Genomic DNA, 56,647 nt, shown 5'->3' with positions numbered 1-56,647 from the left:
GCTGGGCGCGGCCTGGCTGGCGCACGCTTTATTCGCACTCGTGGCGCTTGGGGTGCCGGCATTTGCGGCATCGCTGGCGGCGCAGGGGCTGCCGCTGGCCTTGTCCTGGCCGGTGGCGCTGCTGGAGCTGGTGGGCGGCGTGCTGGTGATCGTCGGCGTACGCGGGCCTGGGGCCGGCAGGCGCGCGGCCTCGCGCAGCGCCGCGGCATGTACCTGAATCGTAGGGTGGACGGCTTGTCCGTCCGCGCGTCCAGCCATCGTATGCGCATCGACAGGCAAACGTGATGTGAACGCGCGGGCGGGAAACCCGTCCACCCTACGAACACCGTCAGTCACCCGGCTGCAGGCCATTGTCTTCACACCATTCGCGCAACGCCGCCCGCGTACGTTCATCGCGAAACGCATGCCACTTGCCCGTCAGCCCCCGCTTGTCGACCAGGTCCTTGAAATGACGGTAGGCGCCTTTGCGCCGGAACATCTCCCGCACACGCTCGTACTCGCCCGGCATCCCGGCCTCCACGAAGGCGAACACCATTGCCTGACCCAGGTCGAGACTGCGCGCATCCGGCACGCCGACGTAGCGTTCCGAGGTATCGATATCGTCCGGCAGCGCCTCCTCCTCGGGATCGATCCCCTCCGCGCGCACATGGACGGCACCGGTGTCCAGGCATACCCAGGCCTCGGCCAGGTCGCCCGAGCCACTCACCATCATCACTGCATCTTCGAGTTCGTTCAGATTCACAGTTGCCATGATCATCACCCCACCAAAGTAAAAAAGCCCGCAAGGCGCGAACCTTGCGGGCTTTCGAGCAGGACGGCGCCGAATCAATCGGCGCCCGGCAATTACATCATGCCGTCCATACCGCCCATGCCGCCCATGCCACCCATGCCGCCCATGCCGCCGGCTGGCTTGTCTTCGGCAGCTTCCGAGACCATGCAGTCGGTGGTCAGCATCAGGCCGGCGATCGACGCTGCGTTCTGCAGTGCCGAGCGGGTGACCTTGGCTGGATCCAGCACGCCCATTTCGACCATGTCGCCGTAGGTGCCGTTGGCAGCGTTGTAGCCGTAGTTGCCGGTGCCGGCGATGACGGCTGCGACCACGACCGATGGCTCGTCGCCGGCGTTCTGGACGATCATGCGCAGTGGCTCTTCCATGGCGCGCAGGACGATCTTGATGCCTGCGTCCTGGTCAGGGTTGTCGCCCTTGACGTTGATCGACGAACGGGCGCGCAGCAGTGCCACGCCGCCGCCTGGGACGATGCCTTCTTCCACGGCAGCGCGGGTAGCGTGCAGTGCGTCTTCCACGCGGGCCTTCTTCTCTTTCATCTCGACTTCGGTGGCTGCACCGACGCGGATCACGGCAACGCCGCCGGCCAGCTTGGCCACGCGCTCTTGCAGCTTTTCGCGGTCGTAGTCCGAGGTCGCTTCTTCGATCTGGATGCGCACCATCTTGACGCGCGCTTCGATGTTTTCAGCAGCGCCGGCGCCGTCGATGATGATGGTGTTTTCCTTGCCGACTTCGATACGCTTGGCCTGGCCCAGTTCCGCCAGCGTGACCTTTTCCAGGGTCAGGCCGACTTCTTCAGCGATGACCTGGCCGCCGGTCAGGACAGCGATGTCTTCCAGCATGGCCTTGCGGCGGTCGCCGAAGCCCGGGGCCTTGACGGCGACGGTCTTCAGGATGCCGCGGATGTTGTTGACGACCAGGGTCGCCAGCGCTTCGCCTTCGATGTCTTCGGCGACGATCACCAGCGGACGGCCGGCTTTCGCGACTTGTTCCAGGATCGGCAGCAGGTCACGGATGTTCGAGATCTTCTTGTCGCACAGGAGAACGAATGGGTTCTCGTGGACGGCGACCTGCTTGTCCGGGTTGTTGATGAAGTACGGCGACAGGTAGCCGCGGTCGAACTGCATGCCTTCCACGATGTCCAGTTCGTCGTTCAGCGACTTGCCGTCTTCGACGGTGATGACGCCTTCCTTGCCGACCTTGTCCATCGCTTCAGCGATACGCTCGCCGATCGAGTAGTCCGAGTTGGCCGAGATCGCGCCGACCTGGGCGATTTCCTTGGTGGTGGTGCATGGACGGGAGATCTTCGCCAGCTCTTCGACGGTGGCAGCGACTGCCTTGTCGATGCCGCGCTTGAGGTCCATCGGGTTCATGCCGGCGGCAACGAACTTCATGCCTTCGCGGACGATGGCTTGTGCCAGCACGGTCGCGGTGGTGGTGCCGTCACCGGCGTTGTCGCTGGTCTTCGAGGCGACTTCCTTGACCATCTGCGCGCCCATGTTCTGCAGCTTGTCTTTCAGTTCGATTTCTTTCGCGACCGAGACACCATCCTTGGTGACGGTCGGGGCGCCGAACGAGCGCTCCAGCACGACGTTGCGGCCTTTCGGGCCCAGGGTGACCTTGACTGCATTGGCCAGGACGTTGACGCCTTCGACCATCTTGGCGCGCGCTGCGTCGCCGAACACTACTTCTTTAGCTGCCATGTGTAATTCTCCGAATGAGTTCTATAAGGGGTGGGAAGGATTACAGGGCCACGACGGCCATGATGTCTTCTTCGCGCATGACCAGCAGTTCCTGGCCATCCACCTTGACTGCCTGGCCCGAGTACTTGCCGAACAGGACACGGTCGCCGACCTTCACTTCGAGGGCGCGCAGCTGGCCGTTGTCCTGCACCTTGCCGTTGCCGACGGCGAGGATTTCGCCCTGGTCCGGCTTCTCGGCGGCCGCATCGGGGATGATCAGGCCGGACGCAGTTTTGGTTTCCTGGTCGAGACGCTTCACGATTACGCGATCGTGCAGAGGACGAAGGTTCATGCAAAACTCCTTATTTCAGTGGTTTGATTAGCGATTCATTGCCGCCGCCTGGAGGCGCCGGCTGAGGAATTGGATACTTCAGTTGTTAGCACTCTCTACTAACGAGTGCTAATTATAGGGACGATACCCCCCTATTTCAAGCAGGAATGTTGATGAGCTAACGGACTTCCTTGCGAAAACACAATCCTGGCGATGGGTTGTACACTGTCGGAGTGTGGTGTCCGGGACAATTGCCGGGCAGGGTATACCGGATATATCCGGCGTGCCGCACGCTTCGGCCCGTATCCCGCCCCTTCATCGGCGCGATTCGGTTGACGGAAAAACCATCCCAACCCTATAGTGTCGAATGATTTCCGAATTTCAAGACCTCTCAGACAAAATCGACCGGCTCGCCCAGCTGACCCAGTCGCTGCGTGCCGAGAACCACCTGCTGCGCCAGGCCAATCACCTGCTCACCGGACATAATGCCGCGATGATGGACCGCCTGGCCCAGGCCCAGCGCCGCGTCGAAGCACTGCTCGAACAATTCCCTGCGCCGGAAGCGCCCCCAGCCGATGCCGACCATTCCAGCGAGGCCACCCAATGATCCATCTCGATTGCACCATCATGGGCCAGCCTTACCGCCTGGCCTGCCGCGACGGCGAAGAGCGCACGCTGCGCGAAGCCGTCAGCTACCTCGATGGCAAGATGTGCGCGCTGCGCGACTCGGGCAAGGTCAAGGGCACCGACCGCATCGCGGTCATGGCCGCACTGAGCGTGGCCGCCGAATTCCTGTCGGTGAAGTCGCCGCAGGGCCCGCTGTCGGACATGTCGATCCTCGAAGTCAAGCAAAAACTCGAAGCGATGCACACCGTGCTCGATCACGCGCTGGCGCCGCAAGAAAATCACGCCTGAGCCTGAATTCGTTTGACATGGCGGCCCATCGTAGTAAACTGCCGTCTACCCTGCGGTGTTCGAGATTTGCCATATATTCCTTGAACCATTTTCACGCATAGGTTGTGGGACATGCTTGGTGGGCGCGAGCGTCACTAGACTGACGAACCCGAAATTGAGCTGACTGCGACCACCTTGAGCCTTTTGGTTCGGGATGCCGGCAATAACGGCACAGGCGGGGCTATATAGACGAGCGGTTGCGCACTTCGGTACGCAGCCGCTTTTTTTTTGTTGTTGTTGGAGATGCGATGCGCTATTGGTTGATGAAGTCGGAGCCGGACGAAGTCAGTTTCGACGACGTGCTGGCCGCGCCGAAGCAGACGGTGGCCTGGTACGGCGTGCGTAACTACCAGGCGCGCAATTTCATGCGCGATGGTATGTCGGTCGGCGACGGCATCCTGTTCTACCACTCCAGCTGCGCCGTGCCGGGCGTGGCCGGCATCGCCGAAGTGGCGAGCAGCCCTTATCCGGATGCGACCCAGTTCGACGCGGCCTCCCACTACCACGATCCCAAGGCCACGCAGGAAAACCCGCGCTGGATCTCGGTCGACGTGCGCGCCCTGGAAGCCGGGCGCTTCCTGCCGCTCACCGAGATGCGCGGCATCGCCGCACTGGACGACATGGTGCTGCTGCAGAAGGGCAGCCGGCTGTCGATCTCGCCGGTGACCGCCGCGCAGTGGAACGCCATCGTCAAGCTGCTGCGCGAAGGGAAGCGATGATGGACATTGGCCTGATTCTCGCACTGCTCGCGATGGGCGCGTTCGGCGGTTTCGCGGCGGGGCTGCTCGGCATCGGCGGCGGCATGGTGCTGGTCCCCTTCATCACCATGATCTTCACCGCGCGCGGCATTGCGCCGGAACTGACCATCCACATGGCGATCGCCACCTCGCTCGCCACCATCCTGTTTACCTCGCTGTCGTCGGTGCGCGCCCACCACAAGCACGGCGCCGTGCTGTGGCCCGTGGTGAAGATGCTGGCGCCCGGCATCCTGGTGGGCTCGTGGATCGGGCCCTGGATCGGCAAGCAGATGAATGCCCCGGTGCTGGCGGCCTTCTTCGGCGTGTTCGTCGCCTTCTCGGCCACGCAGATGCTGATCGGGAAGAAGCCCGCGGCCGCGCGCGCGCTGCCCGGCACGGCCGGCATGTTCGCGACCGGCGGCGTCATCGGCACCTTGTCCGGCATCGTCGGCGCCGGTGGCGGCTTCGTGTCGGTGCCCTTCATGACATGGTGCGGCGTGCGCATCCACAATGCGGTGGCCACCAGCGCGGCGCTGGGCTTTCCGATTGCGCTGTCGGGGACGATTTCGAATATCTATTTCGGCTGGGGCGAGGCGGGCCTGCCGGAGTATTCGCTGGGCTTCATCTACCTGCCGGCACTGGCGATCATCGCGCTGGCCAGCGTGAGCATGGCGCCGCTGGGCGCCCGCACCGCGCACAAGATGCCGGTGCGGCAGCTGCAGCGGGTGTTCGCGGTGATCCTGTATTCGCTTGCGACATATATGTTCTGGAAGGCGGCGCACTAAGGGCGTGTACTTCTCGCGCTACCCTCCGATCCGTCGCCCCGGCGCAGGCCGGGGCCCAAGTTCGGACTGCAGCCACTAGTTTCGCGCGTAGCGGTGCGCACACAAAATTAGGTACCGGCCTTCGCCGGTACGACGATCGACGGCTGCGGGCCTACGTTTTCACCGCAAACCCTCGCATCCTAGCCCGATCCATCGGCAAATCCCGCACCCGCACCCCGCACGCATCCATCACCGCATTGGCCAGCGCCGCCGCAGCCGGCCCTTGCGCCGCTTCGCCTGTCCCCAAAAATGGCTGACCCGGCCGGTCCACCAGGTGCACGTCCACCCGGTCCGGCGCCTGCTTGAAGCGCAGGATCGGATACCCCGCCCAGTCCAGCGTCTGCACCCGGCTCGCATCGAAACGCACCTGTTCCAGCAGCGTCCAGCTGGCCGACTGGATGACGCCGCCCTCGATCTGGTTGCGCACCCCATCCGGACTGACAATCTCGCCGCAATCGACGGCCGCATCGGCCCGGACGATGCGGACAAACCCGGTATCGAGCGCCACCTCGACTTCCAGCGCGATCGCACAATACGCCGCGGAGTTCTTGTAGCGCGCAAACGCAAACCCGCGTCCGCGCCGGGCGCCACGCTGGTACTTGTCCCAGCCGAATTTGGACGCAGCGAGCTTCACCACCTCGATCGCGCGCGGGTCCGCCAGGTGGCGCAGCCGGAACGCCACCGGGTCGGCTTTTGCAGACCGCGCCAGTTCGTCCATGAAGCTCTCGATCGCGAACACATTGCAGTAGGCGCCCAGCGCGCGCACGGCCGAGGTGCGGAACACGCCCTGCGGCTGGAAGCGTTGGGTCACGCGCGCGTTCGGCAACGCGTAATAGGGAATGGCGTTGCGGTCGCCGCCGCCTTCCGGCTGCGGGATGGGCTTCGGGGGCGGTGGCGCAAACGGCCGCGCGAGGTGGGTCGCCGCCAGCAGGTTGCCGGCGCGGCCCGGGCGCGTCGCATGCGGCTGGCTCCACACTTCGTAGTTCCAGTCGACGATGGCGCCGCCCGCGTCCAGCGTGGCGGCCACGTCGGCCACCATCGCCGGGCCAAAGGGTTCCCATCCATGCTCGTCCTCGCGCATCCACTGCACCCGCACCGGCAGGCCGGGGAAGGCGCGCGCCAGCAGCACGGCGTCGGCCGCGACGTCGTCGGCGCCGTTGTGGCCGTAGCAGCCGGCGCCCTCGGCATGGATGCAGCGGATCGATGCCTCGGGCGTCGCCAGCAGTTCGGCCAGCGCGGCGCGCAGCGGGAACACGCCCTGCGAATGCGTCCACACCGTGTAGCGCCCGGCCTCGAACAGCGCGATGGCGCAGGACGGGCCGAGCGAGGCATGCAGCTGGAAGGGCCGCGTATAGCTGGCGCGCAGGGTCGCGCCCGGCGCGCCGGGTGCGCCGCGCGCCAGTACCTGCTGCGGCTGCGATGGCAAGGCGCGCACGACGGATGCCAGGTCGCGCCCGGCCGGCAGCAGCGCCGGCACTTCCCAGCGCGCCGCCAGCGCCAGCGCTTTCGCCGCCTTCACGGCGCGCCATTCCTCGTCGGCGATCACGGCCAGGAAGCGGCCATCCTGCACCACTTCCAGCACGCCGCTCATGCGGGCCACCGCCGCCGTGTCGACGCCGAGCAGCCGCGCCGACGGCGAGGGCGGGCGCAGCACGCGGCCATGCACCATGGCGGGCATGCGGATGTCCTGCACATAGGCCAGTTCCCCGCGCAGCTTGCCGGGGATGTCCACGCGCGGCAGCGTCACGCCGGAATACCTGGGCGCGCCCGGCGTGGGCGGCGGGATGGTGGCGGTGGCGCGCACATGCTGCTGGCCGTTCGCCACCAGTTCGCCAAAGCTCACCCGGCGGCCATCCGGCGCGCGGAACACGCTGTTGGACTGCGCCAGCGAAGCCGCCGGCACCTTGAGGCGCGCGGCGGCCTTTTCCTGCAGCAGGGCGCGCACCTGCGCGGCGGCATGGCGCAGCGCGGCGCCGCTGTCCTGCATCGAATGGCTGCCGGCGGTATAGCCCTCGTCGGGGGTGCGTTCGGTGTCGGCGGTGATCAGGATCAGGCGCCCGGGGTCGATCCGCAGCGCCTGCGCCGCCACCTGCAGCAGCGCGGTCTTGATGCCCTGGCCCAGTTCGGCCTTGCCGGTGAAGACGGTAACCCGGTTGTCGGCGCCGACCCGGATCCAGGCATCGAGCCACGGCTCCTCGGCCAGGCTGCCGGGCAGTGCGCCGCCCGGCTGCGCGCGCAGCGGCAGGGCGAACGACAGCGTCAGGGCGCCGCCGGCGGCCAGGAAGCGGCGCCGTCCCGGGCGCGGTGGATGGGCGCTCATCGTTTCTTGCGCACCGGCTGCAAGGCCAGCACGTCGGCGGCGCGCCGCACCGCGCGCAGGATGCGCAGGTGGGTGCCGCAGCGGCACAGGTTGGGCTGCATCCAGTCGCGGATCTGCGCGTCGGTGGGCGAGGGCAGCTGCTCGAACAGGGCAGTGGCGCGCATGATCATGCCGGCGATGCAGTAGCCGCACTGCGCCGCCTGCTCGTCGATGAAGGCCTGCTGCAGCACCACGCTGGGCACCCAGCGGCTGCCGGGCGACTCCACCGTGCGCACGGCGCGCGCGCCGACCATCGATACCGGCAGCAGGCAGGACATCACCGGCGCCTTGTCGACCATCACCGTGCACGAGCCGCACTGCCCCAGGCCGCAGCCGAACTTCGCGCCATTGAGCTTCAGGTCGTTGCGCAGCACGTAAAGCAGCGGCGTGTCGGCATCGACATCGATCGTGTGCGGCTTGCCGTTGACCTGCAGGTGGAATGTCGTCATGGCTGCTTTGCTTTCTGCACGGTCTGTTCCAGTTCCGGCCAGGCCTCGGCCTGCGCGCCGTAGCGCCGCAAGTAGGCTGCCAGCGCAACCACCTGCGCGTCATTCATCATGGTGGCGAAGCCCGGCATCTGGCGTCCGGGCTCGCCCTCCGGCGGCGCGATGCCGTCGCGGATGATGCGGACCAGGCTGCGCGGGTCGGGGTCGTACAGGGCCACGGCCTGCTGCAGCTGCAGCGCGGCGCCCGAGCTGGCGCCGCGGCCGGCGTCGTGGCAGCTGGCGCAGGCCATCGCGTACATGGCGTGGCCGAGGCGCATGCGCTCCAGGTCGGAATCATTGGCGGCCGGGGCGGGCAGGGGGCCGGCGGCCGGCGCGGCGCGGGCGGGGGCTTGCGCGAGGTCGCCGTGGATATACGTGGAAAGGGCGGCGACGTCCGCCGCGTCGGCCTGGCCCAGGTTCCGCACCACGTCCTGCATCGGGCCGCCGGCGATCGCGTGGCCCGGTGCGAGGCCGGTGCGCAGGTAGGTCGCCAGGTGCTCGCGTGTCCACGGTACCGGTGAGGGAGATGTCGCATTGAGCGCCGGCGCGTACCAGTTGCCGGCGTCGCCGCCGTCGAATCGGCGCTTCAGGTCCGGGCCGCCCAACAGGGTGCGCGGCGTATGGCATGCGCTGCAATGCGCCAGCGTGTTGGCGACGTAGGCGCCGCGGTTCCATTGGGCCGGCTGGCGCGGGTCGTCGCGCCATGGCGACTCGTCGAGGTAGAGCAGGTTCCAGAAGGCCAGCAAGGGCCGCCAGCCGAACGGGAAGGTCATCCGGTTCTCGCGCGCCGGGGCATGCAGGGCGGGCCGCGTCATGACGTAGGCGTACAGCGCGCGGATGTCGTCCTGCGCCAGCTGCGTGTAGTGGTTGTAGGGGAAGGCGGGGTAGAGCAGGTGGCCGTCGCGTGACACGCCCTGGCGCATGGAGCGGGTAAAGGCCGCTTCGCTCCACCCGCCGATGCCGGTGCGCGCATCTGGCGTGATGTTGGTGCTGTAGACGGTGCCGAAGGGCGTGTCGATGGGCAGGCCGCCGGCGTAGGGCCGCGCCGCGTCCACCGTGTGGCAGGCGGCGCACATGCCCAGCCTGGCCAGGTTGGCGCCGCGGGCGACCAGCCGGGTGTCGGCCTGCGCAGGCGCCGCTTGCAGCGGCAGCGCGGGACGCGACGCGATCCACCATGCGGCCAGCGCCAGCAGGGCGAGCGCCGCCAGTGCCAGCCACCACCTGCTTGGCCGCTTGTTCCCTTGGATTGCCGCTTTCATCGAGCGCAGAATATCAGGTATGCTGGCGCCATGACTACTGATACCGACATCGAACTGTCCGGCGCCTTCCAGGCAAAGGACAGCAACGGCCGTACCCTCGAGGTCAAGGCGATCCGCATCTTCGACGAGGGCTACGGGATTATCGACGTGTACGTGGACTTCAAGGCCCAGCTCGACCCCGGCGCCTACAAGGACACGGTACTCACGCGCCAGATCGTCGAGCGCCTGCGTTCCCTCGGCTACAAGGGCCCCGACTTCGGCCACAGCGACCCGGGCCTGCAGGAGAGCAAAATCATCGTGCTCGAAGCACCCGAAGAGTTTTCCGACTTCGCCAAGAGCCGCGGCTGGAAGAACCTGGCCGAAGACTTCGACGAGTAAGCACCGCAGTGCCGGCGGCACGTCCGCCTCAACCATGCCTATAATGTCTTTTTCGACATAAGGCTTGCCATGCTGCGCCAGCGTTCCACCGTTTCGCTCCGGCGCCTGCTGGTGCTGCTCACGGCAGTGGGCCTGCTGCCGCTGGCGCTGATGGGCGTGTGGGGCCTGCACCTGGTCAGCGAGTTCCAGCAGCGCGAGCAGCAGCGTTCCCTGCTCGACCTGGCCCGTGCGCTCTCGAGCGCGGTCGACGCCGAACTCGATGGCGCGGCCTCCATCCTCACCAGCATGGCGCGCACGCCGGCCATGGAAGTGGGCGACCTGCGCGGCTTCTACGACCTCGCCCGCGCCCAGGTGGCGGCCAAGCCCGAGTGGCTGTCGGTGATCCTGGCCGACGACCGGGGCGGCATCGTGTTCCGTACCGCCGCGCCCTTCGGCAGCGCGGGCGGCCCCATCGCCGACCCGGCCAGCCTGCAGCGCGCCGTGGCGACCGGGGCGCCGGTCGCAGGCGGCATCGCCGTCGGACCGCGTGGCCGCCCGGCCTATCCGGTGCGGGTGCCAGTCACCGACAAGGCGGGCCGCCGCTACATCCTCACCGCCGTGATCCAGCCCGGCCGCATGCTGCGCGTGATCGAACGCCAGAAAGTGCCGTCCAACTCCGTGATCGCCATCCTCGACGGCGCCGGCAGCATCGTCGCGCGCTCGATCGGGCAGGACACGGGCGTGGGCGCCAAGCCGCATGCCTCGCTGGTGCGCCTCATGCGCGACGGCGGCGCAGAAGCCGTGGGCGTGACCACCTCGCCCACCGGCGACCCCTTGGCCGCGGCCTACACCCGTTCGCGCTATGGATGGGCGGTGGCGGTCGGGATTCCCACCTCGGCAATGGCGCGGGCCTCGCTGCCCGGCATCATGCTGTACGCCTCCGGCCTGGCAGCCTCGCTGCTGGCCTGCAGCCTGGTTGCGACCCTGCTGTCGGGGCGCATCGTGCGCTCGTTCCGCAGCCTGCAGCAGGGCACGGCGGCGCTCGGCGCCGGCCTGCCGGTGCTGGTGGCGCCCTCGCGCATCACCGAGATCGACCAGATGGAATCGGCGCTGAAGGCGGCGGCCGCCCAGCGCGACGCGCACGAGGCCGAGCGTTCGAGCCTGCTCGCTTCGCTGGAAAACGCCCTCGAGGACAGCCGCGATGCCGGCCGGGTCAAGGACGAATTCCTGGCCATGCTCGGGCACGAGCTGCGCAACCCGCTCAGTCCCATCGTCGCCTCGCTCGACCTGATGGACATGCGCGGCGACGCCGCCAACGTGCGCGAGCGGACCATCCTGCGGCGCCAGGCCAATCACCTCAAGCGCCTGGTGGACGATTTGCTCGACGTCTCGCGCATCACCAGCGGCAAGCTGCAGATCGAGCTGCGCCCCGTCAACCTGGCCGACGTGGTGCGCCATGTGGTGGCGTCCTTCCCCGGTGCGCCGATCGCCTTGGAGGCGCCTGGCGAGGCTTGGGTCCAGGGCGACGAGAGCCGGCTGACGCAGGTGCTCAATAACCTGCTGTCGAATGCGGCGCGCTTCGGCAACGGCCTCACGCGTGTGAGCCTGGCGGTGGACGGTGGGATGGCGCGCCTGGCGGTGAGCGACAACGGCGTGGGCATGGACAAGGACATGCTCGAGCGTGTGTTCGCCCCCTTCTTCCAGGCGCCGCAGCCGCTGGCGCGCCATACCGGTGGGCTCGGCCTGGGCCTGGCGATCGTGCGCCGCATCGTCGAGCTGCACGGCGGCACGGTGGCAGCCAGCAGCGAAGGCGCGGGCAAGGGCAGTTGCTTCGAAGTGGCGCTGCCGCTCGGCGCCGTCGCTGCGCCTGCGCATGACGCGGTCGCGGCCGCGGATGCGGCGCGGCTGGACGTGCTGCTGGTGGACGACAACCTCGATGCCGCTGCGACCACGGCCGCGGTGCTCGAGCACCTGGGGCACGTGGTCCGGGTGGCGGGGACGGGCGGCGAAGCGATCGAGCAAGCGCGGCGGCAGGCGCCGGACGTGGCGATCCTGGATATCGGCTTGCCCGACATGGACGGCTACGCACTGGCGGCGCGCCTGCAGGTGTGCGTACCGGGCACGCGGCTGGTGGCGCTGACGGGGTATGGGCAGGAGGCCGACGTGGCGCTGGCGGCGGGGGCGGGGTTTGATCTGCACCTGACCAAGCCGGCGACGCTGGAGGATTTGCAAAGGGCGCTGGCGGCGGTGTGATGCCGATGGTCACCCGCGCTGGCTCCTGTTTTCGATACTACTCGCACGTCATTCCCGCCTGCGCGGGAACGACGTGCTGGGGCAACTTAACAATATCGTCAGCGTCCAGCCCACGCGTCACGCATGCGCCGTCCGATTCGGCGCCTGCCGATACGCCCACGCCAGCATCACCAGCGCGCCGATGATCATCGGCAGCGACAGCACCTGTCCCGACGTGACCGGCAGCCCCGCCACCGTGATTTCCCAATCCGGCACCCGGAAGTATTCGGTCGTGAACCGCGCGCACCCGTACAGCAGCGTGAACATCGCCCCCACCGCCAGCCGCGGACGCTGCTTGCGGGCATACGGCCACAGGATCAGGAACACGACGATCCCGTCCAGCAGCATCTGGTACAGCGGCGACGGGTGGCGCGGGCCTTCCACGCCCGGCCACAGCATGGCCCAGGGCAGGCTCGGGTCGGCCAGGCGGCCCGGGAGTTCGGCGTTGATGAAGTTGCCCAGGCGGCCGGCGGCGTACCCGAGCGGCACCATCGGGGCGATGAAGTCGTAGACGTCGAGCAGGTTGCGCTTCGATTTGCGGGCCCACAGCGCCATGGCGATCAGCACGCCCAGGAAGCCGCCGTGGAAGGACATGCCGCCGCGCCAGACCATGAAGATCTCGAGCGGGTGTTCGAGGAAGTAGGCCGGCTGGTAGAACAGCACTTCGCCCAGGCGCCCGCCCAGCACTACGCCGAGCATGCCGTAGAAGAGCATGTCGTCGAGGTCTTCGGCCTTCCAGCCCTGCGCGGCGATGTGCGGCTGGCGGATGCGCACGCGGCCCAGGATCAGGAACAGGGCGAAGGCCAGCACGTACATCAGGCCATACCAGTGGATCTGCACCGGCCCGATGGCAAACGCGATAGGGTCCGGCTGCGGATGAATCAGCATAATTACTCTTTCTTGAATAGGTCCAGGAAGCCCCTGAGCACGGGCGAGGCATTGTCGCGGCGCCAGGCCAGGCCGGTTTCGGCCAGCGGCGTGGGGTCGAGCAGAGCGCGGTATTCCACGCCGGCGCGCATCAGGTTCGACACGGATTGTGGCACAAGTGCCAATCCCATGCCGCCGGAAACCAGGCTGACGATGGTCTGCATCTGGATCGCTTCCTGCCCGATGACGGGGGTGACGCCGGCTGCGCGGAAGCACGACAGGATGGCGTCGTGCAGCGCGGGCGCCACCGCGCGCGGGAAGATCACCAGCGGCAGCGGCGGCAGGTCGCGCAGGCGCACCGGCCCGGCGCCGCGCAGCGCGGCCAGCCCGGCGGGGGCGCACAGGATCAGCGGCTCTTCCAGCACCTTGAGGTAGTCGAGCGAGGGCTCGAGCCGGCCGGTGAGCGGCGGGATGACGAAGCCGGCGTCGATCCGGCCCTGCAGCAGTTCGTCGGCCTGCACGTCGGACGTCGCTTCGCGCAGCACTAATTGAACCCCCGGATAGGCCGCGCGATGGCGCTGCAGGATCGCGGGCAGCACGCTGTAGTCGGCGGTGGAGACAAAGGCGATCGTCAGTCGCCCCGCTTCGCCGGCGGCCACGCGCCGCACCAGGTCCGGCAGGGCCCCCGCATCTTCCAGGATGCGCCGCGCTTCCGGCAGCAGGGCGGTGCCGGCGGCGGTGAGCGCCACCTGGCGGCGATTGCGCAGGAACAGCGGCGCCCCGAGCAGCTCTTCGAGCCCGGCGATGCTTTGCGACAGCGGCGGCTGCGTCATGTGCAAGCGCTCGGCGGCACGGCCGAAATGGAGTTCTTCGGCCACTGTGATGAAGTGGCGCAGCTGGCGGAGTTCGAGGTTCATTGATATGCGCGGTGTATTAATGGTGGCGGGTGATATGCGGAACATATCACACACACCTACGCGCACGTTGCGCTTCCGTCAGTCCGCGCCCTAAGCCCGTCGTTCCGGCGCAGGCCGGAACCCAATTTAGCATGCACCTCGACAGCGCACAAAACTTAGGCACCGGCCTTCGCCGGTGCGACGGTTCTACTGCTAACGAAACAAACAACGCCGCGATTCAGCGCTTCTTGTCAAACGCCTGCTTGACGCGCGCCTCGCGGCGGCTATTCAGGACATTGTGTTCCTTCTTCTTGTCCAGCCCAAGCACCTTCTCGATGAACTCGAACCAGATGAAAGCGAACACCATCAGACCGACGACATACCACCACGACAGGTCGGCGAAGCGCCATACTTCAAAAAAACGCAGCCCGATCAGGGCGGCAATCAGCACGATCAGCGGCATGGGAAGACTCCTTATGCATGCATATTACAAACAAAATGATGCCGTGTGGAAAAATTCCTGCCATTGTGATGCTTCGTCAACGCCCGGCGTTGCGGTCTCGTTACAAAGTGTATCGCTGCTGGTCCTTGCGGTGAATCACGGTAGAATGTGATTGTCATGAACTTGGAGAAACAAATGAAACGGTCTTTGTTGTTGTGTGTGGTGATGTCGGCCTTCGCGTCCACCAGCGCGTTCGCACAAGCCGACCTGGCGAAGGCGAAGAACTGCATGGCCTGCCACGCGGTCGCCAACAAGCTGGTTGGCCCTTCCTACAAGGACGTCGCGTCCAAATACGATGGCCAGAAGGGCGCCGAAGACAAGCTGGTGCAGAAAGTGATCAAGGGCGGTGCGGGCACCTGGGGCCCGGTGCCGATGCCAGCCAATCCGCAGGTGAGCGAGGCTGAAGCCCGCAGCTTGGTGAAATGGGTGCTGGCGCAAAAATAAGCGTTGTCCCGCAATAGAAAAAGCGCGCCTGCGTGAGCATGGCGCGCTTTTTTATTGGCGGTGCAGGGTCAGCGGATAACGTCGATGCGGGTGCGCTTCCCACCCTTGTAGGTAAACAGCGTCAGCGCGCCATTCTGGATGTCGCCGTAGGGATCGAACCGGATAGTCCCGGTCACGCCCTCGTACTTGATTTTCTTCAGCTCCGGCAGGTACTTGGCCGGCTCGGCCGACTTGGCCGCCTGCATCGCGGCAGCCATCACCATCACCGCGTCGTACACGTAAGGCGCGTAGAGCTGCACGTCGGCGCCGGTCTTTTGCTTGAAGCGGGCGCGGAAGTCGGTCATGACTTTCTCCTGGTCGCCCTTGACGCCGCCGGCTTCGGCGCACACCACCTTGTTCTCGCCCACCGCGTCGCCCGCCAGGCGGCCCAGCGCTTCGGTGCAGATGCCATCGCCGCCCATGACTTTGGCCGTGATGCCGAGCGTCTTCATCTGCTTGAGCATCGGGCCGGCCACCGAATCCATGCCGCCGAAAAAGATCAGGTCCGGCTTCTTGCCGCGGATCTTGGTCAGGATGGCGGTGTAGTCGGTGGCGGTGGCGCTGGTGAATTCCTTGGCGACGACGGTCACGCCCGGGGCCTTGACGCCCTTGGCGAACTCGGTCGCGACGCCCTGCCCGTAGGTGGTGCGGTCGTCGATGATGGCGATGTTCCTGGCCTTGAGCGTGTCGGTGGCGTACTTGCCCAGCGTGCTGCCCAGCTTGGTGTCGCTGGCCACCACGCGGAAGGCGCCCGGGAACTTCTGGCGGGTGTACTGGGGCGCGGTGGTGGCCGGGGAGATCTGCACCAGTCCGGCGTCGTGGTAGATCTTCGAGGCCGGCACCGTGGTGCCCGAATTGAGGTGGCCGACGATGCCGTTCACCTTGGCGTCGACCAGCTTCTGGGCCACGGCCGTGCCCTGTTTCGGGTCGCTGCCGTCGTCCTCGGCCAGCAGCTGCAGCTTGACCTTCTGGCCATTGATCGTGAAGCCCTTCGCGTTGAGTTCGTCGATCGCCATGCGCGCGGCGTTTTCGTTGTCCTTGCCGAGGTGGGCATTCGGGCCCGACACCGGGCCGACGTGGCCTATCTTGACGACCTGCTGCGCCGAGGCGCTGCCCACGGCGGCGAGCGCGGCGGCGATGGCGATGACCTTGATACCAGCTTGCATGTGGGTGTTCTCCGTTGAGGGGACCGTAGTACCGCGCGGGGCGGCGGGCAGGATTTCCACAGCAAAAGGTACAACAGTTTTACACCGCCGCAAAGGGATAAACGCAGCGTTTTGCGCCGCCGCACCACCGGGGTGCGGGGTGCACGCAACGGGCACGGCGGCCACCGGTTTTGGTGCAGTTTCGCTAGCGCACGATCCGGTAGATGACGTCGGCCGACTGCGCCAGCCGCATCGCCTGGACCAGCGCCTTGTCCGGCACATCGACCGTGCGCCCGCCGGTGTAGCGGGTGCTCGGCTCGGTCGCCATGCCCATCGCGTTGGACAGGTTCTTCAAGGGCGTCAGCGCCACGCCGGTCACCGGCCCCAGCCTGGCCCCGATGCCGCGCGCGATGTTCTGCGCCTTGGCCTTGGCCGCCACCAGCGCCTGCGTGACCAGGTCGGCCTCGATCTGCTCGCGGTCGCTGCGGCTGAAGGCCACCGCCAGCGACTCGATGTCCTTCATGGCCAGCAGGCTGCGCAACATGTCGGTCCACGGCCCCAGGTTGCGGACGGTGGCGTGGACGGCCACCCTGGTTTCCATCGGCACCGGTTCGCCCTCGGCCAGCTTGTCGACCTTGCGCGCGCGCCGCACGATGTCCTGCACGAACACATCGTCCACCGCGACGCCGTGCTGGGCGAATAGGGCGCGCGCCGCATCCAGCCGCTCGGTCACCACTTTCCAGGAAGCGTCCGGGTCCGGGTCGAGCGAGACGATGTCGATATCGATCTCGCCGGTGTCGGGCATCATGCGCAGCTCGCTCGACGCGTTGACGTGGATGAAGGGATGGGTGGGCAGGTCGGCGGCCATGCCGGGGAGGGCGGTGGCCGCCAGGAGGGCCAGCGCGGCGAATCGTTTCAGCATCGGGTGATCCTTGTCGAGGGAGGGGACCCCTCGACAATAGATCATCTAGACACGTCTGTCTATAATATTCACAGGCGCGAACGCCGCTTATGCCTGCTTCATAGAACGGACTGTCTGGGCTGGCACACGCGGAAGCGACGGTAGTCCAGGTCGCAAAAATAATCTTCCAGCGCCTGCGCCGAGGCGCCCGGGTCGCACAAGGCCACGTAGCCGTCCGGGCGCACCAGGTAGCCGGCGTTGCGCGCCATGCCGGCCTCGTCGTGCTCGCGGCCCCAGTCGAACTCGCGCAGGATCATGCCGTGGCGGTCGCACCAGTCGCGCAGGTCGGCGAAGGCCTGGCCATAGACGTGCACCTGCCAGTCGATCCGGGCCGGCGCCGCGTAATTGTCCAGGCCGGCCACCCAGGGCAGGCGGTCGCCGCCATGCACCCGTCCCGCCACGCCGCTCGAGAGCGGGCTGTCGTGGTAGTTGATGGTGGTCTGCGACAGGATCCGGAAGATCATCTCGCGCACCGGCCCGATGCCATACGCCGCGCTGGCGAACATCGGTGCGATGTGCATGCGCACGAAATTGGCGAAGTTGCCTTCGGCCGTGACAAAGCTGAACAGGCGGTCGGTGGTCTCGACCAGCTTGCGGGCAAAAGCGATGCGTTCCGGCTCGTAGGTGTCGAGCAGGCTGTCGGGCGCGTCGCCGCGCACCACGGCCGCGAGCTTCCAGGCCAGGTTGATGGCGTCGCCGATGCCGGTGTTCATGCCCTGGCCGCCGGCCGGGCTGTGCACGTGGGCCGCGTCGCCCAGCAGGAAGGCGCGCCCGCGCCGGTAGTGGTCGGTGACCCGGTGGTGCACGCGGTAGGTCGAGAACCAGTGCACCTGCTCGACCTCCATCCCCAGGCTGGCCATCGCCTTGTGGCTGACGTCGTCGAAGCTGAGCGCGTCGGCGTTGACCGCATGCTGGTCCTGGATGGTGCCGACCAGCCGGCCCCGTCCCGCATCGTCGTAGCCGAGCAGGATGACGAAGTCGGAAGTCTCCAGCGACAGGTGGATTTCGCCATTGGCCGCCGGCCCGCGCGACTGGACGTCGGCCACGTAGAAGATGTGGTCATAGGTGCCGCCGGCAAAGCCGGTGCCCAGCTGGCGCCGCACGGTCGAGCGTGCGCCGTCGCAGCCGGCCAGGTAGCGCGCTTCGACCTGCACGTCGCTGCCGCCGGCGCGGCGCAGGCGGGCCACGACCTGCTCGCCGCGCTCCTCGAAATCGGCCAGTTCGGTGCGGCGCCAGATCGACACGCCGGCGGCCTCGAGGTGACGCTCCAGCAGCCGCTCGTGGGCATCCTGCGGGTAGATCAGCACGAAGGGGTAGGGCGTCATCTTCACGCCGGCCGACTGCAGGTCGAGGTGGGCGCGGCGCTTGCCCTTGACCCACAGGTTGATGGCCGGGTTCTTGCGGCCGGCGGCGGCGACTTCGTCGGCCAGGCCGAGCGGCCGGTACAGCTCCAGCGTGCGCGCCTGCACCGCCATCGCGCGCGAGGTCGTGCCCGGCCCTTCGGCTTTGTCGACGATGCAGACCCGGATGCCCTGCTTGGCCAGCGCCAGCGCCAGCACCATGCCGGTGGGGCCGGCACCGGCAATGAGTACGTCATAGCGTTCCATGTTCGTCTCCTTTTGCAAGTCCGGTGTGGACAGATGCAGGAACAGGCGAAATGTTCCGGTTCGCTACTCGATGACGAGCGGCAGGTCGCGGCCGTCCAGTGCGACTTGCCCGGCATAGTCAGCCGCGTAGATGCGCAGGATGTACCCGCCCGGCGCCAGGGCGCCGAGCTGCCAGCTGCCGGCCTTGACTTCGCCATCCTGCAGCCGGTTGTTTACAGCATAGGCGAAATGCGTCGCTTTACTACCGTAGACCGTGATCCCGCTGCTGGGCGCATAGACCAGCTTGACGGCGTCGGGGTTGCGCGGGAGGCGGTCGTACACCTGGGTAATCACAGGGCGCTCGAAACCGGCCACGGGGGCGCCATCGGCCCGCAGGAGCTGGTAGCCGAGCTTGTACAGCCCGAGGCGGCGCCGCGCCAGGTTGCCGTTCACCTGGTCATGGGCGTCCACCACGATATTCACTTCGCCCAGCGAACGCGGCACCCGCAGCGGCTCGCGCTTCTTCGCAGCCAGGCGCTTGCCGCTGCTGTCGAACAGCGCGATGCTGTTGATCTGCGGCGTGACGGTATCGGTGAAGCCGACGAAGGGCAGGGACAGCGGATTGACCACCGCCCCGCCCTGGTAATAGTCGAGGTGGACGTGGGCCATCGCATTGATGGTGCCGATCGGATCGCCCACGGCGAAACGGGTACCGCGCGGCACGCGCACGCGCTCGGCCTTGCCGCGCGCCTTGCCCTCCTGCACCAGCTGCACCTGGAAGCGCGGGTCGAGCGGCTTGCCGCGCGGGTCGCGCCCCACGCGCATGTGGATATAGGACAGCGGCCCCAGGCTGATGCCTTCGCTGAGCGAATCGAAGCCCCAGTTGGCGAACGGATCCGACACTTTCGAGGGGAACACGGCCAGCACCCGGGCGCCGACGTCGGCGCGCACGTCCAGGCCCGCGTGGAAGTGGTCGCGGCTGTCGCCGTTGTAGCTGCCGCGCACCTCGCCCATCACGCCCACCACTTCATGCACCATGTCCTGCGGGCCGACCGGCCACGGCATCGGCTGGGTGCGTTGCACGGCGATGGGCTGGGGCCGCAGCGGCGCCGCTTCGCCGGCGCGTGGCGCGGACAGGCGGTGCAGGCGGTGCGACTGCGCATCGGCCACCAGCAGGCTGCCGCCCGGTTCCACCGCGATGCCGCGCGGGCCGTAGAGCTGCACGGTGCCGTCGGGGCCGAAGCCGTCGGCCGACGGCGGCACGTCGGCGTCGAGCAGGGCGCGGTATTCGCCTTCCGGCGTGAGCTGCAGGATGCGCCCGCCGCTGGCGGAAACGTACAGGTAGCCGTCGCGCGTGAGCGCCAGCGCCACCGGGCGCCGCAGCACCGGGCGCCGCTCGCCCTCGGGCGGGACGGCGATGGTGGTGACCGTGCCGTCGGCGCCGATGCGGCGGATCGCGTGGTTGCCGGTGTCGGCGACGTAGAGCGTGCCGTCGGTGGTCACCGCGATGCCGCTCGGGGTATCGAAGGCGGCGGCGCTGCCCGCGCCATCGAGCATGCCCGGCCTGTCGCTGCCGGCAAGGGTCGTCACGCTGCCGTCGCGGGCGATGCGGCGGATGCGGTCGTTGTAGGTGTCGGCCACATAGAGGATGCCGGCGTCGTCCACCGCCAGGCCGACCGGGCCGTTGAAGCGGGCCGCGCGGCCGATGCCGTCGGCGTAGCCGGGCGTGCCGTCGCCGGCCAGCGTGGTGACCGTGCCGTCAGGGGCGATCTTGCGGATGGCGTGGTTGCCGGTGTCGGCCACGTACAGGTTGCCCGCGCGGTCGAAGGCGAGCGCGGAGGGCGTGTGGAAGGCGGCGGCGCTGCCCGCGCCATCAACAAAGCCTTCGCGGCTGCCGGCGACGGTGGCGACCGCGCCGTCCGGGGCGATGCTGCGGATGCGGTTGGTGTCGCCGGCGTCGGTGACGAAGATTTTCCCATGGCGGTCGAGGGCGACGCCGAAGGGATCGTCGAAGCGGCTGCCGGCGGCCGGGCCATCCACCACGCCCGGGATGCCGTCGCCGGCCACGGTGGTGACGCGTGCGGGCCAGAACGGGACCGTCTTGGCTGCTTTCGGCGTGAGCACCGCCAGCGCGCCCGGCTGGCGCTGGACGATGTCGGTGAAGTAGAGGGCGGTGCCCGCCAGGGCGATGCCGGCGCCGGCAAGCGACGCAATGAGGATCTTTCGGTTCACGGAAAGCGGTTCGTGGATTGCTGAGGCAGCAATCTTAGCGCAAGCATGAAGGCAATGTCGCGTAGGGTGGCCGGCTCCGCCGGCCGCGCGTTCAACCACCGGACGCGCAGCCGCGATGCCTATTCAAACTCCATTCCATCACACACCGGATTGCCACCCCAATCGTCTGGATATACGCCGGCGCGTACGTATCGGCAAAATGTCGAATATGGCCAGTCAGCCACCGCGCTGACCAACCCATGTTTCACCGGATTGAAGTGGATGTAATCCACATGCCGTTGCCGTCCGGCAGCGTCCAGATGCAGTGCAGGTGATCCGGCATCAGGACCATTGCATCGGTCCTGAAAGGAAGGCGGCTGGGTACCTGCGGGAGGGCATGGCGCAGCGCGTTGCGCACGTGGTCGTCGCACAGGATTGGACGACGCAGGTGTGTCACGAGCGTGAAGAAATAGGTGGTGCCGGTGAGGGCGCAGCGGTAGCGGGGCATCGGCGCATGTCAGGCGGCGCGCCGGTCATGCGAGGTGCGTCAGATCAAAGGGAGTTGAACGCGCGGTCGGCGGAGCCGACCACCCTGGTTTGAAGGTATTCAAGTTCTTTGGCGAAGGCCTGCCTGACGATGTCGCCCAGCGCTTCATGTAATCCCGCGCGCAGGTCGGCGGTGAATACCTCCAGGGTGCGCTGCATGGCGTCGGCCATGGCGTCGCGCACGCGCTGTTCCAGCACGAAGTCGACCCGCCCCTGCAACTGCTGCAGCACGCGCTCGGTCACGCGGCGTTCCAGCACGCTCCATTCCTCGCCGGTCCAGCGCTCGGTGGCGCGGCGTTCGAGCTGTTCGCCAGCCGCTTCTTGAGCCGGCGCCGCCGGCTCGGTCACGACTTCGGTTAGCACCGGAATGCTCGCATCGAAGGCGGAATCTTGGCTCATGATTGTCCTGCGACGAAGTGGGTCAGGGGATAGGACTGCTTCTTGTACGCCACGTAGCGCTGGCGGCCCGCGGCGGCGTCGGCTTCATCGAGCGAGATGATTTCGAACACGCGCGCGAACTGCGCCAGTGTAGCGGGCGTACGGCGGGTGAGGTTGACCAGCATCTCATGATGCGGCAATGGCGCCGATTCGTCGGCCGTGACGATCACCGGCGTCACATCGGCCAGCGGGTCGCCGGCCAGCACGTGCGGGACGAAATCGGTGTCCGAGACCGTCCACAGCGCTGCATTAATCGCCTCGGCTTGCGCCGCATCCTGGGCCAGCACCACCACCTTGGCCTTGGCGGCATAGGCCTTGCGGGCCAGCCGGCAGGCGTAGGCCAGCTTGTCGGGGATGTTGGTGTGGAAGTCGATGCGGGTCATCGGCGTCAAGCGTTCATGCCGCTGTGGCGCAGCAGGGCGTCGATCGACGGCTCGCGGCCGCGGAAGGCCTTGAACGATTCCAGCGCCGGGCGCGAACCGCCCACGGCCAGGATCTCGCGCTGGAAGCGCTTGCCGGTTTCCACCAGGTTGCCGCTGTCGAGCGCTTCCTCGAACGCCGCATAGGCGTCGGCCGACAGCACCTCGGCCCACTTGTAGCTGTAGTAGCCGGCCGCGTAGCCACCCGAGAAGATGTGGCCGAACGAATGCTGGAAGCGGTTGAAGGCGGGCGGGATCAGCACCGAGAACTGCCGGCGGATGTCGTTGATCAGGTCCTGCACGGTCTGCTCGCTTTGCGGGTCGAAGTCATAGTGCAGGTGCATGTCGATCAGCGAGAACTCGACCTGGCGCAGCGTCATCATCCCGGACTGGAAGTTTTTCGCGGCCAGCATCTTGTCGTACAGCGCGCGCGGCAGCGGTTCGCCGGTCTTCACGTGGGCCGTCATCTGCTGCAGCTTGTCCCACTCCCAGCAGAAGTTTTCCATGAACTGGGACGGCAGTTCCACCGCATCCCATTCCACGCCCGAGATGCCCGATACCGACAGCTCCTCGACTTCGGTGAGCATGTGGTGCAGGCCGTGGCCGAATTCGTGGAACAGGGTGATGACTTCGTCGTGCGTGAACAGCGATGGCTGCAGCTTGCCATCGACGGTGGCGGGCGGGGTGAAGTTGCAGGTCAGGTAGGCGATCGGGGTCTGCACGGCGCCGCCAGCGGCGGCGCGGCGGCCGCGCGCGTCGTCCATCCACGCGCCCTGGCCCTTGCCTTCGCGCGCATACAGGTCGAGGTAGAACTGGCCGATGAGCGCGCCCTCACGCTCGATGCGGAAGAAGCGCACGTCCGGGTGCCACACGGGCGCGGTGTCCGGCTTGATGGTCACCGAGAACAGCTCCTGGATCACGCTGAACAGGCCGGCGACCACCTTCGGCTCGGGGAAGTATTCCTTCACTTTCTTTTCGGAGAAGGCGTAGCGCTGCTCGCGCAGTTTTTCCGAGGCATAGGCCACGTCCCAGGACTGCAGCTCGTCGATGCCCAGTTCGTCGCGGGCAAACGTGCGCAACTCTTCCAGGTCTTTCTCGGCGAAGGGGCGGGCGCGCTTGGCCAGGTCTTCCAGGAACTCCACCACGTGCTGCGGGCTCTCCGCCATCTTCGGCACCAGCGAGACTTCGGCGAAGCTGCTGTAGTCGAGCAGCTTGGCTTCTTCGTGGCGCAGCTGCAGCAGCTTGACGATGTTGGCCGTGTTGTCCCACTTGGCGCTGTCGCTGAACATGGTGCCGGCGTCGGACGCCTTGGTGGCGCTGGCGCGGTAGATGGTTTCGCGCAAGGAGCGGTTGTCGCAGAACTGCAGCAGCGGGTAGTAGGACGGGAAGTGCAGGGTGAACTGCCAGCCGGCCTTGCCGTCGCGCTCGGCGGCGGCGCGGGCGGCGTCCTTGACGTCGTCCGGCACGCCGCTCAGTTCCGCTTCATCCTCGACCAGCAGCTTGTAGTCGTTGGTCGCGTCCAGCACGTTTTCGGAAAAACGGGTCGAGGTGGCGGCCTGCTGTTCCTGGATCTCGGCGAAGCGCTCCTTGCGTTCTTCCGGCAGCTCGGCGCCGCCCAGGCGGAAGTCGCGCAGCGCGTTCTCGACGATGCGCTTGCGCGCCGGGCTCAAGCTGTCGTAGCCGCTGTTGTGGCGCAGCGCCTTGTACTTGGCAAACAGCGCCTCGTTCTGGCCCAGCGCGGTCCAGAACTCGGTGACCTTCGGCTGGTTCTCGTTGTAGACCGCGCGCAGTTCGGGCGTGTCCATCACATGGTTCAGGTGATTCACCACGCCCCAGGCGCGGCCCAGGCGCTCGGTGGCTTCTTCCAGTGGGATCACGAAGCTGTCCCAGGTCACGTTGTCGGACGGCGCTTCGAGCCGGGTCACGACGGCGGCGGCTTCCTGGATCAGCTGTTCGATCGCCGGGGTCACGTGCTCGGGCTTGACCGCGTCGAAGCGGGTCAGGCCGGAAAAGTCGAGGAGGGGATTGCTGGTATCAAGGGTCATGGTCGTCTTTTCCTGAAATGCGTTCTGGTTTATGCCACGCCAGGCTTCGGTTCCATGCCGGTCGCCTGGACAGGGCATGCCTGGCTGCTGGAGTGCACGCGTTCGGCCGACTCCACCGTGTTCATCAAGAGCATGGTGATCGTCATCGGGCCGACGCCGCCCGGCACCGGGGTGATGTGGGCAGCCACTTCGCGCACGCCGGCGTAGTCGACGTCGCCGCACAGCTTGCCCGCGTCGTCGCGGTTCATGCCGACGTCGATCACGATCGCGCCCGGTTTCACCATGTCGGCGGTGAGCGTATTGCGGCGGCCGACGGCGGCCACGACCACATCGGCCTGCCGGGTATGGTAGGCCAGGTCCGGCGTCGCGCTATGGCAGATGGTGACGGTGGCGTTGGCTTGCAAGAGCAGCAGGGCCATGGGTTTGCCGACGGTGTTGGAGCGGCCGATCACGACCGCGTGCTTGCCGCGCAGGTCGACGCCGGTGGATTCGATGAGCTTCATGCAGCCATAGGGCGTGCAGGGGCGGAAGCCCGGCAGGTTGGCCACCAGTTCGCCGGCCGACAGCACCGAGTAGCCATCCACGTCTTTACTGGTGGCGATCGCTTCGATGACCTTGCTCGGGTCGATGTGCTTTGGCAGCGGCATCTGCACCAGGATGCCGTGGATGGACGGGTCGGCGTTCAGGGCGGCAATGCGCTCGAGCAGGGCGGCTTCGCTCAGGTCGGCTTCGTATTTTTCCAGCACCGAGTGAAAGCCGACATCGCCGCAGGCCTTGACCTTGTTGCGCACGTAGACGTGGCTGGCCGGGTCTTCGCCGACCAGGATCACGGCCAGGCCGGGCTGGCGGCCGCCAGCGCTGAGCCTGGCGGCGCGCTCGGCGATTTCGCCACGCAGTTGTTGGGAAAGGAGGACTCCGTCGATGTTCTGGGCTGGCATATTCTGGCTCGGGCTAGGCAAAAACGAAATTATAAGGCCGGCATCCATATCGCGCGCCGCGCCGGGCGAAGCATTGTCATATTTACCCGATCAAACGGCTGCGCGTTTGCTGGGCTATTCCAAAGGAGGGAGGCTCATCCGGCGCGCCGGCGCGGCGCTTCGTTATAGGATTGATAAGCAGCGTCCATAGGAGAAATTGTGCGGTCGCAGCATGATATTTCACTATATGAAATCACATATCGCAATTTGAAAAAGGCCGAGTCCACTGGTAGAATCGAAGCGTTTATTTTCAGATATTTGAAATTTCACCATATCGCCACCAGCCGTTCCAGAGACAGGTCGGGGCGCAAACTCAAGGAGACGCATTAATGTCAGCTCAACTCGACCAGTTGACGGCGCAAGCTGCCAACGACCCGGACACGCTCGAAACCCAGGAGTGGCTGGACGCGCTGGAAGCGGTGATCGAACACGAAGGCACCGACCGCGCGCACTACCTGATGGAGCGCATGGTCGACCTGGCACGCCGCCGCGGCGCCCATATCCCGTTCTCGAGCAACACCGCCTACGTCAACACGATCCCGGCGCACCTGAACGTGAACTGCCCGGGCAACCTGGAATACGAAGAGCGCCTGCGCTCGTGGATGCGCTGGAACGCGATGGCGATGGTCGTCAAGGCCAACCGCGCCGACGGCGACCTGGGTGGCCACATCTCCTCGTTCGCCTCGCTGGCGAACATGCTGGGGATCGGCTTCAACCACTTCTGGCACGCCCCGACCGAAGACCACGGCGGCGACCTGCTGTACATCCAGGGCCACTCCTCGCCCGGCATCTACGCGCGCGCCTACCTGGAAGGCCGCATCACCGAAGAGCAGCTGCTGAACTTCCGCCGCGAAGTCGACGGCAAGGGCCTGTCGTCCTACCCGCACCCGAAACTGATGCCGGACTTCTGGCAGTTCCCGACCGTGTCGATGGGCCTGGGCCCACTCATGGCGATCTACCAGGCGCGCTTCCTGAAGTACCTGCACGCGCGCGGCATCGCCGACACCGAGAACCGCAAGGTATGGGTCTTCTGCGGCGACGGCGAGATGGACGAACCGGAATCGATGGGCGCGATCGGCATGGCCGCGCGCGAACGCCTCGACAACCTGGTGATGGTCGTGAACTGCAACCTGCAGCGCCTGGACGGCCCGGTGCGCGGTAACGGCAAGATCATCCAGGAGCTGGAGGCCGACTTCCGCGGCGCCGGCTGGAACGTCGTCAAGGTCATCTGGGGCTCGCAGTGGGATCCGCTGCTGGCCAAGGACAAGGACGGCATCCTGCAGCGCGTCATGATGGAATCGGTCGACGGCGAATACCAGAACTACAAGGCCAAGGACGGCGCCTACGTGCGCAAGCACTTCTTCGGCAAGCATCCGGAGCTGCTGAAAATGGTCGCCAACATGAGCGACGACGACATCTGGCGCCTGACCCGCGGCGGCCACGACCCGCACAAGATCTACGCCGCGTTCAAGAACGCGCAAGAGAACAAGGGCACCCCGACCGTGCTGCTGGTGAAGACCGTCAAGGGCTTCGGCATGGGCAAGTCGGGCGAGGCGCGCAACACCGCGCACCAGACCAAGAAGCTCGACGACGCGGCCATCCGCGAGATGCGCGACCGCTTCAATATTCCTATCCCGGACGACAAGCTGGCCGAGATCCCGTTCTTCAAGCCGTCCGACGATTCGCCGGAAATGCAGTACCTGCACGAGCGCCGCAAGGCCCTCGGCGGCTACCTGCCGCAGCGCCGCTCGAAAGCCGACGAAGCCCTGGTGGTGCCGCCGCTGGAATCGTTCAAGGCCGTGCTCGATGCGACCCCCGAAGGCCGCGAGATCTCGAGCACCCAGTCCTATGTGCGCGTGATCACCAGCCTGCTGAAAGACCCGAGCCTGGGCCAGCGCATCGTGCCGATCCTGGTCGACGAATCGCGGACCTTCGGCATGGAAGGCCTGTTCCGCCAGATCGGCATCTTCAACCAGCAAGGCCAGTTGTACGAGCCGGTCGACCGCGACCAGGTCATGTACTACCGCGAAGACAAGGCCGGCCAAATCCTGCAGGAGGGTATCAACGAAGCGGGCGGCATGAGCTCGTGGATCGCCGCGGCGACCTCGTACTCGTCGAACAACCGCCAGATGATCCCGTTCTACACCTTCTACTCGATGTTCGGCATGCAGCGCGTCGGCGACCTGGTGTGGCTGGCGGGCGATATCCGCGCGCGCGGCTTCCTGATGGGCGGCACGGCTGGCCGTACCACCCTGAACGGGGAAGGCCTGCAGCACGAAGATGGCCACAGCCACATCATCGCGGCCACCGTGCCGAACTGCCTGCCCTACGACCCGACCTTCGGGCATGAAGTGGCGGTGATCATCCATGACGGCCTGCGCCGCATGGTGACGGAACAGGAAGACGTGTTCTATTACATCACCATCATGAACGAGAACTACGCGCATCCGGGCCTGAAGCCTGGCCAGGAAGAGGGCATCCTGAAGGGCATGTACCTGCTCCAGGAAGGCGCTGCCGTCGCCACCGACAAGCCGGCGCCGCGTGTGCAGCTGGTCGGCTGCGGCACCATCCTGCGCGAGTCCATCGCAGCAAGCGAGCTGCTCAAGAACGACTGGGGCGTCGATGCGGACGTGTGGTCGGCGCCGTCGCTCACCCTGCTGGCGCGTGACGGCCAGGATTGCGAGCGCTGGAACATGGTCAACCCGGAAGCCCAGCAGCGCGTGCCTTACGTGACCTCGCTGATGCAGAACACCCAGGGCCCGATCATCGCGACCACCGACTACATGCGCATGTTCGCCGAACAGATCCGCGCCTTCATGCCGCAGGGCCGCACCTACAAGGTGCTGGGCACCGACGGCTTCGGCCGCTCGGATTCGCGCGTGAAACTGCGCGAGTTCTTCGAGGTGAACCGCTACTACGTGACCGTGGCCGCACTGCGCTCGCTGGCCGACGAAGGCAAGATCGATCGCGCCATCGTGTCGCAGGCGATCGCGAAGTACGGGATTGACCAGAACAAGCCGAATCCTGTGACCCAGTAAATGCTCGATACCGTCGCTCCGGCGAAGGCCGGAGCCCAAGTTCGTGGTGCACTCGCGAACTTGGGTCCCGGCCTGCGCCGGGACGACGGCTGAAGCGCTAACTCAAATAAAAACGGAGCTAACACTATGAGCATTGTGGAAGTCAAAGTCCCCGACATCGGAGACTTCAAGGAAGTGGAAGTCATCGAGCTGATGGTCAAGCCGGGCGACACGATCAAGGTCGACCAGTCGCTGGTCACGGTCGAGTCGGACAAGGCGAGCATGGAAATCCCATCGAGCCACGCCGGCGTCGTGAAAGAAATCAAGATCAAGGTCGGCGATAAGGTTGCCGAAGGTTCGCTCGTGCTGCTGCTCGAGGAAGCCGGCGGCGCTGCTGCGCCAGCACCTGCGGCCGCTGCACCGGCGCCTGCCGCCGCTGCGCCCGCACCGGCTGCCGAAGCCGCACCAGCTGCGGCCCCTGCCGCCGCGGGCGGCATCGTTGAAGTCACCGTGCCCGACATCGGCGACTTCAAGGAAGTGGAAATCATCGAACTGATGGTCAAGCCGGGCGACACCATCAAGGTCGACCAGTCCCTGATCACGGTCGAATCGGACAAGGCGAGCATGGAGATCCCATCCAGCCACGCCGGCGTCGTCAAGGAACTCAAAGTGAAAGTGGGCGACAAGGTCGCCAAGGGCTCGCTGGTGCTGCTGCTCGAATCGAGTGGTGGCGCAGCTGCCGCCGCGCCTGCAGCCTCTGCCCCGGCGCCTGCCGCTGCCGCCGCGCCATCGGCGCCTGCACCTGCAGCAGCGCCGGCACCTGCCGCAGCCGCCGCCGCACCGGCGCCAGGCGTCACCGGCTCCAAGGCCCATGCCTCGCCGTCGATCCGCAAGTTCGCCCGCGAATTGGGCGTGGACCTGGCGCGCGTGCCGGGCACCGGTCCGAAGAGCCGCATCACCCAGCAGGACGTGCAGAACTTCGTCAAGGGCGTGATGGCGGCGCCTGCCGCCGCCGCGCCAGGCAAGGCCGGCGGCTCCGGCGTGGGCCTGGACCTGCTGCCATGGCCGTCGCTCGACTTCTCGAAGTTCGGCCCGACCGAGCTGCTGCCGCTGTCGCGCATCAAGAAGATCTCCGGCCCGAACCTGCACCGCAACTGGGTCATGATCCCGCACGTGACGCAGTTCGACGAAGCCGACGTCACCGACCTCGAACAGTTCCGCGTCGATTCGAACGCCGCGCTGGCCAAGCAGAAGTCGACCGTCAAGCTGACCATGCTGGCCTTCGTCATCAAGGCAAGCGTCGCCGCGCTGAAGAAGTTCCCGCAATTTAACGCGTCGCTCAGCGAAGACGGTGCGGCCCTGATCCTGAAGCAGTACTACAACATCGGCTTCGCCGCCGACACCCCGAACGGCCTGGTGGTCCCGGTGGTGAAGGATGCGGACAAGAAAACGGTATCGCAGATCGCCACCGAAATGGGCGAACTGTCCGCACTGGCGCGCGACGGCAAGCTGCCGCCGACCGCGATGCAGGGCGCGACCTTCACCATTTCTTCGCTCGGCGGCATTGGCGGCACGGCGTTCACGCCGATCATCAATGCGCCGGAACTGGCGATCCTGGGCCTGTCCAAGTCGGCGATGAAGCCGGTGTGGGATGGTTCCGCATTCCAGCCGCGCCTGATGCTGCCGCTGTCGCTGTCGTACGACCACCGCGTGATCGACGGCGCCGGCGCCGCGCGCTTCGCGGCGTACCTGGCCGACGTGCTGGCCGACCTGCGCAAGACCCTTCTTTAAGGAGCGCCGAGTATGAGCACTGTTGAAGTAAAGGTCCCGAACATCGGCGACTTCAAGGACGTCGAAGTGATCGAGCTGCTGGTCAAGCCGGGCGACACCATCAAGGTCGACCAGTCGCTGATCACCGTCGAATCGGACAAGGCCAGCATGGAGATCCCGTCGACCAAGGCCGGCGTGATCAAGGAGATCACGGTCAAGGTGGGCGACAAGGTGAATGAAGGTTCGCTGCTGCTGCACATCGAGGAGTCGGCTGCCGGCGCAGCTGCGCCGGCGCCAGCGCCCGAGGCCAAGCCGGCTGCCGCGGCTCCGGCCCCGGCCCCGGCCCCGGCTGCTCCTGCCGCGCCTGCGGCCGCTCCCGCCCCGGGCGCGGCCAGCTACAGCGGCCAGGTCGACGTCGAATGCGAGATGATGGTGCTGGGCGCCGGTCCCGGCGGCTACTCGGCTGCCTTCCGCGCGGCCGACCTGGGCATGAACACCGTGCTGGTCGAGAAGTACGCGACCCTCGGCGGCGTGTGCCTGAACGTGGGCTGCATCCCATCGAAGGCGCTGCTGCACGTGGCGCACATCATGGACGAGACGGCGCACATGGCCGACCTGGGCGTGAGCTTCGCCAAGCCGGATGTCGATATCGACAAGCTGCGCGCCTATAAGGATGGCGTGATCAAGAAGATGACCGGCGGCTTGAGCTTCATGGCCAAGGCGCGCAAGGTCAGCGTGGTGCAGGGCGTGGGCCAGTTCCTGAGCCCGAACCACATCGAAGTCACGGGCAGCGACGGCGCCAAGAAGGTCATCAAGTTCGCCAAGGCGATCATCGCGGCAGGTTCCGCCGTGGTGAAGCTGCCCTTCGTACCGGAAGATCCGCGCATCGTCGATTCGACCGGCGCGCTGGAACTGCGCCAGGTACCGAAGCGCATGCTGGTCATTGGCGGCGGCATCATCGGCCTGGAAATGGCCACCGTGTACTCGACCCTGGGTGCGCGCATCGACGTGGTCGAGATGATGGACGGCCTGATGCAGGGCGCCGACCGCGAGGCCGTCAAGGTCTGGCAGAAGTACAACGCCCACCGCTTCGACAACATCATGTTGAAGACCAAGACGGTTGGCGTGGAAGCGCTGGCCGAAGGCATCAAGGTGACGTTCGAGGCCGCGGAAGCCGGTGCTACCGCGCCGGAAGCGCAACTCTACGACCTGGTACTGGTGGCCGTCGGCCGTAGCCCGAACGGCAAGAAGATCGCCGCCGAGAAAGCCGGCGTGGCCGTGAGCGACCGCGGCTTCATCAGCGTGGACGGCCAGATGCGCACCAACGTGCCGCACATCTTCGCCATCGGCGACCTGGTGGGCCAGCCGATGCTGGCGCACAAGGCGGTGCACGAAGCCCACGTGGCGGCGGAAGCGGCGCACGGCGAGAAGGCCTACTTCGATGCCAAGGTGATCCCGTCGGTGGCCTACACCGATCCGGAAGTGGCGTGGGTCGGCCTGACCGAAGACGAAGCCAAGCAGAAGGGCGTCAAGGTCGAGAAGGGCCACTTCCCATGGAACGCCAGCGGCCGCGCGGTCGCCAACGGCCGCGACGAAGGCTTCACCAAGCTGCTGTTCGATGCCGACACCAAGCGCATCGTCGGCGGAACCATCGTCGGCACCAATGCGGGCGACATGATCGGCGAAGTGGCGCTGGCGATCGAGATGGGCGCGGATGGCGTAGATATCGGCAAGACCATCCACCCGCACCCGACGCTGGGTGAGTCGATCGGGATGGCGGCCGAGGTGTACAAGGGCGTGTGTACGGATATGCCGCCGGTGAAGAAGAAGTAATCTCGCGCGTCAGTGCGGTGGAAACGGGATCCTGAGGGGGCCCGTTTCGTTTTTGGAGTTATTGGGTGCAGGTGGCCGCATCAACTTCCACCACTAAGCGATGATCCGTCGTACGCGCCACTGGCGCCTACGACTTCCCGCGAAGGCGGGAACCCAGGTTAGTGCGCAGACCTACATCTGCCTGAACAAATCCACATAATTCCGACTCACCACCAGCTGCTCATCCCTTCCCTTGAGCCGCACATGCAGCCGCCCGCGAAAATCCGTCCGCGTCCCCGCCACATGCCTTGCCGCGACGATCACCCCGCGATGGATCTGCCAGAACTGCCCCGCATCGAGCTGCTCCTTCAACTTGCTCAGCGGCGTGCGTATCAAACACTCCCCATCGGCCAAAAACACGCTGGTGTACTTGTCGTTGCTCTGAAAATAAATCACCTCGTCGATCGCCACCAGCCGCGTCTCCTGCCCCTTGGCCGCGCGGATCCACTGCAGCGGCGCAGGCGCCGGCGCGGCGACGCCGAGTTGGCGCAATAGCGCGGCCAGTGTATCCGGGGCAGGCGCAGCGGCCGGCGTGGCCAGCGCCTCTTTCAGGCGCGCCACCGTGCGCTCAAGCCGATCGAGCCCGATGGGTTTGAGCAGGTAATCGAACGCCGCCTGCTCGAAGGCCTGCAGCGCGTAATGCTCATACGCGGTGGTGAACACCACTCGTGGCGGTTTGGCGCCGGTGCACAGGCGCGCGGCCAGTTCGATGCCGTTCAGGCCCGGCATCTGGATGTCGAGGAACACCACCTGCGGCGCCAGTTCGTCGATCAGTTCCAGTGCCTGCACGCCGTTGGCGGCGCGGGTGACGCGCAGTTCGGGCCAGGCGAGGGCGAGCTGGGATGCGAGGTAGTCGAGCAGGTGCGGCTCGTCGTCCGCGATCAGGGCGTGGGGATGGTCGATGATGGCACCGTATGCAAGGGAAGCAGCAGGCGCGCGGTCACGCCGCCGGCAGGGTTTTCGATGAGCTGGAGCCGGGCGGCGCCGGCGTAGAGTTGCTGCAGGCGCTCGCGCAAATTGGACAGGCCGACACCGCCGCCCGGACGCGGCGCAGCCTCGCGCAATCCGAGGCCGGTGTCCGCCACCTCGATGCACAGCAGGCCCTCATGCAGGCGGGCGCTGACGACGATCTCGCCGCCATCGAGTTTCGGTTCGATGCCGTGCATGATCGCGTTCTCCACCAGCGGCTGCAGCAGCATCGGCGCCACCGGCAGGCTGGCCACGGCCGGGTCGAGCGCGAAGCGCCAGCGCAGGCGCTGTTCCATGCGCACGCCCAGCACGTCGAGGTAGGCGCTGGCCAGGGCCAGTTCACCGCCCACGGTGGCGTGCTCCGCGCGGCTGGCCGACAGGCTGGCGCGCAGGTAGTCGATGAAGCGCTCCAGCATGCGGCGCGCCTTGGCCGGCTGGGTGTCGATGAGGCTGACCACGTTGGCCAGCGTGTTGTAGAGGAAGTGCGGCTCGATCTGGGCCTGCAACGCGCGCAGGCGGGCTTCGGCGATGAGGCGGCCGGCGGCGGCGATCTGCTCTTGCTGGCGCGCGCGTTCGGTTGCCTGGCGCATGCGCCGCTCGCCCACGGCCAGCACGATCACCATGATGCTCGCCGTCGTTGCGCCGACGCCCAGCAGGATCGTGAGGCTGAAGCGATGCTGGAACATCAGCAGCGGATTGCGGCCATGCAGTAGCGTATTGCCCAGCGCGACGCCCACCACGCTCGCCAGGCACACCGCCACCAGCTGGGCGATACGGAAGGGCCACAGGTTTTCCGAGCGGGGCAGGTAACGCTCCAGCAGGTGCAGCGCGCCGTGGATCAGGTAGCCCACCACATTGCTGATGACAAGCGTGTAGAACAGCATCCGCCCGAAGGATATCTTCCAGTAGGTGGCAAGCAGATGCTGGACCAGTGCCACGACAATGGCGATCAGGCTGCTCCAGATCGCTGTATATAACAGGTTGCGCGGCACCGACGGCGGCCAGCGCCGGAACAGCGGAATCAGTTCCAGCGGATGGCCGCGGTGGCGGACGGTGTCGCAGCGTGGGGTGCTTGAAGTGGTGATAGTCATGCTGATAGGAAATTACCATGAAAGCAGTGCGGTGTGCGATAGGGAAGCCGGGCCAAGGCCACCGGCCCCGCCTTGATGCGGGCCGCATCGAACACCGTCAGCACGCCGACCCCGGCGCGCAGGTCGTGCGCGACGCCGACCAGGTAGCCGTCGGTTTCGCTGCGTGCACCGCGGCGCGGCACCAGCACGTGTTCCTCCACCTGCCAGCCGGCGCCGAAGGCATGGCTGTCGGCCTTGCCGGTATCGGTGTCGACCAGGTTGACCGTGTCGAGCACCGCATGCGCGCCCTGGCCGGTGGTGCCGAGCAGGGCCAGCCGGCGGTGGCGGCTGCCCACCACCTGCGGCATCACGCGCGGGAACTCGCTGGCGCCGAACAGGCGGCTGCACCGCGCCTGGCCGCTGGCATAGTCCAGGCACACCTGCACCGTACTGCTGCGCGTTTGCAGGCCCGCGCGGCGCTCGCCCTGCATCAGGCTGCCCAGTTCGGCGAGCACGTCGCCCTCATGCAGCACCACGTCGAAGCGGGTGCAGGCGCCGTCTTCCCAGGCGTTCCCGAAGTGGAACACCATCTGCGGCGGCAGTTCGAATATCCGGCGCACGGTGAGCGTGTCCTTGGACACCACCACCACGCGCAGCGGCCGTGCATTCGGCCCGCTGCCGGCCCAGGCGTGGCGCTCGGCGAAGCTTTTTCCCTCTCCCGCTTGCAGGTCGTAGGGCGGGATCAGGAACACCAGGTGCTTCGCGCTGACGGCGAAGTCATGCACCATGGCTTGCCGCGGCACCGGCACCAGGGCCGTGCGCAGGACCTGTCCGTCGCTGCCGATCTGGTACAGCGCGAGCTGGCCGGCGCCGGGCAGGGCGCCGAAATTCCACATGCCGCCCTGCGGGTCGAGCTTCGGGTGGGCCGAGAAGGGCATCGCGCGCAGGTCGTCGCGCCAGGTTTTCACGCCGGCGGTGGCCAGGGTCTCGGGGTCGATTTCGTGGGCCGAGCCTCCTTCCCACAGCGCGTACACGTGGCCGTTGAAAGGCAGCAGGTTGGTATTGGCCGCGTTCATGCTGTCGTTGTCGCGGAAACCCCGGCGCGCCACGTAGGTGCCGAAGGAGGGGTAGAGGAATTGCCCGGCGGCGGATTCGTCGGTGAAGCGGCGCGTTTCCACGAAGCGGCCCTGGTGGCGGACCCTGCAGTCCTGGATTCGCCAGCGCTGCACGAAGCCGTCGCCATCGAACCAGTGGTGGTAGCGCTCGCCGCCCAGTTCGAAGCGGCCGGGGCCGTTGCGGTAGAAACTGCCCTGCAGGTCGGGCGGCAGACGTCCGGTGATACTCGCTTCGCCCTGCTGGCTACCGACCGTGTCGGCGTAGACGGCCAAGGCCGGGTCGCGCGCGAGGGCGGCGTGGAAGCGGCGCCAGGTTTCCTGGTCGGCGCGGGCGGCGCCGGCCAGGCTCAGGGCGCCGAAGCCTAGTCCGGCTTCGAGAAAGCGGCGGCGGTCCATGGCGGCGTCCTAGCGCAGGCTGACGTCGGCGGTGGCGCCGGCGGCCGGCAGCGCGAGCTTGACCTGCTCGAAGCTCGGCGGGCCCATGTTGCCGCGCGCGTTGTTGCTGAAGGCATGGTCCTCGGAGGGGATGCCCATGGGGTTGCGGTCCATCTTGTTGTTGCCGTTGGCATCGTGGAACAGGGCAATGCCGTAGTCGCCGGCCGGCAGGTCCCTGATGACCAGTTCTACTTTCCCGGCGGCGGCCGCCACCTGCGCCGTCTTGAGCGGGCGCTTCAGGAAGCCTTCGGCCGAATCGTAGACGGCGACCAGGATATTGCCCTGGGCCGAGCTCACGTCGTTGACGCGGACGGTCAGGTCGGCGGCGCCGGCGCCGAGGGCAAACAGGGAAGCGGCGAGGAAGGCGGCGGTGCGGATCGGGTGCATGCGGGTCTCCAGTGGGTAGTCGATGGCGCCACTCTAGAAGGTGCTTGCTTGGCTTGCGCGTGCCTGCGACGAGGCGGCTGCGTGGGGGCGCGAATTGCATTCCGGCGGCGCGAAACGGCGTGCAAACATTTCAGTCGTGACAGCGCCGCTGCGGCGTATGATGGGGGCGTGTGGCGGCAAGCCCACTTGTCGCCGGTCGTGTGTAACGCCACAGGAGACTCACCATGTACGAGCACGGCAATGAATATGTCGGATCGGTATTCGTCTTACCCGAAACACGCTGCTTCGAGCTCAGGACCACCGTCGAAGGCGAGTCCTCAATTATCACCGGCACCATCTCCCAGCAACTGGCCGCCCGCTTTGCCGAAGGCGCGGCAGACCCGATCGACCCGCGCCAGGTAGCGCTGCAGCCGCGCCGGGTCGAGGTCGTGACCCGCGAAATCCACGAACGGCACCGCGCCCCGCGCAAGGTGTTCTGCCTGTCCCGGCTGTATGACTTCGAGACCCAGGGGCAGGGCAGTCCCGCACCCGCCATGGCGTGAACCGTATCCGCACATGAAAACGCCGCCCGGCTTGCGCGGGGCGGCGTGATGGCGGCGAGCGCCGCTTGCGGCGTCAGGTGAACGCGACGAAGCGTTCCGGGATATCGATCGTGCCGGCTTGGGCAGCTGCGGCATAGGCGCGCATTTCGGCGATGACCGCCTCGAGCTGCGCATTGTCCGGTTTCTGGAGGAAGAGTTTCATGCGCTCCTGCAGGGAGGCCTGCTGGTCACGCCATTCATAGCGGGAAGACTTGCTCATGCTGCCTCCTCGCGGCGAACTGCCGCTGTTGTTGTATTGTCCATGACATTCTCCTAGTAACAAGGAGTCCAGCTTGTCATAAGCGCCCGCACCAGGTCGGTGCGATGGCGCACAGATTTTTTACCGCTTGGTCAAAATATGCTGCGGTAAAACAACTCTAGACGTTCGGAAAGCAAATGGCGCGCCTCGTCCCGTGATGGCTGCAGGTCGGGAAACAGGAAGCGCAGCACCGGGTCGCCGTTGATACAGGCTATCAGGTGTGCACCGAGCAGGGCGTACGGGGCGTCGGGACGCAGCTGGGCCTGGATATCGGCACGGGCAAAATAGCGCTCGAGCATTTCCCGGGTTGCGCGCGGACCGGCCTCATAGAAGGCCTCGGCCAACTCGGGGTTGCTGCCGGCTTCCGCAATCACCACGCGCTGCAGGGCCATGGCGTCGGGCTCGCACAGCATGTCGTAGAAATGACCGGCGAACTCGTCGATGACCTCGCGCATCGGGCGTTGGTCGACATCCATTTTCCCGACCGGGAAAAAGCGCGCGCGGCGCGCTTCCAGCACGGCCTTGAGCAGGCCGGCCTTGCCACCGAACTTCACGTAAATGGTTCGCACCGCGACCCGCGCTTCGCGGGCGATCGCTTCCAGGCTCAGGCCGTTATAGCCGTGGCGCAGGAACAGGCAACCCGCGATATCGATCAGTTCCCGGGTGCGCGCCTCGACTTCGGACGCCTTGGGGCGGCCGGCGGATTTGGCCGGTGGGGTGGTCTCGGGGGTGGCTTTGCTCATGGGCTTTACTGTAATCCAGCCTCTAATGAAATGCAACCGTTTCATTTCTTGACTTCGGCCAGCGCTTGTCGAATAATGCGCTTAATCCATTTCATTTCATCGGAGTTCGACCCCATGGCAGAATCGCACACCCCGGCCGCCCAGCAACCCGCCGCCGCTGTCCCCGCACCGGCAGCCCCTGGCAAGACCCCGCCCAACAAGCGCGTGCTGGGCGCGGTGGCGCTGATCGCCCTGGCCGCCATCGGTGCGGGCGGGCGCATGTGGTACCGCAGCCACCATTACGTGGAAACCGAGAATGCCTATGTCACCGGCCGGGTGCACCCGGTGTCGAGCCGCGTGGCCGGCGTGGTCACCCGGGTACTGGTGGACGACAACCAGCACGTAAAAGCAGGCGACGTGATCGCCGAACTGGATCCGGCCGACCACGCGGTGCGCATCGAACAGATCGAAGCGCAGATCGCCTCGGTAGAGCAGCAGATCGGCCAGGCCGGCGCCCAGGTGGCGCAGGTGAAGGCGCAGGCCGCCGCCGCCGCCGCCCAGGTGAAGCAGGCCGAAGCCCAGCTGGTGCGCGCGCGCCAGGACGCCGACCGTTTCGGCCAGCTGTATACCGACACCATGAAGGCGGTCTCGAAGGCGGAAGTGGACGCCTCGAGCGCGGCCCGCGCCGGCGCGGTTGCCGACGTGTCTGCGCGCCGCGAGAGCGCCAGCGCCGCGCTGGCCCAGGTGGCCGCCGCGGACGCCGGCCGCGACGTGCTCAAGGCGCAAGTCAAGGTGCTGCAGGCGCAACTGAAGGATGCGCGCCAGCAGCTGGCCTACAACCGCATCGTGGCCCCGGTCGCGGGCCGGGTCGGCAAGCGCAGTGTCGAAGTAGGCGCCCGCGTGCAGCCGGGCCAGCAGTTGCTGGCCGTGGTCGAGGACGAGGTCTGGGTTACCGCCAATTTCAAGGAAACCCAGCTGGCCGAGCTGGTGCCGGGCCAGCAGGTGGCGCTCGAGGTCGATGCGCTGCCGGGCAAGCACCTGGTGGGCCGCGTGCACAGCTTCTCGCCGGCCTCGGGCAACCAGTTCGCGCTGCTGCCCTCGGATAACGCCACCGGCAACTTCACCAAGATCGTCCAGCGCGTGCCGGTCAAGATCGTGCTCGACCCGGCGGACGTGAAGAAATACGCCGGGCGCCTGGTGCCGGGCATGTCGGTGGTGGCCGAGGTCGAACTGGGCCAACAGAGCGCCCACGTGCAGACGGCTGCGGCCGCTCACTAAGGTTCCATCATGACCAGCCTCACCAAGGCCGCGCTGCCCGCCGCACCGCTGGATGGCGCCCGCATCGACGCCCGCACCTGGATCGCGGTGGCGGCCGGCATGCTGGGCGCTTTCATGGCGGTGCTCGACATCCAGATCACCAACTCCTCGCTGCGCGACATCCTCGGCACGCTGTCGGCCACCCAGGAAGAGGGCTCGTGGATCTCGACCGCCTACCTGTGCGCCGAGATCGTCGTGATCCCGCTTACCGCGCTGTTCACGCGCGCCTTCGGGGTGCGCTACTACATGATCGGCACCACCGCGCTGTTCCTGGTGTTCTCCACGCTGTGCGGCGCGGCCTGGAACCTGGAAAGCATGATCGTGTTCCGCATGCTGCAGGGTTTCACCGGCGGCGCCCTGATCCCGATGGCGATGACGCTGGTGATGACCCGCCTGCCCGCCTCCAAGCGCGCGGTCGGCATGGCCATCTTCGGCCTCACCGCCACCCTGGCCCCGGCCATGGGCCCGACCCTGGGCGGCTACCTGTCGGAGCTGTACGGCTGGCCCTCGATCTTCTACATCAACTGGGTGCCGGGCGTGCTGCTGATCGCCGGCATGGCCTACGGCCTGGCGCCGGAAAAGCCGAACTTCAAGACCCTGTTCAACGCCGACTGGCTGGGCATCGCCCTGATGGCGATGGGCCTGGCCTGCCTGACGATCTTCCTGGAAGAGGGCAATTCGAAGGACTGGTTCGAGTCGTCCTTCATCGTCACCTTCGCCGCGCTGTCGCTGGTGGGCATCCTCGGCTGGGTGGCCCTGAGCTTCACCCGGCCCGACCCCTTCGTCAACCTGCGCCTGTACGGCCAGCGTAACTTCTTGGTGGCGACCGTGCTGTCGGCGGTGACCGGCATGGGCCTGTATGGCTCGTCCTTCCTGCTGCCGCTCTACCTGGGCCAGATCGCCGGCTACACGCCGATGCAGATCGGCGAAGTGATCGCCTGGGTCGGCCTGCCGCAACTCTTGGTGATGCCGTTCGCGGCGGCCCTGTCGTCGAAAGTGGACAACCGCATCCTGTGCTCCTTCGGCCTGCTGCTGTTCGGCGGCTCCTGCCTGATGAACGCCTTCATGGATGCCAGCACCGGCTACGACCAGCTGATGGTGACCCAGGTGGTGCGCGCCATCGGCCAGCCCTTCGTGATGCTGACCTTGTCGAATTTTGCGATGGCGGGCGTGGCGCCCAAGGACATGCCGTCGGCCTCGAGCCTGTTCAACATGACCCGCAACCTGGGCGGCTCGATTGGCATCGCTCTGCTGGCCACGGCCCTGAGCGTGCGCGAGCACTTCCATTCGGCGCGCCTGGGCGAGGCGGTGTCGAACTACGCGCTGCCGACCCAGCAGCGCCTCGAACAGCTGACCCAGGGCTTCATCGCCGGCGGCGTCGACCCGGCAACGGCGGCCAACCAGGCGCTGGCCGTGGTCGACCGCATCGTGCGGCGCGAAGCCTATGTGATGGCCTACAACGACGGCTTCTGGATCATCGGCATCGTGCTGCTGGCCTGCATCGGCGCGATCTGGCTGGCCGACAAGGTCAAGTCGCCGGGCGGCGCTTCGGCTGCGCACTGATTAAGGAATCAAGAATATGAACATGATCAAAAATTTTGCACTCGTTTCCGCACTGGCCGCGGCGCTGGCAGGCTGCACCACCCTCGGTCCCGACTTCCAGGCCCCGGCCGGCGCCCTCGACGCAGCCTACCGCCATGCGGCGCCAGCGGGCGATACGGCCCGCCTGCCGGCCAACTGGTGGACCGTGTTTGGCGACGCCACCCTGGATAGCCTGGAAGCGCGCGCCCTGCGCGACAACCCCGGCGTGAAGGCCGCCGCCCAGCGCCTGCTGCAGGCCCAGGCCCAGCTGGGCGTGGTGCGCGCGGGGCAGGCGCCCAACGTGGCGCTGGGCGCGGGCATCTCGAACACCCGCACCTCGAGCGAGACCGCGCAAGGCATCGCGCTGGGCGGACGCTCGATCGAAGGCAACAACTACACGGTCGGCGCTTCGCTCTCGTATGAGCTCGACCTGTGGGGCCGGGTGCGGCGCGTGGTCGAAGCCTCGGACGCCCAGGCGCTGGTGGCCCAGGACGACCGCGACGGCGTGATCCTGCTGCTGTCCAGCCAGGTGGCGTCCTCGTACTGGCAGCTGCGCGGGCTGGATGCGGAACTGGCGATCCTGCGCGGTGCGCTGGACGCGCGGCGCGAAGCGCAAGAGCTGGTCGAGGCGCGCTTCAAGGCCGGCCTGACCAACGAGCTGGATTTGTCGCGCAGCCGCATCGAGCGCGCCAATGCCGAAGCAGACCTGCACGAGGTGCAGCGCCAGCGCAATACGGTGGAGCATGCGCTGGCCACGCTGGTGGGCGCCTCGCCGAGCGCGCCGCTGCTGGCGGACAGTGCGTCGGCCCAGCTGCCGCTGCCGCCCGCGATTCCGGTCGGCCTGCCGGCTTCGCTGGTCGGCCAGCGCCCGGACCTGGCGGCCAGCGTCGCGCAGCTGAAGTCCTTCAATGCCCAGGTGGGCGTGGCCGAAGGCGCCTTCTACCCATCGCTGTCGCTGACCTCGAACTTCGGCTTCGCCTCCGAGCACCTGCGCGACCTGGCCAGCGGCGGTGCGCGCCAGTTCTCGTTCGGGCCGCTGGCGCTGTCGCTGCCGGTATTCGACGGCGGCCGCAACCAGGCCAACCTGGCGTTGTCGAAAGCGCGCTACGAAGAAGCGCGCGCCAACCACGACACGCGCTTGCTCACCGCGCTGCGCGAAGTGGAAGACGCGCTGTCCGACGTGCAGCAGCGCCAGCTGCAGGGCGACTTGCAGGCCCAGGCCCAGCAGGCGGCGGCGCGCGCGCTGCTGGTGGCGCAGGCGCGCTACGGGCGCGGCCTGTCGACCTACCTCGACGTGACCGACGCCCAGCGCAATGCGCTGGCGGCCGACCGCGCGGCCAGCCAGATCCGCACCCAGCGCCTGCTGGCCACCGTGGCCGTGGCGCGCGCGCTCGGCGGCGGTTGGGAGCAGGGCGAGCCGGTCGCCACGATCGCCAAGGCCCCCACAGTGAAATAGCAAGGGTGTACAGGGACGGCGCTACAATGGACCATCGTTACTCAACCATGCGAGAAACCATGTCCCTGTCACGCGTTGTGTTCACCGCCGCCCTGCTGTCCTCCAGCGGGGCCTTCGCCCAGTCCTGGCAAGCCATCACCAGCGGTTCCGATGCCGAGCTGCGCGGCCTGTCCGTCGTCAGCGACAAGGTGGCCTGGGCCAGCGGCGCCAGGGGCACGGTCCTGCGCACCGTCGACGGCAAGACCTGGCAGGCGATGCAGGTACCGGACGCCGACAAGATCGACTTGCGCGACATCCAGGCCTTCGACGCCAGCACCGCCGTGGCGATGGGGGCCGGGCCCGGCGCGGCTTCGCGCATCTACCGCACGGAAGACGGCGGCGCGACCTGGCGCCTGGTGGTCACGAATGGGGTAGCAGAGGGCTTCTGGGACGCGATGGCATTCTGGGACAAGGACAACGGCATCCTGTTCGGCGACCCGGTCAAGGGCAGCTTCCAGGTCTACACCACGAGCGACGGCGGCAAGACCTGGCTTGAGGTTGCCGCCAAGGGCATCGAGGCGATGCCGAACGAGGGCGCCTTTGCCGCCAGCGGCACTTGCCTGAGCGTGGCCGGCGCGAACGACGCCTGGATCGCCACCGGCGGCAGCGCTACCGCGCGCGTGTTCCACTCGGCCGACCGCGGCAAGACCTGGCGCGCTTCCTCCACCCCGATCCCGGCCGGCGCGCCCGCACGCGGCGTGTTCTCGGTCGCCTTCCTCAACAGCAAGGACGGTTTTGCCGCCGGCGGCGACTACAAGCAGGCCCGCATGGCCGGCGTCAACGGCGCCTACACACAGGACGGCGGCGCCAGCTGGACGCCGGTCGAGGTGGCGCCGGCCGGCTACCTGTCGGTAGTGATGCCGGTGCCGGGCGCGCCGCGCGCGCTGGTGGCGGCCGGCCTGGCCGGATCGGGCTATTCGCTCGATGGCGGCCGCAAGTGGACCGAGCTGGACAAGACGCCGGTGAACACGGTCGGCTTCGCCAGCCCCACGCAGGGCTGGGCGGTGGGACCGAAGGGCCTCGTGATGCGGTATGCGGGGCCGGCACTGAACGCAGCGCGCTAATATCTCTCTACTGACAACGACCAGGGACACCATGAAGCACATCCTCGCTCCCCTCATGCTGTGCGCGGCCATCGGCGCCGTGCCTGCCACTGCCGCGGCCGAACCGGCCACCGCCGCCCAGCTCGCCACCATGGCCAAGCGCTTCGCGCCGGCCGAGCTGAAAGCCGATACCTCCCAGCTCTCCAAGGGCGACCGCGCCGCCATCGTCAAGCTGATCGAAGCGGCGAAGATCATCGACACCCTGCAGCTGCGCCAGCGCTGGGCCGGCAACGACGCCCTGTGGGTCGCCCTGCAGAAAGACAATTCGGCGCTGGGCCGCGCGCGCCAGGACGCCTTCTGGCTGAACAAGGGCCCATGGTCGGGCCTGGACGATAACCAGTCCTTCATGCCGGCCGAATACGCCGGCATCAAGATCCCGGCCAAGAAACCGGCCGGCGCCAATTTCTATCCGGAAAACGCATCCAAGGCCGCGCTGGAAGGCTGGATGAACGCCTTGCCGGCCGCGCAAAAGTCGGAGGCGCAGTGGTTCTTTACCGTGATCCGCAGCGACCGCGACGGCAAATTCAAGAGCGTGAAGTACTCGGACGAATACCGCCCCGACCTGGAAAAGCTGGCCAGGCTGCTGCGCGAAGCCGCCGCCTCCACCGACAACGCCTCGCTCAAGAAATTCCTGACCTTGCGCGCCGATGCTTTCCTGAGCAACGACTACCTGGCCTCGGACTTCGCCTGGATGGATCTGGATTCGCCGGTCGACATCACCATCGGCCCCTACGAGACCTATAACGACGAGCTGTTCGGCTACAAGGCCGCGTTCGAAGCCTACGTCAGCATCCGCGACAACAAGGAAACGCAAAAGCTCAATTTCTTCGGCAAGCACCTGCAGGAACTCGAAGACAACCTGCCGCTCGACAAGCAGTACCGCAACCCGAAGGTCGGCGCGATCGCCCCGATGGTGGTGGTGAACCAGGTATACGGCGCCGGCGACGGCAACATGGGCGTGCAGACCGCCGCCTACAACCTGCCCAACGACGAACGCGTGATCCGCGAGCGCGGCTCCAAGCGCGTGATGCTGAAAAACGTGCAGGAAGCGAAGTTCGAATCGACCCTGAAGCCCATCTCGAAACTGGTATTGCGCCCGCAAGACCAGAAGGACCTGGATTTCGATTCCTTCTTCACCCACATCCTGGCGCACGAGATCATGCATGGCCTGGGCCCGCACCACACCAAGCAGGGCGGCAAGGAATCGACCCCGCGCCAGGACCTGAAAGATACCTACTCGACCATCGAGGAAGCCAAGGCCGACATCACCGGCCTGTGGGCGCTGGGCTACATGATGGACAAGGGCCTGCTGAAGGACACGCTGGGGCAGGGCGCGGCCGCCGAGCGCAAGCTGTACAACACCTTCCTGGCCTCGAGCTTCCGCACCCTGCACTTCGGCCTGACGTCCTCGCACGCGCGCGGCATGGCGATCCAGGTGAATTACCTGCTCGACAAGGGCGCCTTCGTGGCCAATGGCGACGGCACTTTCTCGGTGGACTTCAAGAAGATCAAGCAGGGCGTGATCGACCTGGACCGCGAGTTCCTGACCATCGAAGCCACCGGCGACTACGCGCGTGCCAAGGCGATGATGGCCAAGTACGTCGTCATCCGCCCGGAAGTGCAGAAGGCGCTCGACCGCCTCAAGCAGAGCGTGCCGAACGACATCCGCCCGGCCTTCGTGACGGCGGCGTCGTTGACGAAATAAGGGAAAGGGCGGCACGATTGGCATCGACGCAACAGTGCCGCCAAATTTACCTAACTTAAAGTAGTTGCTTCGTCAATCCATACAGGGTCCATGTTATAGTCACCGCATTGCCTAGGGGAAATTATTGGCGCGCATGTGCAGCTCATGCCGCGCCGCTCCCGAGGCGCTTTTCAATGACCACGACATGACGACGAAGCCCCTTTCCCCTGGCGCGCGGCTGGCCATCGGCTACGGCGCCGTGATCCTCCTGATGATCGCCCTGGCCGTGCTGGCCGCGGCGCGTGCGGGCCAGATCGACCATCTGCTGTTCCGCATGGATGAGGTCAGCGGCATCAAGCAGCGCTACGCGGTCGACCTGCGCGCCAGCGTGCGCGACCGTTCCATCGCCGTGCGCGATGTCGTGCTGGCCCCCGATGCCGCCGCCGCCGCTGCGCCGATCGGGCGCATCAAGACCCTGGCCGACGCCTATGCGCGCGCGGCCTCGCCGCTGGACGCCCTGTTCCACGAACTGCCAGGCATCCTGCCGGCCGAACGGGAGGCGCTGGCCGCCATCAAGGAACAGGAACGCCGCACCCGGCCGCTGGTCGACCGCGTGGTCGCCCTGCACGCGCAAGGGCAGGCGCAGGAAGCGGCGGCGCTGATGTCGCAGCAGCTCGCGCCCGCCTTCGTGGACTGGCTGGCCAGCACCACCCGCTTCATCGAACTCGAACACAAGCTGGCGGCCGACGACATGGCGGCGGCGCGCCAGCTGGCGGCCGGCTTCTCGCAATGGATCATCCTGCTGTGCGCCGGCGCCGTGGCGGCCGCCGTGCTGGGCACCTGGTATGTGGCGCGCGAACTGCGCGGCGCCGCCGCCGAGCCGCAAGCCGACACGCCGGCCGTCATCCCGGCCGTGGCCGCGGCGCCGAAACACGTCGACGACATCGTCGGCGCCATCGACGGGCTGGCCTTCCAGGCCAACATCCTGGCGCTGGACGCCTCGGTCGAAGCGCTGCGCACCGGCGAGATCGATGAGGACCGCTCGGAAGTGGCGCAGGACCTGCAGGCGCTGGCGCTGCGCTCGGCCGCCGTGGCCAAGGATATCCGAGACCTGGTCGGCAGCCCGATCGCGCACATGGAAGACACCGGCGCGCTGGAAGCGATCGCCAATGCCGTGGCGCGGGTCACCGCCGTCACCGCGGCGATCGGCGTCGAAGCGGGCAGGCCGGCCCTGTTCAGCGAATCGGCCAGGCGCACCACGGCCCTGCTGCAGGCCTCCACCGCCGCCGCCGCGATCGAGGCGGAATCGGAACGCCTGGCCCAGCTGGCTGCTCCCGCGGCAGCCGAATCCGGCACGGCTGGCGGGCAAAACTGACAAGTTTGCCGTTCTAAACAGACGCAAATATTTTCCCAAAAGCAGGGCTTTATCTCGGGCTAGAATTGCCGTTAGGCACTTTATGTCCTCGGGAGAATCCCATGTTCAAGCCTTTGCTGTTCGCCGCGACCCTGTTCGCACCGGCCCTCCACGCTGCGGAACTGACCGCGCTCGAACAGCGCTGGCTCAGCGCCGCCGGGCCGGTACTGGCCTACTCCCAGCAACTCAAACTGCCGATCGACATTACCGTCCAGCCCCAGCCGCGTCCCGGCGACGTGCCGCTGGCGATGGGCTTCAGCAATGGCCGCTGCAAGCTGGTCATGTCCCTGCGTAACAACCCCGATGCGGAAACCGTGCTGGCCGGCGTGCCCGAAGCCGAGCAGGGCGCGCTGATCGAGGCGATGGCGGCGCATGAGATCGCGCACTGCTGGCGCTATGCGCAGGGCGCCTGGCATGCGCTGCCGGCCGGCTTCGTGGAAACCGGCAAAGAAATCGCGGCCGACGCTTCGCTGCTGGCGGCCTCGAAAGCGATGCGCGAGACGCGCCGCGAGGAAGGCTTTGCCGACCTGGCCGCGCTGGCCTGGACCCGGCGCAGCAATCCTGGCGACTATGCGCGGGTGTACCGCTGGCTGGCCGGCGTGCGCGACAAGGTTGCCGTGCCGCGCAGCGGCCACGACACGCGCGTGTGGGTACGCCTGGCGGGCGACGGCTCCCCGTTCGGGGCCGCCGCCGCGCCCTTCGACGACGTCGGCGGGCTGTGGCGGGAAGGCTTGCTGCAGGCGGAATGAGGGTGGGCGTGGCGGTACAGTAACAACAGTCAAGCTTGTTTAATCGACCAGCGTTCGTTGTCGCACAGATGGTGTTCGGCGCGCAGCGTTTAATGGACGCTATCACAACAACCGACCACAAGGGACACCATCATGAACAAGCTCCTCGCCACCCTGCTCGCCACCGCCGCCGGCGCCACCATCGCCGCCGCACCAGCCTTTGCCCAGAACGATACCGCCGGCTACCAGAAGGCCATGGACAAGATCGCCGCGGACCACAAGGTCGCCAAGCAGAAGTGCGATGCCCTCAAGGACGAAGACGTGTGCGAAGAGCAGGCCGACGTGATGCGCGCACGCGCCGAGCTCGCTGCAGTCAAGAAGCACAACAACACCGCGGACAATCGCAACGCCGCCCAGCGCAAGCTGGCCGAGGCCGAGTATGAACTGGCCGAAGAAAAATGCGACACCATGAAGGGCAACGCCAAGGACAGCTGCATGACCACCGCCAAGTCGGCGCGCACCGCGGCGCTGGGCGATACCCGCGCCCGTGACACCATGACCGACACCGGCGCCACCCGCGCTGCCGCAGCCGGCAGCGCCGGCCTGATCGCGTCGACCGACACCAAGGATCCGGTGAAGGCGGCAGCCGTCGCCAAGTGCGACGAGCGCGGCAACAAGACCGCCTGCCTGGTGGAGAACAAGGACGTGGCCGCTACCACGATGGGCCATGCCGGCGACAAGACCCGCGCCGCCGCCGACCGCACCGAGAATGCGGCCGAGCGCGCCGGTTCTCGCACCGCGACCGCGCTGTCGGACACCGCGATCACCACCAAGATCAAGGCTGGCCTGGCTGCGGCGCCGGACCTGAGCGCGCTGGCGATCAAGGTCGAAACCGAGAAGGGCGTGGTCATGCTGAGCGGCTTCGTCGATTCGAAGGCGGAAGCCGACCGTGCCGAGAAACTGGCCAAGGGTGTCGAAGGCGTGACCACCGTCAAGAGCAATATCAAGGTGAAGTAAGCAGCACGGCGCCGGCCGCGGCGCCGGCCCTTCGCAAGAGCCCGCACGCTGCCTGGTGCGGGCTTTTCCATTGGCGCTGTCACTCTTTGCTATGGATGGGTTTGATTGCCAAGCGCAGCAATCCCTCGGCGGACTTGACCCGCCCGCCATCGAGCGCCCTGCGCCAGCCCAGGTAATTCGGCAGGTAGCGCGACGCGACGCCGTGGAAGCGCGCCAGCCAGTCGCGCAGGCGGCGGTGGTAGGCATTCACGTTTTGGACATGGATGGCGCCTTCGCTGCTGCGCCGCACCCGCTCGCCGGCGCGCAGGTTGACGTACTGGTGGGCGATCCCGTGGCGCCGGCTGAAGGCCCGGTAGGCTGCATTGGCGTCGGTTACCAGCAGCACCTGGGGATCGAGCATCGGTAACAGGTGCCGTTCCAGCTGGAGCGCGCTCACGGGCCCGCGTCCGGTCAGGGCATCGCAGGTCTGGCCGCTGCGGTCGCGCGCCACCAGGATGCAGTCGTGTTCACGCGACATCCCGCGCCGGTGCGCCGTGCCGCCCCGCTTGCGCGGCGGGCGCTCGAGGCGGCGCGATCCCTTTTGCGATTCGAGCAGGAACATTTCGTCGGCTTCGGCGATGCCATGCAGCCGCTCTGGGCGATCGTCCCGCACCCTTGTGAGAAAGCGGTGGCGCCAGCGGAAAGCGGTATTGCGATGCACCTTGACACGGTCTGCGGCGCGGCGCACGGGAAGCGAGTCGAGCAGAGTGCCGAGGTAGTCGAGCCATTTCTCGCGCAAGCGCAGGCGCGCCAGTGGTGTGCCGCTCAGGTCGTTGAAAGTACGCCGGCATTCACGGCAGCGGTAGCGCTGCAAGCCATTGGCCTGGCCATGCCGGTGCCAGCGCGTGCTGGCGCATGCAGGACAGCAGCGCTCGGTTCGGAACCCGTCGAGCAGCACCAGCAACGGATCGAGCCCGGCCGCCGGGCGCAAGGCGTCGAGCACTTGAAGGCGCTGGGGCTGGTTCAGCACCGGCAGGGCGGCGAACCACTTCTTGAAGCGGGGCGAACGCATGCGAGGCTCCGTCGGGATGGCGATACGGTTTGGACCGTAGCGCAGCTCGACAGTTCAATCCTCATCCATAGCCTAGGGTGACAGCGCCTTTCCATTGGCGCCGCGCTTACAGCCGGGTTCGCTTGATGGCAGGCGTATAATTCGCGCGTGAACAAACTCGAAGCCTTCGGATACATCGCCGCCCAGGCCGCCCGTGGAGACATCAGCTTTCCCACCAGCGTGAACGCCGTGCTGCGCCTGCAGCTGGCCCTGGACGACCCGGATTGCCATGTGGATGAGGCGATCCGGCTGGTGCTGTCCGAGCCGCAGCTGGCGGCGCGCACCGTGGCGCTGGCCAATACCGCCGCCTACGGCAGCGGCGGCGTCCAGGTGAGCAACGTGCGCGCCGCGGTGCAGCGCATCGGCTACCGCCGCCTGCGCGGCCTGGTGGCCGCCCTCATGGTGCGCCAGTTCGGCCACCGCATCGCCGACCCGGTGCTGCGCGCCAAGGCCGAACAGTTGTGGACCCACAGCGCCCAGGTGGCGGCGCTGGCCCAGGCGCTGGCGCGCCACGTCACCCGGGTCGACCCCGACACCGCCCTGTTCGCCGGCATCGTGCACGAGGTGGGCGGCTTCTACCTGCTGTCGCGCGCCGACGGCTTTCCCGGCCTGCTGGACGACGATGCCGACAACTGGGGCGTGCTGGTCGAGGACGTGGTCAGCCAGGAAGTCATCCGCAAGCTGGCCATTCCCGGCGACGTGGCCCAGGCCATCGGCGCACTGCGCGACGGCGTGCTGAACCAGGAGCCCCACACCTTGCTCGACACGCTGCTGCTGGCGAACCGCTACGCGGCGGTCGGCTCCCCGCTCGGCGAGCAGCAGATCCAGGACCCCGGCCCGCTGGACGAGGCCACGCTGTACGCGCTGCGCGAAGAAGCCGCGGACACCGCCCAGGCGCTGGGCGACGCAACCCTGGTGTAAGCGTCGCGGTCTATCCCAAAAGCAACAGTCGATGTGCATAGCCACGTGGCTGCTGATACTATTGGGAATCTAAAATTTCCATTGGGAATTATCATGCGGCGAGTCGCCTTCGTGATCACAGCAATTGTCGCGTCGAGCGCGGCCCATGCCGGCATCATCGACCTCGGCAGCACGATGGGCGGCGCCAATATTTATACGCTCGGCAACTTTTCGGCCACGTCGAGCGATGTCGAAGGCGCGGTCATCGCCGGTGGCAACGTCAACGTCAGCTCGTACTCGATCAATTACAACAACCTGGCCGCCTATGGCTCGCACGCGGTGATCGCCAAGGGCGACATCAAGCTGACGGGCGGGTCGATCGACCACGGCAAGATGTACGCGGGCGGCACCACCTCGCTGCAATGGGCGGCCACTCCGGAGAGCACGACAAGCAGCCCCTTCGACTTCGGCGCCGCCTCCGCCTACTATCTCGGCCTGTCCGGCGACCTGGGCAAGGTGGAAAGCACGGGGAGCGTCAGCAAGCTGTGGAGCGGCGTGGTCGTCAGCGGTAGCGGCAAGGGCGGGGTCGACGTGTTCAACGTCTCAGCCGACATGTTCCGCTACTCGAGCAGCTGGGCCCTCGACAAACTCATTGCAGGTCAGACCCTGATCTTCAATGTGAGCGGCCAGAACGCGACCTTCAACAACGGCGGCATCAGCTTCGAGCCGCTGCGTAACTACAATGTCCTGTTCAACTTCATGGACGCGGAAACGCTCAATCCCAAGGGCATCATCGGGAGCGTGCTGGCGCCGAAGGCATCCGTCACCGAAGACTGGGGCGTGATCAATGGCCAGGTGGTGGTCGGGTCCTGGAACTCGACGATCCAGGTCAATTCCAACCATTACTTCAAGCCGACCGACGTGGCCGGCTACGACGACAGCATGCCGCCGGTGGTTGTGCCCGAGACGGGCACGCCGTCATCGGATGTGCCCGAGCCGGGCACGCTGGCGCTGATGCTGGCCGGCGTCGGCATGGCCGTGGCCGGCCGCCGGGTCCGCAGCAGGGCCGCTACCCCGGCCTGAAGTTCAAGCCGGGACCAGCGCCCGCGCGCGGCCGTGCGCCAGCATTGCCAGCGCCAGGCCCACACCGGCCAGCGCCAGGCCGGCCGCCACCCATTGCGGCGAAGCATACGAGTAACCGAGCGTCAGCGGGATCCCGCCCAGGAAAGCCCCGGTCGCGTTGCCGACATTGAAGCCCGACTGTCCCAGGGACGACCCCAGCATTTCCGCCTCGCGCGAATGCTCCATCAACAGCATCTGGATCGGCGGCCCCAGCGCCAGCGCGTTGGCGCCGGTGGCAAAGGCCAGCACCAGCATGGCGGGCTGCGAGCCGGCGAACAGCCCGTTGCACAGCAGCAGGACCGTCATGCTCGCCAACAGGATCAGGATCGCCTGCAGCGGCGGCACGCGGTCCGCCAGCCGGCCGCCCAGCAGCACGCCCACCGTCATGCCCACACCCACCACCGTCATCACCATCGGGATCGTCGACGGCTTGAAGCGCGTGACTTCGGTCAGTAGCGGTGCGATATAGCTGAAGAAGGCGAAGAAGCCGCCGGTGCCGATCGAGGTAATCGCCAGCGCCAGCCACAGCGCGCGGCTGCGGAAAATGCGCAGGTCATGCCGCAGGCTGGTGCGGGCCTGCGAATCGATGTGCGGCACCAGCTGGCGCAAGGCGAACACGGTGGCCAGCCCGATCAGCGCCACCACCAGGAACACCGCGCGCCAGCTCAGGTTGTGGCCGAGCCAGGTGCCGGCCGGCACGCCAATGACATTGGCCAGGGTCAGGCCGGTGAACATGGTCGCCAGCGCGGCGGCCACCTTGCCTTCGTCGGCCAGGCGCGCCGCCACCACCGACCCGACGCCGAAGAAAGCGCCATGCGGCAGGCCGGCCATGAAGCGCGACAGCATCATGACTTCGAAGTTCGGGGCGAAGGCCGACATCGCATTGAATACCGTGAACATCAGCATGAACCACATCAGCACGCTGCGCGGCGGGCGGTGCGCCAGCATGCTCACCAAGGTCGGCGCGCCGACCACGACGCCCAGCGCATACGCGGTGATCAGGTAGCCGGCTTGCGGGATGCTGATCTGCAGGCCGGTGGCGATGTCGGGCAGGATGCCCATGATGACGAATTCGGTCATGCCGATGCCGAAGCCGCCGAGGGCGAGGGGGACGAGGCTTTTCTTGATCAAAATAGGGAGAGGTGTAGCGGGGGAGGCTGGCCACTATACCGGCTGGCGCGCGTCCAGTCCGCTTTCGTGTCGTGATGACAGGTATAGCGCGGGGGCATGTGGCGGGCTAGGCGTCGCCCGCTTCGCCGTCGATCCGCGGCCAGCCGATGCGGCCGTGGCCCGCATTGTCGAGGCGGGTGCGCAGCGCGCCGGCATCCTGCGCCGGCAGGCTGAAGTCGAAGCGGACGTCGTCGCCGTGCGCCACCTCGTCCAGGCTGGCGCCGGCCGCCTCGAGTTCGCGCCGCACCAGGCCTTCGAAGGCATACGGCGCGGTGCAGCGCAGCTGCTGCAGCTTGATGATCGGTACTTTCTGGGCCTGCAGCAGGGCTTGCGCCACGCTGTCGGTGTACGCACGCACCAACCCGCCGGCGCCGAGCTTGACGCCGCCGAAGTAGCGCACCACGGTGGCCAGCACGCCTTCCAGGTCCTGGTGGCGCAGCACGTCCAGCATCGGGCGGCCCGCCGTGCCGCTCGGCTCGCCGTCATCGACCGCCGCCGAATGGCCTCCCGCCAGCAGGGCCCAGCATACGTGGGCGGCGCCCGGGTGCTGCGCGCGCAGGCCGGCCACCACCTGCTGGGCGCCGGCGCGGTCGGGCATCGGCTGCACGCAGGCGAGGAAGCGGCTCTTCTTGATGATGAGTTCGAAGTGGACGGGGGCGGCGATGGTGGAAGGCATGGCGCCGATTATCGGCGGCGCGCGGCGAAATGCCAACCGCCGTTGCCGGCATTTCGCTGGTGACGCTTAGTAGCCCAGGTTGATTTGCAGGATCGCCGTCGTGCCGCTGACCTCGTTCCCGACGATGAGCAGTGGCTTGTTGTTCGGCGACTTGTCCGCCGGGATCAGCGCCAGGCCTTCCGGACCCAGGTCGCCGCTGTCGTTGCTGCGGGTATTGAGGTAGGTGACGAAACTGGCCGCCGAGGGCTTGCTCACGTCATACACCATCACCCCGCCGACCCGCTCCAGGCCGATGAAGGCATAGGTTTTGTTGCCGAAGCGGCCGACCACCACGCCTTCCGGTTCCGGACCCTTGGCCGGGCTGCGGCTGTCCAGGGTGTTGTTGTCGTTGCTGGCGTTGAAGCGGCCGTTCGGCAGGGCCTGGGTGTTCTTTTCGAACTCGTCGCCCGAGTCGTACACGCGGACCAGGTTGGTATCCCAGATCGAGAACGAGCGGGCGCCGAAGGTGTAGAGCTCGTTGCACTGGCCGGCCGCGTTCTTGCCGGCGCTGCCGCCGTTCGGGTTCGCCGTGATGCGCAGGCGGCCCAGGTTCGAATCGAGGATCAGGTTGGCGGCGTCGCCGAACACGGTCGGGTCCAGGCCCGCGGTGCAATGGGCGCGCACCCGGGTTTCTTCATTGAAGCCCGGCCAGTCGGCGCGCGCGTCGCCTTCGTTGGCGGTGATCAGGTAGGCCGTGCCGTCCACGGTGAAGCGGGCGATCGCGTCGGGCAGGTACATGCCCTTGACCGGTTGCGGGCCGATCTTCACGGCCGGCGTGCCGGTATTGCTGTTGACGACGCCGTCTTCGTCGGAGGCGTCCAGGCCCATGCCGGCCAGGTTGTGGTTCTTGGTGCCGAGCGGCTTGATCGACGTCACTTTCGCGGTAGCGACATCAACGATGGCCACGGCATTGTTTTCCTGCAGCGTGACGTAGGCCGTGCGCCCGTCTTCGCTCAGGGCGATGTATTCCGGCTCGAAGTCTTGGGCCGCGCTGGCGCCGGGGCCGTAGATCCGGATGCCCTGCGCGCGCAGGGCGGCTTCCTGGCCATTGAAGGCGCGGAAATCGGCGCTGGCCACCGTCGGCGTGCCGCCGCGGTTGACGGTGATGACACTGACCGAGCCTTCCGGATCGATCGAGTCGGCCAGGCCGTAGCTGTTCGGCTCGCCTTCATTGGCCACCAGCACGCTGCGGCCGTCGGGCGTAAACGTGAGCATGTCGGGCTGGGCGCCGACCTTGACGCTGTTCACCAGTTTCAGGTCGCCGGCATTGTAGAAAGCGATCGTGCCAGGGCTGGTCTTGGGAGAAGCTTCGATGGCCAGCGCGACCAGGCCGTCATGGATGGCGACGCTGTTCACCCCGGCGCCGAGCGCCGCGACGCTGATGGTGCCGGCCAGCTTGGGCGACGAAGGCGTGGACAGGTCGAGCACGTCGACCGTGCCGTTGGCGCCATTGACGACGAACAGGCGCTTGCTGGCGGCGTCATAGGCGGTGATTTCCGCAGCGCCAGGCTTGCCGCCGTTGTAGCTGCCGATTTTTTCCATCGTCAGCGTCCTTGGCGTCGGCTCGTCGTCACTGCCGCCGCAGGCGGTGAGGACGGCGGCGGCGAGCAGGGCGGCGCCCAGGGTGCGCAAGGTGGTCGGTGGAGCGGCGGAGTCAAGAAACGGCATTGTCGGATTCCCAAGTTAAAGAATCGACAGCATAGGAGCCGAGGATGACAGCAATATGACCGCGGAAAACAAAAAAGGCGTCATGATTGCTCATGACGCCTTCATTGCTGAATCTTTGGTAGGCCGTGCGGGATTCGAACCTGCGACCAACGGATTAAAAGTCCGCTGCTCTACCAGCTGAGCTAACGACCCGAAGAAGCCAAGATTATAGCGGCGTTTGTGCGAATGTCCAAGGGCTTCGTGTCGGTTTGTGGAAATTCGCGCAATGATCCCCTGCTCAGCCCTCGACTTCCTTGTCTTCGGCCACGACTTCGCGCATGGCATGTGGCTCGAGTTCTTCCGCGGAGACGTTCATCCGGATAAAGATGCCCCAGGTGGCGAGGATAGCCGCGGCCGCCAGGCCGATGGCGGCGGAATGCAGCAAGTATTCCGGCTTGCCGTGCATGAACTGGAACACGCCGATCAGGCATTCGATCGACAGCGACACCACCACCACGATCAGGAAGCGCGACAGGAAGCGCCGCACCCGGGTGGGCGAGCTGATGTTGACCGAGCGCTGCACTTCCTCTTCGAGCACCGTCTGGCCAAGCTCCAGCGAGGCGACCGCAATGGTCAGCAGGCCGACGCATTCGAGGATGAGTTCGAAGCGCTCGCGCACCTTGAAATCGGTACGGGGATCGAGGGCGCCCCAGGTTTCCACTGCGGCCAGGACGATCAGGCCGATGCCGCAGATAAAGAACAGGCCGACGATCAGCATGTATCCGACGAGGAAAATGTTTTGGATGAATTTCACGGCCTGTACCAGCTGGTGGAGTTGCAATTATTTTAACGTTATCCACGGATTGACCGCGTCCAGTTCGGCATGCGCCGTGAACTGATGACGCGGCGCAAGAATTCCGGCAGAGACTGCTTATATCGTGGTGCCTTCGGCTGTCGAACCTACGAGGAATTGCCCAGGTCATGAGCACTGCGCTGACGGATCATATCTTTGCCGCGCTCGCTGAGTTCAGCAGCGCAAGTCGGCTGTATGCGTTCAAGATTGGCGATGGCGAGGAGGGCGGCCTGCTGGTCGAAGCCTTCTTGGCGGACGACGCGCTGCAGGCGCTCGGGATACGCGACGTGATCGCGCTGTCGACCGATGCCAACCTGGAGCTTGATCGCCTGCTCGGCCAGCCAGCGGTCCTGGAAGCCAGCCTGGCGGACGGGACCCGCGCCCGCTTCGGCGGCGAGATCAGCGAAGCGGCCATGCTCGGTAGCGATGGCGGCTTGGCGCGCTATCGGATCCGGATGTCGTCATGGCTTTGGCGGCTGGGGCAAGTGCGCAATTGCCGGGTGTGGCAGGACAAGCGCGTGGTCGACATCGTCGACGCGGTGTTCGACGCCTACCTGCCGTTGGCGCGCTGGCGCTGGAGCGACGAGACCGGCTCGTTCATGGCCGACGTGCCGCCACGCAGCTATTGCTGCCAGTACCGCGAGTCGGACCTCGATTTCGTGCGGCGCCTGCTGGCCGAAGAGGGGCTGTGCTGGCGTGTCGAGCAAACCGACGCGGGGCCAGGGTTGGTGCTGTTCGCCGACAGCTCGCAGGATTGCGCCGTGCCGGAAGATGCCAGCAGCGCGGCCTTGGGGGGCATCCGCTTCCACGGCGCCCGGTCGGTGGAAGAGTCCGACAGCATCCAGGCGCTGACGGCGCAGCGGCGCTTGCATGCGTCGATGACGACGCTGCTCAGTGACGACTACAAGGCCAGGCAAGTCGTTGCGGCCAGTTCGCCGTCGCACTACACCCACAGCAAACTTCCCGCCCTCGAGGACTATGACGTGCCGGGGCAGTATGCGTTTTCCGACCGGCAGCAGGCGCAGCACTACGCCGACCTGCAGATGGAAGGGCAAGAAGCGCGCGGGCAACTGTGGCACGGGCGCTCGACGGTACGCACGCTGCGCGCGGGTACCTGCATGCACGTGCTCGGCGCACCGCTACAGCAGCTGGCTGAATCGGCTTCGTTCACGGTGCTGCGCGTGGTGAGCATTGGCGTGAACAACATGCCGCCGGCGGCGCAGCATGCGCTTGCGGAGCTGTTCGGGCCGATTCCGGAGTTGCTGGAAGATGTCGTTCGATCGGATATGCCGGACGAGCTTGCGCTGGCAATCGGCCAGGCGCGCTCGACCGGGTATGCGAACTGCTTCAGCGCAGTCGCGACCGGGATCGTTTGGCGCCCGCAGCTGGAAGGGGGTGGCAGTCGCCCGAAACCCGTCGCGTTCGGCGCGCATAGTGCGATTGTCGTTGGGGCCGATGGGAATGACCAGCC

52 protein-coding genes, 1 tRNA gene and 1 other RNA gene (2 of these 54 running past the window's edge) are annotated in these 56,647 nt (G+C 66.8%); 24 read left to right on the top strand and 30 right to left on the bottom strand.

Translation table 11 applies throughout. The features are described 5' to 3' along the window. A protein-coding gene (locus tag BM031_RS06535) for a DoxX family membrane protein (RefSeq protein WP_091872705.1) crosses the window boundary here: on the top strand, positions 1-217 show its 3' portion. Its footprint begins 50 nt before the window's first position; 217 of the gene's 267 nt are visible here — the last part of the coding sequence; its start codon lies beyond the left edge, outside the window; it ends in the stop codon at positions 215-217. 111 nt (positions 218-328) lie between these two features. Here the strand turns inward: BM031_RS06535 and BM031_RS06530 are convergent, their stop codons facing one another. The 3 genes from BM031_RS06530 to groES all read right to left on the bottom strand — a co-directional run bounded on the left by BM031_RS06530 (position 329) and on the right by groES (position 2,821). Then, positions 329-757: a UPF0158 family protein gene (locus tag BM031_RS06530; protein WP_091872703.1), complete on the bottom strand. Its 429-nt coding sequence runs from the start codon at positions 755-757 to the stop codon at positions 329-331. An 86-nt stretch (positions 758-843) separates the two neighbouring features. Beyond that, positions 844-2,490 carry a chaperonin GroEL gene (gene groL / locus BM031_RS06525; RefSeq protein WP_091872700.1) on the bottom strand — a complete coding sequence of 549 codons (1,647 nt, stop codon included), beginning with the start codon at positions 2,488-2,490 and terminating at the stop codon, positions 844-846. Between the two features lie 40 nt (positions 2,491-2,530). Beyond that, positions 2,531-2,821: a co-chaperone GroES gene (gene groES, locus BM031_RS06520; protein WP_091872698.1), complete on the bottom strand. Its 291-nt coding sequence runs from the start codon at positions 2,819-2,821 to the stop codon at positions 2,531-2,533. A 346-nt stretch (positions 2,822-3,167) separates the two neighbouring features. On the opposite strand from groES, the gene BM031_RS06515 reads away from it, so the two are divergent. The 5 genes from BM031_RS06515 to BM031_RS06495 all read left to right on the top strand — a co-directional run bounded on the left by BM031_RS06515 (position 3,168) and on the right by BM031_RS06495 (position 5,276). Then, on the top strand, positions 3,168-3,407 hold the full coding sequence (locus BM031_RS06515; RefSeq protein ID WP_091872696.1) for a hypothetical protein: 240 nt from the start codon (positions 3,168-3,170) through the stop codon (positions 3,405-3,407). Then, positions 3,404-3,715, top strand: coding sequence for a cell division protein ZapA (locus BM031_RS06510; RefSeq protein ID WP_091872693.1), 312 nt, complete (start codon positions 3,404-3,406; stop codon positions 3,713-3,715). The genes BM031_RS06515 and BM031_RS06510 overlap by 4 nt, the downstream gene beginning before the upstream one ends. Positions 3,716-3,759: 44 nt before the next feature. Further along, positions 3,760-3,940, top strand: a non-coding RNA gene (ssrS, locus tag BM031_RS06505) — 6S RNA. Between the two features lie 62 nt (positions 3,941-4,002). Further along, complete coding sequence (locus BM031_RS06500) at positions 4,003-4,473, top strand: EVE domain-containing protein (RefSeq protein ID WP_091872691.1); 471 nt, start codon at positions 4,003-4,005, stop codon at positions 4,471-4,473. Beyond that, positions 4,473-5,276 carry a sulfite exporter TauE/SafE family protein gene (locus BM031_RS06495; protein ID WP_091872688.1) on the top strand — a complete coding sequence of 268 codons (804 nt, stop codon included), beginning with the start codon at positions 4,473-4,475 and terminating at the stop codon, positions 5,274-5,276. Before BM031_RS06500 ends, BM031_RS06495 begins: the two co-directional genes overlap by 1 nt. A gap of 151 nt (positions 5,277-5,427) precedes the next feature. Here BM031_RS06495 and BM031_RS06490 read toward each other — a convergent pair whose 3' ends face one another. Genes BM031_RS06490 through BM031_RS06480 form a run of 3 tightly spaced genes read right to left on the bottom strand, consistent with a single transcriptional unit; the run spans position 5,428 to position 9,418 of the window. After that, complete coding sequence (locus BM031_RS06490) at positions 5,428-7,635, bottom strand: molybdopterin cofactor-binding domain-containing protein (RefSeq protein ID WP_091872686.1); 2,208 nt, start codon at positions 7,633-7,635, stop codon at positions 5,428-5,430. After that, entirely contained in the window at positions 7,632-8,123 is a 492-nt protein-coding gene (locus BM031_RS06485; RefSeq protein WP_091872684.1) for a (2Fe-2S)-binding protein, read from the bottom strand. The genes BM031_RS06490 and BM031_RS06485 overlap by 4 nt, the downstream gene beginning before the upstream one ends. Continuing rightward, positions 8,120-9,418, bottom strand: coding sequence for a c-type cytochrome (locus BM031_RS06480; protein ID WP_091872681.1), 1,299 nt, complete (start codon positions 9,416-9,418; stop codon positions 8,120-8,122). The genes BM031_RS06485 and BM031_RS06480 overlap by 4 nt, the downstream gene beginning before the upstream one ends. Before the next feature lie 30 nt (positions 9,419-9,448). Here BM031_RS06480 and BM031_RS06475 point away from each other — a divergent pair, with 30 nt between their 5' ends. Beyond that, the gene (locus BM031_RS06475) at positions 9,449-9,796 is read left to right on the top strand and encodes a hypothetical protein (RefSeq protein WP_091872679.1); all 348 of its coding nucleotides are present in this window, start codon (positions 9,449-9,451) and stop codon (positions 9,794-9,796) included. 69 nt (positions 9,797-9,865) lie between these two features. Beyond that, positions 9,866-12,028 carry a hybrid sensor histidine kinase/response regulator gene (locus tag BM031_RS06470; protein ID WP_091872676.1) on the top strand — a complete coding sequence of 721 codons (2,163 nt, stop codon included), beginning with the start codon at positions 9,866-9,868 and terminating at the stop codon, positions 12,026-12,028. Positions 12,029-12,145: 117 nt separating this feature from the next. On the opposite strand, the gene lgt is transcribed toward BM031_RS06470, so the two are convergent. From lgt to BM031_RS06455, 3 genes are all read right to left on the bottom strand, one after another. Further along, positions 12,146-12,955, bottom strand: coding sequence for a prolipoprotein diacylglyceryl transferase (lgt, locus tag BM031_RS06465; protein ID WP_091872673.1), 810 nt, complete (start codon positions 12,953-12,955; stop codon positions 12,146-12,148). 2 nt (positions 12,956-12,957) lie between these two features. Continuing rightward, entirely contained in the window at positions 12,958-13,851 is an 894-nt protein-coding gene (locus BM031_RS06460; protein ID WP_091872670.1) for a LysR family transcriptional regulator, read from the bottom strand. A gap of 217 nt (positions 13,852-14,068) precedes the next feature. Then, positions 14,069-14,293, bottom strand: coding sequence for a TIGR04438 family Trp-rich protein (locus BM031_RS06455; RefSeq protein ID WP_091872668.1), 225 nt, complete (start codon positions 14,291-14,293; stop codon positions 14,069-14,071). A gap of 174 nt (positions 14,294-14,467) precedes the next feature. On the opposite strand from BM031_RS06455, the gene BM031_RS06450 reads away from it, so the two are divergent. Further along, positions 14,468-14,776, top strand: coding sequence for a c-type cytochrome (locus tag BM031_RS06450; RefSeq protein WP_091872664.1), 309 nt, complete (start codon positions 14,468-14,470; stop codon positions 14,774-14,776). Between the two features lie 68 nt (positions 14,777-14,844). On the opposite strand, the gene BM031_RS06445 is transcribed toward BM031_RS06450, so the two are convergent. The 9 genes from BM031_RS06445 to folD form a co-directional block, all read right to left on the bottom strand. Beyond that, positions 14,845-15,981 carry a branched-chain amino acid ABC transporter substrate-binding protein gene (locus tag BM031_RS06445; protein WP_091872660.1) on the bottom strand — a complete coding sequence of 379 codons (1,137 nt, stop codon included), beginning with the start codon at positions 15,979-15,981 and terminating at the stop codon, positions 14,845-14,847. Positions 15,982-16,165: 184 nt separating this feature from the next. After that, complete coding sequence (locus BM031_RS06440) at positions 16,166-16,882, bottom strand: SIMPL domain-containing protein (protein WP_177207670.1); 717 nt, start codon at positions 16,880-16,882, stop codon at positions 16,166-16,168. Positions 16,883-16,980: 98 nt separating this feature from the next. Then, a complete protein-coding gene (locus BM031_RS06435) occupies positions 16,981-18,528 on the bottom strand; it encodes an FAD-dependent oxidoreductase (protein ID WP_091872652.1) in 1,548 nt (515 codons plus the stop codon). Between the two features lie 63 nt (positions 18,529-18,591). Further along, positions 18,592-20,739: an NHL repeat-containing protein gene (locus BM031_RS06430; RefSeq protein ID WP_091872649.1), complete on the bottom strand. Its 2,148-nt coding sequence runs from the start codon at positions 20,737-20,739 to the stop codon at positions 18,592-18,594. Between the two features lie 244 nt (positions 20,740-20,983). Next, complete coding sequence (locus tag BM031_RS06425; RefSeq protein WP_229408664.1) at positions 20,984-21,226, bottom strand: transposase; 243 nt, start codon at positions 21,224-21,226, stop codon at positions 20,984-20,986. Between the two features lie 44 nt (positions 21,227-21,270). Continuing rightward, entirely contained in the window at positions 21,271-21,663 is a 393-nt protein-coding gene (locus BM031_RS06420) for a DUF2486 family protein (RefSeq protein ID WP_091872646.1), read from the bottom strand. Further along, positions 21,660-22,085: a DNA polymerase III subunit chi gene (locus tag BM031_RS06415; protein ID WP_091872643.1), complete on the bottom strand. Its 426-nt coding sequence runs from the start codon at positions 22,083-22,085 to the stop codon at positions 21,660-21,662. Before BM031_RS06415 ends, BM031_RS06420 begins: the two co-directional genes overlap by 4 nt. Before the next feature lie 5 nt (positions 22,086-22,090). Further along, the gene (locus tag BM031_RS06410) at positions 22,091-24,166 is read right to left on the bottom strand and encodes a M3 family metallopeptidase (RefSeq protein WP_091872641.1); all 2,076 of its coding nucleotides are present in this window, start codon (positions 24,164-24,166) and stop codon (positions 22,091-22,093) included. Positions 24,167-24,195: 29 nt separating this feature from the next. After that, complete coding sequence (gene folD, locus BM031_RS06405; RefSeq protein ID WP_091872638.1) at positions 24,196-25,104, bottom strand: bifunctional methylenetetrahydrofolate dehydrogenase/methenyltetrahydrofolate cyclohydrolase FolD; 909 nt, start codon at positions 25,102-25,104, stop codon at positions 24,196-24,198. A gap of 368 nt (positions 25,105-25,472) precedes the next feature. Here folD and aceE point away from each other — a divergent pair, with 368 nt between their 5' ends. The 3 genes from aceE (at position 25,473) to lpdA (ending at position 31,763) form a co-directional block, all read left to right on the top strand. Further along, positions 25,473-28,181 (top strand): pyruvate dehydrogenase (acetyl-transferring), homodimeric type, encoded by a 2,709-nt coding sequence (aceE, locus tag BM031_RS06400; protein WP_091872636.1) that lies wholly within the window; start codon positions 25,473-25,475, stop codon positions 28,179-28,181. Positions 28,182-28,307: 126 nt separating this feature from the next. Continuing rightward, positions 28,308-29,951, top strand: coding sequence for a dihydrolipoyllysine-residue acetyltransferase (gene aceF, locus BM031_RS06395; protein ID WP_091872633.1), 1,644 nt, complete (start codon positions 28,308-28,310; stop codon positions 29,949-29,951). A 12-nt stretch (positions 29,952-29,963) separates the two neighbouring features. After that, positions 29,964-31,763: a dihydrolipoyl dehydrogenase gene (gene lpdA / locus BM031_RS06390; protein WP_091872630.1), complete on the top strand. Its 1,800-nt coding sequence runs from the start codon at positions 29,964-29,966 to the stop codon at positions 31,761-31,763. A 171-nt stretch (positions 31,764-31,934) separates the two neighbouring features. Here the strand turns inward: lpdA and BM031_RS06385 are convergent, their stop codons facing one another. The 4 genes from BM031_RS06385 to BM031_RS06370 are packed head-to-tail and all read right to left on the bottom strand — an operon-like array spanning position 31,935 to position 35,778. Beyond that, positions 31,935-32,663: a LytR/AlgR family response regulator transcription factor gene (locus tag BM031_RS06385; RefSeq protein WP_229408684.1), complete on the bottom strand. Its 729-nt coding sequence runs from the start codon at positions 32,661-32,663 to the stop codon at positions 31,935-31,937. Between the two features lie 20 nt (positions 32,664-32,683). Beyond that, the gene (locus BM031_RS06380) at positions 32,684-33,862 is read right to left on the bottom strand and encodes a sensor histidine kinase (RefSeq protein WP_091872628.1); all 1,179 of its coding nucleotides are present in this window, start codon (positions 33,860-33,862) and stop codon (positions 32,684-32,686) included. After that, positions 33,859-35,352, bottom strand: coding sequence for a carotenoid oxygenase family protein (locus tag BM031_RS06375; RefSeq protein WP_091872625.1), 1,494 nt, complete (start codon positions 35,350-35,352; stop codon positions 33,859-33,861). Before BM031_RS06375 ends, BM031_RS06380 begins: the two co-directional genes overlap by 4 nt. A gap of 9 nt (positions 35,353-35,361) precedes the next feature. Further along, positions 35,362-35,778, bottom strand: a complete 417-nt coding sequence (locus BM031_RS06370) for a DUF2141 domain-containing protein (protein ID WP_091872622.1) — start codon at positions 35,776-35,778, stop codon at positions 35,362-35,364. Positions 35,779-36,002: 224 nt separating this feature from the next. Between BM031_RS06370 and BM031_RS06365 the strand changes: the two genes are divergently transcribed. After that, on the top strand, positions 36,003-36,320 hold the full coding sequence (locus BM031_RS06365) for a hypothetical protein (protein ID WP_091872619.1): 318 nt from the start codon (positions 36,003-36,005) through the stop codon (positions 36,318-36,320). A 73-nt stretch (positions 36,321-36,393) separates the two neighbouring features. On the opposite strand, the gene BM031_RS06360 is transcribed toward BM031_RS06365, so the two are convergent. Beyond that, on the bottom strand, positions 36,394-36,579 hold the full coding sequence (locus BM031_RS06360) for a hypothetical protein (RefSeq protein WP_091872617.1): 186 nt from the start codon (positions 36,577-36,579) through the stop codon (positions 36,394-36,396). Between the two features lie 131 nt (positions 36,580-36,710). Beyond that, positions 36,711-37,361 (bottom strand): TetR/AcrR family transcriptional regulator, encoded by a 651-nt coding sequence (locus BM031_RS06355; protein ID WP_091872614.1) that lies wholly within the window; start codon positions 37,359-37,361, stop codon positions 36,711-36,713. A 114-nt stretch (positions 37,362-37,475) separates the two neighbouring features. Between BM031_RS06355 and BM031_RS06350 the strand changes: the two genes are divergently transcribed. From BM031_RS06350 to BM031_RS06315, 8 genes are all read left to right on the top strand, one after another. Further along, a complete protein-coding gene (locus BM031_RS06350; RefSeq protein ID WP_091872611.1) occupies positions 37,476-38,618 on the top strand; it encodes an HlyD family secretion protein in 1,143 nt (380 codons plus the stop codon). A gap of 9 nt (positions 38,619-38,627) precedes the next feature. After that, positions 38,628-40,220 (top strand): DHA2 family efflux MFS transporter permease subunit, encoded by a 1,593-nt coding sequence (locus BM031_RS06345; RefSeq protein WP_091872609.1) that lies wholly within the window; start codon positions 38,628-38,630, stop codon positions 40,218-40,220. A 22-nt stretch (positions 40,221-40,242) separates the two neighbouring features. Then, complete coding sequence (locus BM031_RS06340) at positions 40,243-41,694, top strand: efflux transporter outer membrane subunit (protein ID WP_091872998.1); 1,452 nt, start codon at positions 40,243-40,245, stop codon at positions 41,692-41,694. 59 nt (positions 41,695-41,753) lie between these two features. Then, positions 41,754-42,797: a WD40/YVTN/BNR-like repeat-containing protein gene (locus BM031_RS06335; protein WP_091872606.1), complete on the top strand. Its 1,044-nt coding sequence runs from the start codon at positions 41,754-41,756 to the stop codon at positions 42,795-42,797. A 31-nt stretch (positions 42,798-42,828) separates the two neighbouring features. Next, the gene (locus BM031_RS06330) at positions 42,829-44,541 is read left to right on the top strand and encodes a DUF8614 domain-containing protein (RefSeq protein WP_091872604.1); all 1,713 of its coding nucleotides are present in this window, start codon (positions 42,829-42,831) and stop codon (positions 44,539-44,541) included. Positions 44,542-44,725: 184 nt separating this feature from the next. Continuing rightward, a complete protein-coding gene (locus tag BM031_RS06325; protein WP_177207669.1) occupies positions 44,726-45,895 on the top strand; it encodes a methyl-accepting chemotaxis protein in 1,170 nt (389 codons plus the stop codon). 101 nt (positions 45,896-45,996) lie between these two features. Next, positions 45,997-46,683 (top strand): hypothetical protein, encoded by a 687-nt coding sequence (locus BM031_RS06320; protein ID WP_091872599.1) that lies wholly within the window; start codon positions 45,997-45,999, stop codon positions 46,681-46,683. Between the two features lie 132 nt (positions 46,684-46,815). Further along, positions 46,816-47,679: a BON domain-containing protein gene (locus tag BM031_RS06315; RefSeq protein WP_091872596.1), complete on the top strand. Its 864-nt coding sequence runs from the start codon at positions 46,816-46,818 to the stop codon at positions 47,677-47,679. Between the two features lie 79 nt (positions 47,680-47,758). On the opposite strand, the gene BM031_RS06310 is transcribed toward BM031_RS06315, so the two are convergent. Next, positions 47,759-48,730, bottom strand: coding sequence for an IS1595 family transposase (locus BM031_RS06310; protein ID WP_091872594.1), 972 nt, complete (start codon positions 48,728-48,730; stop codon positions 47,759-47,761). A 147-nt stretch (positions 48,731-48,877) separates the two neighbouring features. Between BM031_RS06310 and BM031_RS06305 the strand changes: the two genes are divergently transcribed. After that, positions 48,878-49,690, top strand: a complete 813-nt coding sequence (locus BM031_RS06305; protein WP_091872591.1) for an HDOD domain-containing protein — start codon at positions 48,878-48,880, stop codon at positions 49,688-49,690. Positions 49,691-49,801: 111 nt separating this feature from the next. Next, positions 49,802-50,752, top strand: a complete 951-nt coding sequence (locus BM031_RS06300) for a choice-of-anchor A family protein (protein ID WP_177207668.1) — start codon at positions 49,802-49,804, stop codon at positions 50,750-50,752. Between the two features lie 3 nt (positions 50,753-50,755). Here BM031_RS06300 and BM031_RS06295 read toward each other — a convergent pair whose 3' ends face one another. The 5 genes from BM031_RS06295 to BM031_RS06275 form a co-directional block, all read right to left on the bottom strand. Next, positions 50,756-51,922, bottom strand: coding sequence for an MFS transporter (locus BM031_RS06295; protein ID WP_091872588.1), 1,167 nt, complete (start codon positions 51,920-51,922; stop codon positions 50,756-50,758). Between the two features lie 106 nt (positions 51,923-52,028). Continuing rightward, positions 52,029-52,637: an IMPACT family protein gene (locus BM031_RS06290; protein ID WP_091872586.1), complete on the bottom strand. Its 609-nt coding sequence runs from the start codon at positions 52,635-52,637 to the stop codon at positions 52,029-52,031. A gap of 66 nt (positions 52,638-52,703) precedes the next feature. Continuing rightward, positions 52,704-54,344 carry a choice-of-anchor I family protein gene (locus tag BM031_RS06285; protein WP_091872583.1) on the bottom strand — a complete coding sequence of 547 codons (1,641 nt, stop codon included), beginning with the start codon at positions 54,342-54,344 and terminating at the stop codon, positions 52,704-52,706. Between the two features lie 116 nt (positions 54,345-54,460). Further along, positions 54,461-54,536: transfer RNA gene (locus BM031_RS06280), tRNA-Lys, on the bottom strand. Between the two features lie 85 nt (positions 54,537-54,621). After that, positions 54,622-55,137, bottom strand: a complete 516-nt coding sequence (locus tag BM031_RS06275; protein ID WP_091872991.1) for a hypothetical protein — start codon at positions 55,135-55,137, stop codon at positions 54,622-54,624. A 167-nt stretch (positions 55,138-55,304) separates the two neighbouring features. Between BM031_RS06275 and BM031_RS06270 the strand changes: the two genes are divergently transcribed. Beyond that, a protein-coding gene (locus BM031_RS06270) for a type VI secretion system Vgr family protein (protein ID WP_091872581.1) crosses the window boundary here: on the top strand, positions 55,305-56,647 show its 5' portion. 1,507 nt of this gene lie beyond the right edge of the window; the window shows 1,343 of its 2,850 coding nt (coding positions 1-1,343); the start codon lies at positions 55,305-55,307; its stop codon lies beyond the right edge, outside the window.

The sequence above is a fragment of the Massilia yuzhufengensis genome, assembly GCF_900112225.1.
Taxonomy (GTDB): domain Bacteria; phylum Pseudomonadota; class Gammaproteobacteria; order Burkholderiales; family Burkholderiaceae_D; genus Telluria; species Telluria yuzhufengensis.
The sequence above is the reverse complement of the archived record's forward strand: the minus strand, read 5'-3'. Positions and strand labels throughout refer to the sequence as shown.

Coding starts and splice junctions, on each gene's coding strand:
- BM031_RS06330 (WP_091872604.1), top strand. CDS start 42,829: ATGAAGCACATCCTCGCTCCCCTCATGCTGTGCGCGGCCATCGGCGCC.
- BM031_RS06355 (WP_091872614.1), bottom strand. CDS start 37,361: ATGAGCAAAGCCACCCCCGAGACCACCCCACCGGCCAAATCCGCCGGC.
- BM031_RS06435 (WP_091872652.1), bottom strand. CDS start 18,528: ATGGAACGCTATGACGTACTCATTGCCGGTGCCGGCCCCACCGGCATG.
- BM031_RS06480 (WP_091872681.1), bottom strand. CDS start 9,418: ATGAAAGCGGCAATCCAAGGGAACAAGCGGCCAAGCAGGTGGTGGCTG.
- BM031_RS06460 (WP_091872670.1), bottom strand. CDS start 13,851: ATGAACCTCGAACTCCGCCAGCTGCGCCACTTCATCACAGTGGCCGAA.
- aceF (WP_091872633.1), top strand. CDS start 28,308: ATGAGCATTGTGGAAGTCAAAGTCCCCGACATCGGAGACTTCAAGGAA.
- BM031_RS06510 (WP_091872693.1), top strand. CDS start 3,404: ATGATCCATCTCGATTGCACCATCATGGGCCAGCCTTACCGCCTGGCC.
- BM031_RS06285 (WP_091872583.1), bottom strand. CDS start 54,344: ATGCCGTTTCTTGACTCCGCCGCTCCACCGACCACCTTGCGCACCCTG.
- BM031_RS06415 (WP_091872643.1), bottom strand. CDS start 22,085: ATGACCCGCATCGACTTCCACACCAACATCCCCGACAAGCTGGCCTAC.
- BM031_RS06455 (WP_091872668.1), bottom strand. CDS start 14,293: ATGCCGCTGATCGTGCTGATTGCCGCCCTGATCGGGCTGCGTTTTTTT.
- BM031_RS06420 (WP_091872646.1), bottom strand. CDS start 21,663: ATGAGCCAAGATTCCGCCTTCGATGCGAGCATTCCGGTGCTAACCGAA.
- BM031_RS06370 (WP_091872622.1), bottom strand. CDS start 35,778: ATGCACCCGATCCGCACCGCCGCCTTCCTCGCCGCTTCCCTGTTTGCC.
- BM031_RS06450 (WP_091872664.1), top strand. CDS start 14,468: ATGAAACGGTCTTTGTTGTTGTGTGTGGTGATGTCGGCCTTCGCGTCC.
- BM031_RS06515 (WP_091872696.1), top strand. CDS start 3,168: ATGATTTCCGAATTTCAAGACCTCTCAGACAAAATCGACCGGCTCGCC.
- BM031_RS06320 (WP_091872599.1), top strand. CDS start 45,997: ATGTTCAAGCCTTTGCTGTTCGCCGCGACCCTGTTCGCACCGGCCCTC.
- BM031_RS06445 (WP_091872660.1), bottom strand. CDS start 15,981: ATGCAAGCTGGTATCAAGGTCATCGCCATCGCCGCCGCGCTCGCCGCC.
- BM031_RS06530 (WP_091872703.1), bottom strand. CDS start 757: ATGATCATGGCAACTGTGAATCTGAACGAACTCGAAGATGCAGTGATG.
- groL (WP_091872700.1), bottom strand. CDS start 2,490: ATGGCAGCTAAAGAAGTAGTGTTCGGCGACGCAGCGCGCGCCAAGATG.
- BM031_RS06345 (WP_091872609.1), top strand. CDS start 38,628: ATGACCAGCCTCACCAAGGCCGCGCTGCCCGCCGCACCGCTGGATGGC.
- aceE (WP_091872636.1), top strand. CDS start 25,473: ATGTCAGCTCAACTCGACCAGTTGACGGCGCAAGCTGCCAACGACCCG.
- BM031_RS06340 (WP_091872998.1), top strand. CDS start 40,243: ATGATCAAAAATTTTGCACTCGTTTCCGCACTGGCCGCGGCGCTGGCA.
- BM031_RS06360 (WP_091872617.1), bottom strand. CDS start 36,579: ATGAGCAAGTCTTCCCGCTATGAATGGCGTGACCAGCAGGCCTCCCTG.
- BM031_RS06315 (WP_091872596.1), top strand. CDS start 46,816: ATGAACAAGCTCCTCGCCACCCTGCTCGCCACCGCCGCCGGCGCCACC.
- BM031_RS06310 (WP_091872594.1), bottom strand. CDS start 48,730: ATGCGTTCGCCCCGCTTCAAGAAGTGGTTCGCCGCCCTGCCGGTGCTG.
- BM031_RS06350 (WP_091872611.1), top strand. CDS start 37,476: ATGGCAGAATCGCACACCCCGGCCGCCCAGCAACCCGCCGCCGCTGTC.
- BM031_RS06485 (WP_091872684.1), bottom strand. CDS start 8,123: ATGACGACATTCCACCTGCAGGTCAACGGCAAGCCGCACACGATCGAT.
- folD (WP_091872638.1), bottom strand. CDS start 25,104: ATGCCAGCCCAGAACATCGACGGAGTCCTCCTTTCCCAACAACTGCGT.
- BM031_RS06490 (WP_091872686.1), bottom strand. CDS start 7,635: ATGAGCGCCCATCCACCGCGCCCGGGACGGCGCCGCTTCCTGGCCGCC.
- lgt (WP_091872673.1), bottom strand. CDS start 12,955: ATGCTGATTCATCCGCAGCCGGACCCTATCGCGTTTGCCATCGGGCCG.
- BM031_RS06335 (WP_091872606.1), top strand. CDS start 41,754: ATGTCCCTGTCACGCGTTGTGTTCACCGCCGCCCTGCTGTCCTCCAGC.
- BM031_RS06440 (WP_177207670.1), bottom strand. CDS start 16,882: ATGCTGAAACGATTCGCCGCGCTGGCCCTCCTGGCGGCCACCGCCCTC.
- BM031_RS06325 (WP_177207669.1), top strand. CDS start 44,726: ATGACGACGAAGCCCCTTTCCCCTGGCGCGCGGCTGGCCATCGGCTAC.
- BM031_RS06290 (WP_091872586.1), bottom strand. CDS start 52,637: ATGCCTTCCACCATCGCCGCCCCCGTCCACTTCGAACTCATCATCAAG.
- BM031_RS06365 (WP_091872619.1), top strand. CDS start 36,003: ATGTACGAGCACGGCAATGAATATGTCGGATCGGTATTCGTCTTACCC.
- BM031_RS06475 (WP_091872679.1), top strand. CDS start 9,449: ATGACTACTGATACCGACATCGAACTGTCCGGCGCCTTCCAGGCAAAG.
- BM031_RS06470 (WP_091872676.1), top strand. CDS start 9,866: ATGCTGCGCCAGCGTTCCACCGTTTCGCTCCGGCGCCTGCTGGTGCTG.
- BM031_RS06495 (WP_091872688.1), top strand. CDS start 4,473: ATGGACATTGGCCTGATTCTCGCACTGCTCGCGATGGGCGCGTTCGGC.
- BM031_RS06425 (WP_229408664.1), bottom strand. CDS start 21,226: ATGCCCCGCTACCGCTGCGCCCTCACCGGCACCACCTATTTCTTCACG.
- groES (WP_091872698.1), bottom strand. CDS start 2,821: ATGAACCTTCGTCCTCTGCACGATCGCGTAATCGTGAAGCGTCTCGAC.
- lpdA (WP_091872630.1), top strand. CDS start 29,964: ATGAGCACTGTTGAAGTAAAGGTCCCGAACATCGGCGACTTCAAGGAC.
- BM031_RS06375 (WP_091872625.1), bottom strand. CDS start 35,352: ATGGACCGCCGCCGCTTTCTCGAAGCCGGACTAGGCTTCGGCGCCCTG.
- BM031_RS06500 (WP_091872691.1), top strand. CDS start 4,003: ATGCGCTATTGGTTGATGAAGTCGGAGCCGGACGAAGTCAGTTTCGAC.
- BM031_RS06410 (WP_091872641.1), bottom strand. CDS start 24,166: ATGACCCTTGATACCAGCAATCCCCTCCTCGACTTTTCCGGCCTGACC.
- BM031_RS06380 (WP_091872628.1), bottom strand. CDS start 33,862: ATGACTATCACCACTTCAAGCACCCCACGCTGCGACACCGTCCGCCAC.